This window comes from Nocardioides sp. OK12 (assembly GCF_024341885.1).
Lineage (GTDB): Bacteria > Actinomycetota > Actinomycetes > Propionibacteriales > Nocardioidaceae > Nocardioides > Nocardioides marinisabuli.
On record NZ_BNET01000008.1, the window covers coordinates 113,379 to 159,603 of the forward strand.

General features: G+C 73.9%; 42 protein-coding genes (1 of these 42 running past the window's edge). 18 read left to right on the forward strand and 24 right to left on the reverse strand.

Translation table 11 applies throughout. The features are described from left to right. Together OCU29_RS18445 and OCU29_RS18450 are read left to right on the forward strand one after the other, a co-directional pair. Positions 1 to 1,118, forward strand: the 3' portion of a protein-coding gene (locus tag OCU29_RS18445; RefSeq protein WP_261821069.1) for an ATP-dependent DNA ligase. The gene continues 10 nt to the left of window position 1, outside the view; the window shows 1,118 of its 1,128 coding nt (coding positions 11-1,128); its start codon lies beyond the left edge, outside the window; the stop codon is at positions 1,116 to 1,118. A gap of 41 nt (positions 1,119 to 1,159) precedes the next feature. After that, positions 1,160 to 1,705, forward strand: a complete 546-nt coding sequence (locus tag OCU29_RS18450) for a hypothetical protein (RefSeq protein ID WP_261821070.1) — start codon at positions 1,160 to 1,162, stop codon at positions 1,703 to 1,705. Here the strand turns inward: OCU29_RS18450 and OCU29_RS18455 are convergent. Together OCU29_RS18455 and OCU29_RS18460 are read right to left on the reverse strand one after the other, a co-directional pair. Then, complete coding sequence (locus tag OCU29_RS18455; RefSeq protein ID WP_261821071.1) at positions 1,702 to 2,331, reverse strand: sulfotransferase family protein; 630 nt, start codon at positions 2,329 to 2,331, stop codon at positions 1,702 to 1,704. The genes OCU29_RS18450 and OCU29_RS18455 overlap by 4 nt on opposite strands. A gap of 311 nt (positions 2,332 to 2,642) precedes the next feature. After that, a complete protein-coding gene (locus OCU29_RS18460) occupies positions 2,643 to 3,740 on the reverse strand; it encodes a DNA polymerase domain-containing protein (RefSeq protein ID WP_261821072.1) in 1,098 nt (365 codons plus the stop codon). 102 nt (positions 3,741 to 3,842) lie between these two features. Here OCU29_RS18460 and OCU29_RS18465 point away from each other — a divergent pair, with 102 nt between their 5' ends. Further along, complete coding sequence (locus OCU29_RS18465) at positions 3,843 to 5,117, forward strand: GNAT family N-acetyltransferase (RefSeq protein ID WP_261821073.1); 1,275 nt, start codon at positions 3,843 to 3,845, stop codon at positions 5,115 to 5,117. 10 nt (positions 5,118 to 5,127) lie between these two features. Continuing rightward, on the forward strand, positions 5,128 to 5,328 hold the full coding sequence (locus OCU29_RS18470; protein WP_261821074.1) for a hypothetical protein: 201 nt from the start codon (positions 5,128 to 5,130) through the stop codon (positions 5,326 to 5,328). A gap of 23 nt (positions 5,329 to 5,351) precedes the next feature. On the opposite strand, the gene OCU29_RS18475 is transcribed toward OCU29_RS18470, so the two are convergent. Both OCU29_RS18475 and OCU29_RS18480 read right to left on the reverse strand, forming a co-directional pair. Beyond that, positions 5,352 to 5,579 carry a hypothetical protein gene (locus tag OCU29_RS18475; RefSeq protein ID WP_261821075.1) on the reverse strand — a complete coding sequence of 76 codons (228 nt, stop codon included), beginning with the start codon at positions 5,577 to 5,579 and terminating at the stop codon, positions 5,352 to 5,354. Positions 5,580 to 5,652: 73 nt separating this feature from the next. Further along, positions 5,653 to 6,180, reverse strand: a complete 528-nt coding sequence (locus OCU29_RS18480) for an Lrp/AsnC family transcriptional regulator (RefSeq protein ID WP_246305104.1) — start codon at positions 6,178 to 6,180, stop codon at positions 5,653 to 5,655. 72 nt (positions 6,181 to 6,252) lie between these two features. Here OCU29_RS18480 and OCU29_RS18485 point away from each other — a divergent pair, with 72 nt between their 5' ends. Genes OCU29_RS18485 through OCU29_RS18495 form a run of 3 tightly spaced genes read left to right on the forward strand, consistent with a single transcriptional unit; the run spans position 6,253 to position 10,300 of the window. After that, positions 6,253 to 7,482, forward strand: coding sequence for a PLP-dependent aspartate aminotransferase family protein (locus OCU29_RS18485; RefSeq protein WP_261821076.1), 1,230 nt, complete (start codon positions 6,253 to 6,255; stop codon positions 7,480 to 7,482). Between the two features lie 23 nt (positions 7,483 to 7,505). Further along, the gene (locus tag OCU29_RS18490; RefSeq protein WP_261821077.1) at positions 7,506 to 9,827 is read left to right on the forward strand and encodes a pyruvate dehydrogenase; all 2,322 of its coding nucleotides are present in this window, start codon (positions 7,506 to 7,508) and stop codon (positions 9,825 to 9,827) included. Further along, positions 9,824 to 10,300 carry a GNAT family N-acetyltransferase gene (locus tag OCU29_RS18495; protein ID WP_261821078.1) on the forward strand — a complete coding sequence of 159 codons (477 nt, stop codon included), beginning with the start codon at positions 9,824 to 9,826 and terminating at the stop codon, positions 10,298 to 10,300. Before OCU29_RS18490 ends, OCU29_RS18495 begins: the two co-directional genes overlap by 4 nt. 112 nt (positions 10,301 to 10,412) lie before the next feature. Here OCU29_RS18495 and OCU29_RS18500 read toward each other — a convergent pair whose 3' ends face one another. From OCU29_RS18500 to OCU29_RS18510, 3 genes are read right to left on the reverse strand one after another with little or no spacing between them, the layout of a single operon-like run. Continuing rightward, positions 10,413 to 10,766, reverse strand: a complete 354-nt coding sequence (locus OCU29_RS18500) for a hypothetical protein (protein ID WP_261821079.1) — start codon at positions 10,764 to 10,766, stop codon at positions 10,413 to 10,415. Then, positions 10,763 to 12,004, reverse strand: coding sequence for an acyl-CoA desaturase (locus tag OCU29_RS18505; protein WP_261821080.1), 1,242 nt, complete (start codon positions 12,002 to 12,004; stop codon positions 10,763 to 10,765). Before OCU29_RS18505 ends, OCU29_RS18500 begins: the two co-directional genes overlap by 4 nt. 43 nt (positions 12,005 to 12,047) lie before the next feature. Continuing rightward, positions 12,048 to 13,133 (reverse strand): ferredoxin reductase, encoded by a 1,086-nt coding sequence (locus tag OCU29_RS18510; RefSeq protein ID WP_261821081.1) that lies wholly within the window; start codon positions 13,131 to 13,133, stop codon positions 12,048 to 12,050. A gap of 105 nt (positions 13,134 to 13,238) precedes the next feature. On the opposite strand from OCU29_RS18510, the gene msrB reads away from it, so the two are divergent. Next, the gene (msrB, locus tag OCU29_RS18515) at positions 13,239 to 13,658 is read left to right on the forward strand and encodes a peptide-methionine (R)-S-oxide reductase MsrB (protein WP_179614157.1); all 420 of its coding nucleotides are present in this window, start codon (positions 13,239 to 13,241) and stop codon (positions 13,656 to 13,658) included. Positions 13,659 to 13,660: 2 nt separating this feature from the next. On the opposite strand, the gene OCU29_RS18520 is transcribed toward msrB, so the two are convergent. The 6 genes from OCU29_RS18520 to hemG all read right to left on the reverse strand — a co-directional run bounded on the left by OCU29_RS18520 (position 13,661) and on the right by hemG (position 20,327). After that, positions 13,661 to 14,302: a hypothetical protein gene (locus tag OCU29_RS18520; protein ID WP_179614158.1), complete on the reverse strand. Its 642-nt coding sequence runs from the start codon at positions 14,300 to 14,302 to the stop codon at positions 13,661 to 13,663. Between the two features lie 213 nt (positions 14,303 to 14,515). Then, positions 14,516 to 15,226, reverse strand: coding sequence for a hydrogen peroxide-dependent heme synthase (hemQ, locus tag OCU29_RS18525; RefSeq protein WP_261821082.1), 711 nt, complete (start codon positions 15,224 to 15,226; stop codon positions 14,516 to 14,518). Positions 15,227 to 15,275: 49 nt separating this feature from the next. Continuing rightward, positions 15,276 to 15,926, reverse strand: a complete 651-nt coding sequence (locus OCU29_RS18530; protein ID WP_261821083.1) for a response regulator transcription factor — start codon at positions 15,924 to 15,926, stop codon at positions 15,276 to 15,278. Then, complete coding sequence (locus tag OCU29_RS18535) at positions 15,923 to 17,980, reverse strand: sensor histidine kinase (RefSeq protein ID WP_261821084.1); 2,058 nt, start codon at positions 17,978 to 17,980, stop codon at positions 15,923 to 15,925. Before OCU29_RS18535 ends, OCU29_RS18530 begins: the two co-directional genes overlap by 4 nt. A gap of 82 nt (positions 17,981 to 18,062) precedes the next feature. Beyond that, positions 18,063 to 18,812 carry a hypothetical protein gene (locus OCU29_RS18540; protein ID WP_261821085.1) on the reverse strand — a complete coding sequence of 250 codons (750 nt, stop codon included), beginning with the start codon at positions 18,810 to 18,812 and terminating at the stop codon, positions 18,063 to 18,065. A gap of 129 nt (positions 18,813 to 18,941) precedes the next feature. Further along, positions 18,942 to 20,327, reverse strand: coding sequence for a protoporphyrinogen oxidase (gene hemG, locus OCU29_RS18545; RefSeq protein ID WP_261821086.1), 1,386 nt, complete (start codon positions 20,325 to 20,327; stop codon positions 18,942 to 18,944). A gap of 18 nt (positions 20,328 to 20,345) precedes the next feature. Here hemG and OCU29_RS18550 point away from each other — a divergent pair, with 18 nt between their 5' ends. Further along, entirely contained in the window at positions 20,346 to 21,341 is a 996-nt protein-coding gene (locus tag OCU29_RS18550; protein WP_261821087.1) for a DUF4349 domain-containing protein, read from the forward strand. Here OCU29_RS18550 and hemE read toward each other — a convergent pair. Next, positions 21,301 to 22,263 carry a uroporphyrinogen decarboxylase gene (gene hemE, locus OCU29_RS18555; protein ID WP_370463684.1) on the reverse strand — a complete coding sequence of 321 codons (963 nt, stop codon included), beginning with the start codon at positions 22,261 to 22,263 and terminating at the stop codon, positions 21,301 to 21,303. The genes OCU29_RS18550 and hemE overlap by 41 nt on opposite strands. Positions 22,264 to 22,433: 170 nt before the next feature. Here hemE and OCU29_RS18560 point away from each other — a divergent pair, with 170 nt between their 5' ends. Both OCU29_RS18560 and OCU29_RS18565 read left to right on the forward strand, forming a co-directional pair. Further along, entirely contained in the window at positions 22,434 to 23,057 is a 624-nt protein-coding gene (locus OCU29_RS18560; RefSeq protein WP_261821088.1) for a DUF3000 domain-containing protein, read from the forward strand. Beyond that, entirely contained in the window at positions 23,057 to 24,433 is a 1,377-nt protein-coding gene (locus OCU29_RS18565) for an HRDC domain-containing protein (RefSeq protein WP_261821089.1), read from the forward strand. Before OCU29_RS18560 ends, OCU29_RS18565 begins: the two co-directional genes overlap by 1 nt. 53 nt (positions 24,434 to 24,486) lie before the next feature. Here OCU29_RS18565 and OCU29_RS18570 read toward each other — a convergent pair whose 3' ends face one another. The 5 genes from OCU29_RS18570 to OCU29_RS18590 all read right to left on the reverse strand — a co-directional run bounded on the left by OCU29_RS18570 (position 24,487) and on the right by OCU29_RS18590 (position 32,845). Next, positions 24,487 to 25,917 carry an ABC transporter substrate-binding protein gene (locus OCU29_RS18570; RefSeq protein ID WP_261821090.1) on the reverse strand — a complete coding sequence of 477 codons (1,431 nt, stop codon included), beginning with the start codon at positions 25,915 to 25,917 and terminating at the stop codon, positions 24,487 to 24,489. Positions 25,918 to 26,022: 105 nt separating this feature from the next. Further along, positions 26,023 to 26,499, reverse strand: coding sequence for a type II toxin-antitoxin system PemK/MazF family toxin (locus tag OCU29_RS18575; protein ID WP_261821091.1), 477 nt, complete (start codon positions 26,497 to 26,499; stop codon positions 26,023 to 26,025). Positions 26,500 to 26,664: 165 nt separating this feature from the next. Continuing rightward, positions 26,665 to 27,282 (reverse strand): hypothetical protein, encoded by a 618-nt coding sequence (locus OCU29_RS18580; protein WP_179614168.1) that lies wholly within the window; start codon positions 27,280 to 27,282, stop codon positions 26,665 to 26,667. A 24-nt stretch (positions 27,283 to 27,306) separates the two neighbouring features. Next, positions 27,307 to 31,209, reverse strand: coding sequence for an ATP-dependent RNA helicase HrpA (gene hrpA / locus OCU29_RS18585; RefSeq protein WP_261821092.1), 3,903 nt, complete (start codon positions 31,207 to 31,209; stop codon positions 27,307 to 27,309). A 79-nt stretch (positions 31,210 to 31,288) separates the two neighbouring features. Beyond that, a complete protein-coding gene (locus tag OCU29_RS18590; protein ID WP_261821093.1) occupies positions 31,289 to 32,845 on the reverse strand; it encodes a hypothetical protein in 1,557 nt (518 codons plus the stop codon). 245 nt (positions 32,846 to 33,090) lie between these two features. Here OCU29_RS18590 and rocD point away from each other — a divergent pair, with 245 nt between their 5' ends. Further along, on the forward strand, positions 33,091 to 34,317 hold the full coding sequence (gene rocD / locus OCU29_RS18595; protein ID WP_179614171.1) for an ornithine--oxo-acid transaminase: 1,227 nt from the start codon (positions 33,091 to 33,093) through the stop codon (positions 34,315 to 34,317). A gap of 230 nt (positions 34,318 to 34,547) precedes the next feature. Here rocD and OCU29_RS18600 read toward each other — a convergent pair whose 3' ends face one another. After that, positions 34,548 to 35,159 (reverse strand): TetR/AcrR family transcriptional regulator, encoded by a 612-nt coding sequence (locus tag OCU29_RS18600; protein WP_258017081.1) that lies wholly within the window; start codon positions 35,157 to 35,159, stop codon positions 34,548 to 34,550. A gap of 49 nt (positions 35,160 to 35,208) precedes the next feature. Here OCU29_RS18600 and OCU29_RS18605 point away from each other — a divergent pair, with 49 nt between their 5' ends. The 3 genes from OCU29_RS18605 to OCU29_RS18615 are packed head-to-tail and all read left to right on the forward strand — an operon-like array spanning position 35,209 to position 38,207. Then, the gene (locus tag OCU29_RS18605; RefSeq protein ID WP_261821094.1) at positions 35,209 to 36,777 is read left to right on the forward strand and encodes an NAD(P)/FAD-dependent oxidoreductase; all 1,569 of its coding nucleotides are present in this window, start codon (positions 35,209 to 35,211) and stop codon (positions 36,775 to 36,777) included. Next, complete coding sequence (locus OCU29_RS18610; RefSeq protein ID WP_261821095.1) at positions 36,774 to 37,616, forward strand: SDR family oxidoreductase; 843 nt, start codon at positions 36,774 to 36,776, stop codon at positions 37,614 to 37,616. The genes OCU29_RS18605 and OCU29_RS18610 overlap by 4 nt, the downstream gene beginning before the upstream one ends. A 45-nt stretch (positions 37,617 to 37,661) precedes the next feature. Next, positions 37,662 to 38,207 (forward strand): DUF402 domain-containing protein, encoded by a 546-nt coding sequence (locus OCU29_RS18615; RefSeq protein WP_261821096.1) that lies wholly within the window; start codon positions 37,662 to 37,664, stop codon positions 38,205 to 38,207. Here the strand turns inward: OCU29_RS18615 and OCU29_RS18620 are convergent. The 3 genes from OCU29_RS18620 to OCU29_RS18630 all read right to left on the reverse strand — a co-directional run bounded on the left by OCU29_RS18620 (position 38,204) and on the right by OCU29_RS18630 (position 41,243). Further along, positions 38,204 to 39,601 (reverse strand): threonine/serine exporter ThrE family protein, encoded by a 1,398-nt coding sequence (locus OCU29_RS18620; protein ID WP_261821097.1) that lies wholly within the window; start codon positions 39,599 to 39,601, stop codon positions 38,204 to 38,206. The two genes, OCU29_RS18615 and OCU29_RS18620, sit on opposite strands and share 4 nt — an antisense overlap. Before the next feature lie 74 nt (positions 39,602 to 39,675). After that, positions 39,676 to 40,788: an aromatic acid exporter family protein gene (locus OCU29_RS18625; RefSeq protein WP_179614177.1), complete on the reverse strand. Its 1,113-nt coding sequence runs from the start codon at positions 40,786 to 40,788 to the stop codon at positions 39,676 to 39,678. Between the two features lie 50 nt (positions 40,789 to 40,838). Further along, the gene (locus OCU29_RS18630) at positions 40,839 to 41,243 is read right to left on the reverse strand and encodes a hypothetical protein (RefSeq protein WP_261821098.1); all 405 of its coding nucleotides are present in this window, start codon (positions 41,241 to 41,243) and stop codon (positions 40,839 to 40,841) included. Between the two features lie 396 nt (positions 41,244 to 41,639). On the opposite strand from OCU29_RS18630, the gene OCU29_RS18635 reads away from it, so the two are divergent. Beyond that, positions 41,640 to 43,037 carry a wax ester/triacylglycerol synthase family O-acyltransferase gene (locus OCU29_RS18635; protein WP_261821099.1) on the forward strand — a complete coding sequence of 466 codons (1,398 nt, stop codon included), beginning with the start codon at positions 41,640 to 41,642 and terminating at the stop codon, positions 43,035 to 43,037. A 6-nt stretch (positions 43,038 to 43,043) separates the two neighbouring features. Here OCU29_RS18635 and OCU29_RS18640 read toward each other — a convergent pair whose 3' ends face one another. Beyond that, positions 43,044 to 44,216, reverse strand: a complete 1,173-nt coding sequence (locus tag OCU29_RS18640) for a site-specific DNA-methyltransferase (RefSeq protein ID WP_261821100.1) — start codon at positions 44,214 to 44,216, stop codon at positions 43,044 to 43,046. A 63-nt stretch (positions 44,217 to 44,279) separates the two neighbouring features. On the opposite strand from OCU29_RS18640, the gene OCU29_RS18645 reads away from it, so the two are divergent. Continuing rightward, a complete protein-coding gene (locus tag OCU29_RS18645; RefSeq protein WP_261821101.1) occupies positions 44,280 to 45,176 on the forward strand; it encodes a matrixin family metalloprotease in 897 nt (298 codons plus the stop codon). A gap of 150 nt (positions 45,177 to 45,326) precedes the next feature. Beyond that, positions 45,327 to 46,225: 13E12 repeat family protein (locus tag OCU29_RS18650; RefSeq protein WP_261821102.1), on the forward strand; the 899-nt coding region annotated here is incomplete at its 3' end.

Genomic DNA, 46,225 nt, shown 5'->3' on the forward strand with positions numbered 1-46,225 from the left:
CCGTGATGCCGCCGGTGCGGCCGATGCTCGCCAAGTCCGTCAAGGGCGTGCCCGATCCCGCCAAGCACGGCGGGCTGTCCTTCGAGCCGAAGTGGGACGGCTTCCGCTGCCTGGTCTTCAAGGACGGCGGCGAGGTCGAGCTGACCAGCCGCAACACCAAGCCGCTCACCCGCTACTTCCCCGAGCTCGTGGTCGCCGCGCGCGAGCAGCTGCCCGAGCGCTGCGTGCTCGACGGCGAGGTGTTCGTCGCGCTGCCCACCCCCGACGGCGGCCAGCGCCTGGAGTTCGAGGTGCTGCAGGAGCGCATCCACCCCGCCGCCTCGCGGGTCGGCATGCTCTCCGAGAAGACCCCGGCGGGGTTCGTGGCCTTCGACCTGCTCGCCCTGGGCGACGAGTCGTACGTCGACCGGCCCTTCGCCGAGCGCCGCGCCGCGCTCGAGGACGCGCTGGGTCACCTCTCCGACCCCGGCGCCGGCGGGCCGTGCCACCTGACCCGCACCACCACCGACCCGGCGGTGGCCGAGCAGTGGCTGGAGCAGTTCGAGGGCGCCGGGCTGGACGGCGTGGTGGCCAAGCCGCTCGAGGCGGCGTACGCCGAGAACGCGCGCACGATGCTGAAGATCAAGCACGAGCGCACCGCCGACGTGGTGCTGGCCGGGATGCGCGAGCACAAGACCTCCACGCCCGAGCGGCCGCTGCTGGGCAGCCTGCTGCTGGGGCTGTGGAGCGAGGGCGACGACGGCCGGGTGCTGCAGCACATCGGGGTGAGCGCCAGCTTCACCGAGAAGCGACGCGCCGAGCTGTGGGAGGAGCTCTCGCCGCTCGCCTGCCCGATCGAGGAGCACCCGTGGGCGCGCTGGCACGAGGGCGCGATCGCCAACCCCGACCGGGTGCCGGGCACCCAGAGCCGGTGGAGCGCCGGCAAGGACCTCTCGTTCGTGCCGCTGCGCCCCGAGCGGGTGCTCGAGGTCAAGTACGACCACATGGAGGGTCGCCGCTTCCGCCACACCGCCCACTTCAAGCGCTGGCGCGACGACCGCGACCCGGCCTCCTGCGGCTACGAGCAGCTCGACCAGGTCATGGGCTACGACCTCGGCGAGGTCCTCGGCCGGGGCTGAGGCTCCCCCCGCCGGGCCCCCGACGGGACTAGGATGGGCCCATGGCCGACTACGACGTCGTACTGCTGATCGAGAAGGCGCTGAGCGCCTCCGACGCCGTCCAGGTGCGCTCGCTGCACGCCGAGCTGGCCGAGGAGGGCGAGCGGGTCCGCTACCACGTGCTGCTGCCCCTCGAGGACGCCGCCGCGCGCGTCGAGGCCGCCATGGGCTCGCTGTCGGGCGGGGAGATGCTGGCCTCGCCGGCGATGACGATGTCGGAGATCGACCTCGACGCGGTGCGCAAGGACTGCCTCGAGCGCTCGCAGGCCGAGCTGCACACGACCCTCGAGCACCTGCGCCACGCGCACGCCGAGGCGACCGGGCGCATCATCACCGAGCCGCCGGTCGACGCGCTGGCCGCCGAGGTCGCGGCCGTCGACGGCCGCGAGGCCATCGTGCTGACCCGGCCCCACGTGGTCGCCGAGTTCTTCCACCTCGACTGGACCTCGCAGGCCCGGCGCAAGCTGGGCGTGCCGGTCCTGCACCTGCTCGAGCACGAGAGCTTCGAGGAGCAGGCCGGAGGGCCCGAGGGGATCAGCGGCGCCTAGAACTCGTAGCCGAAGCGCTGGAGGTCGGCGGCGAACACCTCGGCGACCCGGTCGCGCATCTCCTCGGAGTAGTGCTGGCGGTAGTCGGCGCTGGGGCCGGTGTTGGCGTGCACGGTGGTGCCGGGCCAGGCCAGGCCGAGCCGGTCGAAGACCTCGTGGAGGTCGGCGTCGAAGTGCTCCTGGCGGCCGATGAAGTCGGCCTCGCGCTGCTTGGCGCGCAGGTAGCTGATCTGGGTGCGCTGCAGCTCGCGCTGCTCCTGGGTGCCGCGCAGCACGAACGCCTCGAAGTCGGGGCAGGTCGCGAGCACCCGCTTCCACAGCCGGTTGTGGTCCATCTGGTTGGCGGCCTTCTCGACCCCGGCGGCAGCGTCGGCCTCGGCGCGCTTGATCATCGCCCACCACGAGTAGAGACGGGCCCACGGGTTGCGGACGAACCCGAAGATGAAGTACTCCGACAGCTCGGGGTAGGTGCGCAGCGCCGGGCCCAGCCGGGCGTGGCGCCCACCCCCCAGCCCGGGCAGGAACTCGAAGTCGGGCAGCGCCTCCTGCAGCATCCGGTCGATGGTGATCCCACCGGTCTTCTGCACGTGCACGAACAGCACCCGGGAGGAGTGCGAGACCATCATGCGCGCAAAGTACCAGCGGCTCCGCTCACCCGCGGGGCCCCTCGGTGTTACCAAACCCTGGACCGATTGTGGATGACGCGTGCACCCACTCCGGCGGATCTCCTCCTAGTGTTGAGGCACGAGGTCGCCGGGGGGCGACCTCCCCGGTCGGACCGGGGGGTACGCCGCGATTCTGGGGGGAACGCGGACTCACCCCGACCGACCATCGCGTCCGAGAATCCGGGGGGAGACTCGGACGCAGAGACGGGAGCCCGTCCGGTGCAGCTGAGACTCCGCCGGGCGGGCCCTCTCGATTTGGGCCCGCGCCCGGTTCAGCCCTCGACGCGGTTGCCCTCGGCGTCCCAGTGCTCGGCCACCTTCTTGCTCGGCTGCACGCGCGGCGGCTCCCCCGGCATCTTCGGGTGGTCCGGCGGGTAGGGCATCTCGCCCCCGGGCAGCTCCTCGTAGAGGTCGAGCAGCGGCTGGATCGAGAACGCCTCGTCGTCGATGCCGGCCCACGGGTCACCGCTGTCGGCGAGCCGCTCGGGCACGGTGAAGAGGTTCAGGCCGCGCGGGTCGTCGAGCTGCGCCAGGTCGGCCCACGCCAGCGGGGTGGAGACCGGGGCGCCGGGCAGCGGGCGCAGCGAGTAGGCCGAGGCGATGGTGCGGTCGCGGCAGTTCTGGTTGTAGTCGACGAAGATCCGCTCCCCCCGCTCCTCCTTCCACCACGCCGTGGTCACCTGGTCGTCGCGGCGCTCCAGCGCCCGGCCGAAGCCGATCGCGGCGTGCCGCACGTCGGTGAACTCCCAGCGCGGCTCGATCCGCACGTAGACGTGCACGCCGCGGTTGCCCGACGTCTTCGCGTACGCCGTCAGCCCGAGCTCGGCGAGCAGCTCACGGGCCACGCCGGCCACCCGCACCGCGTCGGCGAAGGTGGTGCCGGGCTGCGGGTCGAGGTCGATGCGCAGCTCGTCGGGGTGGTCCAGGCTGGCCGGGTCGTCGGTGCGGCGCACGGGCCAGGGGTGGAAGGTCAGGGTGCCCATGTGGGCGGCCCACACCGGCACCGCGATCTCGGTCGGGCAGATCTCGTCGGCGGTGCGACCGGAGGGGAAGGTGACGGTCGCGGTCTCGAGGTAGTCGGGCGCCCCCCTGGGCACCCGCTTCTGGTAGAACGCGTCGGCCTTGGAGTCCTGCGGGCCGGTCGCCAGGCGCATCCCCTCGCGCACCCCCGAGGGCCAGCGCTCCAGGGCGGTCGGGCGGTTGCGCAGCGCGCGCATCAGCCCGTCCTCGACCGAGGCGACGTACTCGGCGACCATCAGCTTGGTCACCTCGGGCGTGTGCCGGGTCGCCTCGTAGATCACCCGGTCGGGGCTCGAGACGCGCACCGCGCGCCCGCCCGCCTGCACCTCGGCCGCGCCTGCCTTCGCCATGCGCCCACCCTAGGCCGCCACCGCGACCCGGCCGGTTCGGACGAGCCGGCTCGGCGGGATATCGCGTGGAGGGGTGGGTGGGGCTGCTCCTAGGGTGTCGGGGTGAGTGAGCCGCACGCCGACCTGACCTTCCGCACTCTCGAGCCCGGCGACGAGGGCGCCGACGCCGCGCTGCTGCGGGGCTGGTTGGAGGGCCTGGCCCGCGGCTTCCACGACGGCCGCAACGACCAGGCCGAGTTCGACCGCTGGCGCAAGCACGCGGGGCGCGACGGGGCGGTGGTGCGCGGCGCCTGGCCCACCGCCCGGGTCGCCGACGGCACGCTGCCGGTCGGCACCTTCGCCAGCTGGGCCGGCGAGCTCAACGTCGGTGGCGGCCGCACGCTCGGGCTGCACATGATCAGCGACGTCACCGTCGCCCCCACCCACCGCCGCCAGGGCCTGCTGCGCCGGCTGATGACCGTGGACCTCGACCACGCGGTCGCGCAGGGCCGTCCGGTGGCGGCGTTGACCGCGACCGAGGGCTCCATCTACGGCCGCTTCGGCTTCGGCCCCGCCGTGCGCGGGCGACGCGTCGAGATCGACACGGGCCCCCGCTTCGGGCTGCGCGACCTCGACGACCCCGGCAGCCTGGAGATGGCCGAGCCGACCGAGGCGTGGCCGCACGTGCGCGCGGTCTTCGAGCGCCACCTCGGGCGCACCCGCGGCGCGGTCAGCAGGCCCTCGTTCTACGAGATGTTCCTGACCGGCGAGTACGACTGGGACAAGGGTGCTCCCGACAAGATGCTGCGCGCGGTGCTGCACCTCGACCCCGCCGGCACCGTCGACGGCTACGCCCTCTTCAAGCACAACGGCGACCACCGCAAGGACGCTGCCGTCGAGCTGGTCGACCTGGCCGCCGACACCACGACGGCGTACCTGAGGCTGTGGCGCTTCGTCGCCGACATCGACCTCGTCGAGAAGGTCCGCTGGGGCCGCAGCCCGCTGCTCGACGTCCTGGAGGTCGCGCTCGTCGACCCGCGGGTCGTGACGACCACGGCCCTGCACGACACGCTGTGGGTGCGGGTGCTCGACCTCCCGGTGGCCCTGGAGGCCCGCCCGTGGAGCGTCGACGGAGACGTGGTGCTCGAGGTCGACGACGACCTGGGCCACACCGCCGGGCGCTGGCGGGTCACCACCAGCGGCGGCGCCGCGACCGTGCGGCGCACCGACGACGCCGCCGACGTGCGGCTCTCCGCGGAGACCCTGGGCCACCTCTACCTCGGCGATGTCGACGTGGCACCGCTGGTCGCCGTCGGCCGGGTCACCGGCGCCGCGGCGGGCACCTTCGCGGCGATGGCCGACGGCGGGCCGACCCCGTGGTGCACCACCGGGTTCTGACGGGGTCCTGATGGCGCCCGACCCGTCACCGCAGGCCCCGCTGGAGGAGTGGGCCCGCCGCGGCGGGCACTGGCAGGTGGTCGTCTCCACCCCCGAGCGCACCACCGTGGCACTGCTGACCTGCGACGGCGGCGAGGAGATGGAGCGCGTCGAGGTCGACGGGCCCGGGCTGCACGACTGGCTCGCCGGGCGTACGTCGTCGGCCGACTGAGAACCGCTGCACGCCGCGTCGGGCTAAGCCTTCCTGCTGCCGCTCCCCAGCAGCCGACGCACGACGACGAAAGCCAGCACCGCCGCAGCAGCGGCGACGACCATCCCCCAGCTGTCGGCGCCCTCGCCCCAGGGCAGGGCGACCAGGACGCTCCGACAGTTCGTCGGCCCGTCCTCGGACGACACGCAGAGGACCGGCCAGAGCGCGACGAGCACGACGGCCCCCGCGACCCACGGACCGACCCTGCGCACACCCGTCTCCTCCCTGCGCCTCCTGCTCATCCGACGCCCCGGCCCGGCGCCCGGTTCCCCCGCCGCGCCGCACTCACAGCACTCCCCGGCCCTTGCGCCGCTCGAAGACCAGCTGGGTCTCGGTCGAGCGCACCACCGGGTGCACGGTGACGTGCTCGAGCACCAGGTCGCGCAGCGCCTCGGGGTCGGCGACGGCGACCAGCAGGTGGAAGTCGTCCTCGCCGGCCACGTGCAGCGCCTGCAGGACGCCCGGGGCCTCGACCAGGGCGTCGTACAGGGTCGTGACGTGCTGCTGGTCGTGGCTGCCCAGGCGCACCTTGATGACCGCCTGCAGCGGGAAGCCCAGCGAGGCGACGTCGACCTGCACGCTGGTGCCGACGATGACGCCGCGGTCGCGCAACGAGCGCACCCGGTAGGCACAGGTCGACTCGGCCACCCCCAGCCGCGAGGCGAGCGCCTTGTTGGTCAGCCGTCCGTCGGCGCCCAGCGCGCGCAGGATGTCGAGGTCGAGGGAGTCCAGGCCGGGGGCGCCCCGGTCAGCGGGTTGTGATCCAGGCAACGCGAGCTCCTCAGGAGGCGGGTGGTCCTGCTTCTTCTGCAACCGAAGCCTCCTTAGGCTACGTCTTCGACAGCGAGGGCGCTCGTACGGTGACTTCTCAGCGAGACTCCCTGCATGCGCCTCGACTCCCTCGCCGTGCACAGCGGCCGCGACGACCTGACCAGCCTCGGCGTGCACGCACTGCCGCTGGACCTCTCCTCCACCAACCCGCTGCCCGACCTCGACACCGGCGGCGAGTCCTACGAGTCGATGGCCACCGGCGGGCACCCCACCGAGGGCGGCCACGTCTACCAGCGGCTGTGGAACCCGACCGTGGCCCGCTTCGAGACCGCGCTGGCCACCCTCGAGCACGCCGAGTCGGCGGTCGCCTTCGCCTCCGGCATGGCCGCCATGTCAGCCGCGGTGCTCTCGCGCACGATGCTGACCGGCAAGCGCCACGTCGTCGCGGTCCGCCCGATGTACGGCGGCACCGACCACCTGCTCTCCACCGGCCTGCTCGGCACCGAGGTCTCCTGGTGCACCGAGTCCGAGATCGCCGCCACCGTGCGCCCCGACACCGCCCTGGTCGTCGTGGAGACGCCCGCGAACCCGACGCTGGAGCTGCTCGACATCGCCGCGGCCGTGGCCGCCGCCGGCGACGTGCCGGTGCTGGTCGACAACACCTTCGCCACCCCGGTGCTGCAGAACCCGCTCGACCACGGCGCCGCGATGGCGCTGCACAGCGCCACCAAGTACCTCGGCGGCCACGGCGACGTGGTCGGCGGCGTCATCGCCTGCGACGAGGAGACCGCCAACGGGCTGCGCCAGGTGCGCGCGGTGACCGGCGGCATCCTGCACCCGCTCGGCGCCTACCTGCTGCACCGCGGCCTGGCCACCCTGCCGCTGCGGGTGCGGGCCCAGCAGGACGGCGCCCGTCGCCTCGTCGAGTTCCTCCAGGGCCGCGACGAGGTCGCGACCGTGCACTACCCCGGCCTCGACGACCCGCGCGGCCTCGTCGGCACCCAGATGCGCGGCCCCGGCGCAATGGTCGCCATCACCCTGCACGGCGGGTACGACGCCGCCGCCCGGCTCACCTCCTCGGTCTCGCTGTTCACCCACGCGGTGTCGCTGGGCGGCGTCGACTCGCTGGTCCAGCACCCCGCGGCGCTGACCCACCGCCCCGTCGCCGCCCACGCGCGACCCGGCGCGGGCGTCGTACGGCTCTCGGTCGGGCTGGAGGACCCGCTCGACCTGCTCGACGACCTCACCGCCGGGCTGGCCGCCGTCGGGGTGGGCACCCCCACGGCGCCGTCGGTGGCACAGTGGCGCCCGAGCGACCAGACCCGCCAGACCGTCGGCGTCTGACCACCCCCACCGGAGGAGCCCGAGTGACCACGCCCGACCCTGCCCTGCTCCGCGAGGTCTCGTGCCGCGTGCTGTGGCTGGCCACCTCGATCGTCGACGCCGCCAACGCGGGGCGTCCCAACGACAGCGGGGTCAAGGTCGGCGGCCACCAGGCCTCGTCGGCCTCGATGGTCGACATCATGGTGGCGCTGTGGTTCGCCGAGCTCGAGCGCGACGACCGGGTCTCGGTCAAGCCGCACGCCTCGCCGGTGCTGCACGCGCTGAACTACCTGCTCGGCGACCTCGACGAGGCCTACCTGCCGACGCTGCGCGCCAAGGGCGGTCTGCAGTCCTACCCCTCGCGGCTCAAGGACCCCGACACCGTCGACTTCTCCACCGGCTCGGTCGGCATCGGCGCGACCGCGGCGCTGTGGGCGGCGATGTCGCACCGCTACGTCGCCTCGCGCTTCGCCGACGCTCCCCCGGCCGGTCGCTTCGTCAGCCTGCTCGGCGACGCCGAGCTCGACGAGGGCGCGATCTGGGAGGCCGTGGCCGACCCGGCCGTGGCCCGCCTCGGCGAGGTGCTGTGGGTCGTCGACGTCAACCGGCAGTCGCTGGACCGGGTGGTGCCCGAGCTGCAGATCGCGCGGCTGGCCGGCATGTTCGAGGCCGCCGGCTGGCAGGTCGTCACCATCAAGTGGGGCCGCCGCATCAGCGAGCTCTTCGAGCGCCCCGGCGGCGCCGAGCTGCGCACGCGCCTGGAGCAGATGCCCAACGAGGAGTACCAGCGGATGCTGCGCGCCGGCACCGACGAGATCGCCGGGCGGCTGCTGGCCGACTCGGAGGCCTGGTCGCCGTCGGCCGCGCTGCGCGAGCTGGTCGACGCGCTCGACGCCGACGACCTCGCCGAGCTGGTGCGCGACCTCGGCGGCCACGACCTCGGCCTGCTGGTCGACACCTTCGCCGACGTCGACGACCAGCGCCCCACGGTCGTGTTCGCCTACACGATCAAGGGCCGCGGGCTGCCCACCGAGGGCCACCCCAACAACCACTCCGCCCTGCTCACCGCCGACCAGATGGACGCCCTGGCCGAGCGGACCGGCGGCGACCGGTCGGCGCCGTGGTCGCGCTTCGAGGCCGGCAGCGCCGCCGCCGACCTGTGCGAGCAGCGCGCCGCGGCCCTGCGTCGTACGCCGCAGCCGCCGACGACCCCGCTCCCGGTGCCGGTCGCGCTGGGCCACGCCCACAAGCGACCGGTCTCGACCCAGGCGGCCCTGGGCCGGCTGCTGGCCGACCTGCACCGCGACGCGCCCGCCGTGGCCGCGCGCGTGGTCACCTGCAGCCCCGACGTGGCCTCCTCGACCAACCTCGGCGGCTGGATCAACAAGGCCGGGGTGTGGTCGGTGGAGGACCGCCGCGACTGGTTCGCCGACGACACCGAGCGGCTGCTGCGCTGGTCGGAGCACCAGGACGGCCAGCACATCGAGCTCGGCATCGCCGAGGTCAACCTGGTCTCGCTGCTCGGCGAGCTGGGCGCGACCTGGTCGCGCTGGGGTGAGCGGCTGATCCCGATCGCGACCATCTACGACCCGTTCGTCTCGCGCGCGCTCGAGCCGTGGTCCTACGGCATCTACTCCGGCGGTCAGTCGATCCTGGTCGGCACCCCCTCGGGCGTCACGCTGGCTCCCGAGGGCGGGGCGCACCAGTCGATCACCACCCCGTCGATCGGGCTGGAGCAGCCGGGCTGCACCGCCTGGGAGCCGGCCTTCGCGCAGGACCTGGAGTGGTGCTTCCTGGCCGCGATGGACTCGGTCGGGGTGCCCGGTGGCACGTCGTCGTACTTCCGGCTCTCCACGCGCCCGCTCGACCCGACGCTGGCCGAGCTGCCCGACGACCCGGCCCTGGTCGAGCGCCGCCGCCGCCAGGCGGTCGCCGGCGGCTACCGGCTGCCGGCCGAGCACGCGCTGACCGAGGAGCAGGTGACGCTGGTCGGCGTCGGCGCGATCATGCCCGAGGTGCTGGCCGCGGCCGAGAGCCTGCGCGGGCAGGGCGTGCGCGCCGGCGTGGTCTGCCTGACCAGCCCCGACCTGGTCTTCCGCTCCTTCCAGCAGCGGGGTCGCCGTGGTGGCGGCACCGGCGGCGACGTCCTCGCCGAGCTGCTGCCCGCCTCGGCCCCGGCGCCGCTGGTGACCGTGCTCGACGGGCACCCGCACACGCTGTCGTTCCTCGCCGGCGCACGCGGCGACCGGATCCGCTGCCTGGGCGTCGAGGAGTTCGGGCAGTCCTCCGGGCTCGCCGACGCCTACCGGCTGCACGGCCTCGACGTGGCGGCGATCGTCGACGCGGCGCTGGGCCTGGTGGAGTGACGGCGCTCGGTTCGCTGGCCCTGGCCCCGCTCACCCGCGACCAGGCCGTCGAGGTCTGCACCTGGCGCTACCCGCCGCCGTACGACTGCTACGACATGACCGACGCCGACCCCGACGAGCTCGCCGACCCCGCGTCGGGGTTCCACGCGCTGACTGCGGACGGCCGGCTCGTCGGCTTCCGCTCGTTCGGCCGCGACGGGCGGGTGCCGGGCTGGGCGTACGACGACACGGCGCTCGACACCGGCGGCGGGCTGCACCCCGACCTGGTCGGGCAGGGCCTCGGCCGCGAGGCGATCCGCGCCGGCCTGACGTACGGCCGCTCGCTGCTCGCCCCGTCGGCGTACCGGATGACGGTGGCGGGCTTCAACGAGCGCGCACTGCGGGTGGTGCGGTCACTCGGCTTCGAGCGGGTCGGGCGGTTCCGCGCCCCGACCGGTGTCCGGTACGAGGTCCTGGTGCGGCCCGAGCGCTGAGCCGGGTCGTGGTCCGGGTCGTGGTCCGGGTCGTGTGCCTGAGGACGCGCCAGAGCGCGGCCAGGGGCCACGACCCAGGCCACGACTCAGACCACGACCCAGGCCACGACCCTCAGAGCAGCGAGTTCGGCTGGAACGTCGGTCGCCGGTCGTCAGCGCCCGCGACCGGCCGTACGAACTCGAAGCCCGCGGTCAGGACCACCTGCAGCTCCGGCGAGTCGGCGGCGAGCCCCCGTGCGCACTCCTCGTGCAGCGGTGGGGCGTGGAAGGCGTTGCGGGCGACCTCGTCGGCGTCCCCCACGAACGCCACCGGACGCCCCAACGAGGCCGCGCACGCACCGCAGATCCGGCTCAGCGCGCACTGGGTGACCCGCGACCCCACGAGCACGGGTCGACCCTGCTCGTCGGGCTCCCACGCGAAGGGCGCCGTACGCGCGTCGACGTCGCGGGACAGCCCGCGGATCACGAGGCCCGCCCGGTGCCCGAGCGCGACCACCCGCCGAGCTCGGAGCGGCGCGGCGGCAGGTCGGCGTCGGACTTGCGGCCCTTGTCGACCGGCGGCGCCTCGGCGGCGGCGGGACGGTCCGGCGGCTGCGGCGGGGAGTCGGAGGAGGTGAAGCGGTTGGGCAGCGAGAGCTTCATGATCGTGCGCAGCGCCTGGCCGTACTGCCGGTGCAGCGGGCCCACCGTGTACGGCAGGTCGTACTTGTCGCACAGCGCCCGCACCCGCTCGGAGATCTCGGCGTACCGGTTGCTGGGCAGGTCGGGGAAGAGGTGGTGCTCGATCTGGAAGCCGAGGTTGCCCGAGAGGATGTGCAGCAGCGGGCCGCCCTCGAAGTTCGCCGCGCCCAGGATCTGGCGCAGGTACCACTCGGCGCGGGTCTCGTCCTCGAGCTCCTCCTCGGTGAAGTGCATCGCCCCGTCGGGGAAGTGCCCGCAGAAGATGATCACGTACGACCACAGGTTGCGCGCCAGGTTGGCGGTGGCGTTGGCCTTCATCGTGGTGCGCCAGTGCGGCCCCGACAGCGCCGGGTAGACGACGTAGTCCTTGAGCGCCTGGTTGCGGCCCTTGCGCCAGATCTGCTTGAGCTGGCGCTTCATCTCCGCAGGATCCTTCTCGCCCTTGCGGATCTTCTCCAGGTCGAGGTCGTGCAGCGCCACGCCCCACTGGAAGAGCGAGGCGAGCAGCGCGTTGTAGACCGGCTGGCCGAGGTTGGCGGGGTTCCAGCGCTGCTCGCGCGCCATCCGCAGCACGCCGTAGCCGATGTCGTTGTCGTAGCCGAGCACGTTGGTGAACTGGTGGTGGATGTAGTTGTGCGAGTGCTTCCACTGCTCGGCGGGCTGCGCGGTGTCCCACTCCCAGTTGGAGGAGTGGATCTCGGGGTCGTTCATCCAGTCCCACTGCCCGTGCATGACGTTGTGGCCGATCTCCATGTTCTCGAGGATCTTGGCCAGGCCCAGCATGGTGGCGCCGGCGACCGCGCCCGGCACCCGCGCCTTCCTCGAGTGGCAGGTGGTCATCAGGGTGACCCGGCCGGCGGCGGCCAGGCCGCGCTGCACCCGGATCATCCGGTTGATGTACGCCGCGTCGGCGGCGCCGCGCGACTCCTCGACGTCGGCGCGTATCCGGTCGAGCTCGCGACCGATCTGCTCGACCTCGTCGTCGGTGAGGTGGGTGTACTCCTGGACGTCGGCGATCGCCATGTCGTCTCCTCGGTGCTGGTGCTGGAGCGGTTCGGGGGGTGTCTCAGATGTCGATGACGCAGTCGCCGACGGCGGCGGTCACGCAGGTCTGCACCTGCTCGTTCGGCTGGGCGTACTCCTCGCCGTTGCGCAGGTCGCGCACCGTGCCGGAGACGAGGGTCAGGGTGCAGGTGTGGCAGATGCCCATCCGGCAGCCGTAGGGCATCCCGACCCCGGCCTGCTCGCCGGCCTCGAGGACGGTCGTGGCCCCGTCGACCTCGGCCTCCTTGCCGGAGTTCTGGAAGCGGATGCGACCGCCCTCTCCCCCGTCACCGCCCAGCTCGAGGGTGAAGCGCTCGAGGTGCAGCCGCTCCTCGAGCCCCGCGGCCTCGTAGTGCGCGGCCACGGCGTCGAGCATCGGGCCGGGCCCGCAGGCCCAGGTCTCGCGCTCGCGCCAGTCGGGGCAGACCGCGTCGAGGCCGCGCTCGCGGTCACCGACCTCGAGGATGCCGTCGGTGTCGGTGTGCAGGCGGTGCACGACCAGGCCCTCGTGGGCCTCCTCGAGCCGGGCCAGCTCGTCGCGGAAGATCATCCGCTCGGGGGTCGGCGAGGAGTAGTGCAGGACCACGTCGGGCATCGTGTGGCGCCGGTCGAGGGTGCGCAGCATCGCCATCACCGGCGTGATGCCGGACCCGCCGACCAGGAAGAGCAGCCGCGGCGGTGGCGGGTCGGGCAGCACGAAGTCGCCCTCGGGCTTGGCCAGCCGCACGATCGTGCCCGGCTCGAGACCGTTGACCAGGTGCGAGGAGAGCAGTCCCTCGGGCATCGCGCGCACCGTGATCGCGATGTGGCGACCCGAGCGGCGCGGCGCCGAGCTGACCGAGTAGGAGCGCCACTGGAAGCGGCCCTCGACCTGCACCCCGATGCCGACGTACTGACCGGGGCGGTGGTCGAAGCGCCAGCCCCACCCGGGGCGGATCACCAGGGTGGCGGCGTCCTCGGTCTCCGGGACGACCTTCTCGATGCGTCCGCGCAGCTCGCGCTGGCTCCACAGGGGGTTGATGAGCGAGAGGTAGTCGTCGGGGTGCAGCGGCGTCGTCAGCCGTGCGCCCGCGCGCCGTACGCGCTCCCAGGGGATCGTCGCGCTCACCGGCGCCTCCTCGTCCACGTCGTCTTTACCGGACACAGTGAACAGCCGTGCACCGAGCGGCGTCAACGCCCCGAGGGGATGAGGTGGCCCACGTAGGCTGGAGGCATGGGCTACGACGTGGAGAAGACCGACGCCGAGTGGCGTGAGCAGCTCTCACCCGAGGAGTACGCCGTGCTGCGCCAGGCGGGCACCGAGCGTGCGGGCGTGGGGCGGCTGACCGACACCGAGACGACCGGCGTCTACCGGTGCAAGGCCTGCCAGGCCAAGCTGTTCGAGTCCGACACCAAGTTCCACTCCGGGTGCGGCTGGCCGTCGTTCTACCAGCCGATCAGCGACACCATCGAGTACGTCGAGGACACCTCGCACGGCATGAAGCGCGTCGAGGTGCGCTGCGCCGGGTGCGGCTCGCACCTGGGCCACGTCTTCCCCGACGGCTACGGCACCCCGACCGGCGACCGCTACTGCATCAACTCGGTCAGCATGACCCTCGAGCCCGCCGACGGCTCGGGACCCGTCGCCGGCTGACCTCAGCCGGCGTCGACGAGCTGGGCGAGGACCCGCACCGTGTTGGCGCCGTGCTCCTCGTCGAGGCGCTGCTGCAGCGTGCCGTCGTCGTAGGCGACCTCGGCCACGACCTGCTGGTCCTCCACGTAGGTGCCCACGACGCCGGGCAGCGCGCTGACCTCGCGGGCGATCTCGTTGATCGAGGCCTCGTCGCGCTGGCGCAGCGGCGGGGGCGGGTCCTGCTCGTCCTGGCGCGGCGGGCTGTAGAGCGCCGCGGGGACCGCGTCGGTGACGGTGAAGGTGGTGCCGTCCCACTCGCCGGTGAGAGCGAAGGAGCCCCACCGCACGTCGCCCTGCTTCTCGAAGGCCTGCTGGTCGCGCCAGCGCCACCCCTCGATCGCGGGGCCGCCGCACTGCGGCGGGTAGGACTCCGCCACCGGGCCCAGGCACATCTCGGGCCCCTCGCCGGTGTCCATCACCACCACCAGGTCGCGGGTGCGCACCGGCCCGGGGGCCGCCTGCGGCTCGAGCGGCGCGGGGCTCGACGTGGCACCGTCGTCGACGGCCACCTCGTCGTCTCCCCCGCCGCACGCGGCCAGGCTCATCAGCAGGGGGGCGAGGAGCAGGGCGAGACCGGTCGTACGCCGGCGGGCTGGGGTGCGCATGGGGGTGGGACGGTTCCGCTCGGGCGGGGGTTCCGACCCGGCTCATATCTCTCGCTGACCCGGCGCAAACTTCGCGCCCACCCGGCCCGGATCTCTCGTCGAGCCGTCCCGAACCTGCACCAACGGAGCCGCTGCAGGTTCGGGACGGGTCAGCGCGAGATTCGCGCCGGGTCAGGGTGAGATTTGCGCCGGGTCAGCGTGGTGTGGGCCTGGTCAGGGGAGGCGGTGCAGGAGGTCGGGGACCGAGGTGAGCGCGCCGGTGTAGAACGGCACCTCCTCGCGCACGTGGCGCCGGGCGGTGGAGCCGCGCAGGTGCCGCATCAGGTCGACGATGCGGTAGAGCTCGTCGGCCTCGAAGGCCAGCATCCACTCGTAGTCGCCGAGCGCGAAGCTGGCCACGGTGTTGGCGCGCACGTCCTTGTAGTCGCGCGCCATCTTGCCGTGCTCGGCGAGCATCGCGCGGCGCTCGCCGTCCTCGAGCAGGTACCACTCGTAGGAGCGCACGAAGGGGTAGACGCACACGTGCTGCTTGGGGTCCTCGTCGGCGAGGAACGCCGGCACGTGGCTCTTGTTGAACTCGGCGGGGCGGTGCAGCGCCATCTGCGACCACACCGGCTCGAGCCGCGCGCCGAAGGCGGTGCGGCGGAAGCGGTGGTAGGCGTCCTGGAGCTGCACCGAGTCGACGGCGTGGGCCCAGACCATCACGTCGGCGTCGGCGCGCAGGCCGCTGACGTCGTAGACGCCGCGCACCACGACGTCGTCGCCGGCGAGCGCGGCGAAGAGCTCCTCGACCTCGCTCGCCTCGGCGGCGCGGTCGGCCCCGGGGCCGAGCACGTCACGCAGGCGGAACACCGACCACATCGTGTAGCGGATCGAGTCGTTGATCTCCCGCACCCGGGAGGCGTTGCTCTGCGTCTCGCTCATGGCCACATTGTGCCAACCGTCCCCACCCGCGGCGCACGCGGTGGCCCGCTCAGCCCCGGCCGAGCCCCGCCTCGCGGGCGGCGATGATCGCCGCGGCCCGGTCGGGGGCCTGCAGCTTGGCGTAGACCGAGGAGACGGTGTTGCGCACCGTCTTGCCCGACACGAACAGCTCGGCGGCGATCTGGTCGTTGCTGCGCCCGGCGGCCAGCAGGTCGAGCACCTGGTGCTCGCGCTCGCTGAGCTGGGGGAAGGCCGGCGGCGCTGCCGGGCGCGCGGCGCCCACGAAGAGCTCGGCGACCCGCGCCGCCAGGGACGCCCCGAAGACCATGCCGCCGGCGGCCGCCGAGCGCACCGCGTGCAGCACCTCGTCGGCGCCGGCACCCTTGAGCAGGTAGCCGGTGGCGCCCGCCCGGATCGCGCTGACCACGGTCTCGTCGTCCTCGGTCATGGTGAGCATCACGACCCGCACCTGCGGGTGCCGGCCGGTCACGAAGCGGGTCGCCTCGATGCCGTCGAGCCCGGGCATCTGGATGTCCATGACCACGACGTCGGGCAGCACGTCCTGCACCACGTGCAGCGCCTCGCGGCCGTCGGCCGCCTCGCCGACGACCTCGATCCCCTCGAGCGCACCCAGCAGCGACACCAGCCCCTCCCGCACGATCCGGTGGTCGTCGACGACCACGACCCGCAGCACCCTCACCGCGCCACCCCCAGCGGCAGCCACGCGCGCACCAGGGTGCCGGCCCCGTCGAGGCCCGGGCAGACCACCTCGGCGCGACCGCCCAGCTCGTCGGCGCGCTCGCGCAGCGACAACATCCCCACGCCGGCCTGCGCCGCCGGCGACACCCCCACCCCGTCGTCGGCGACCTCGACGAGCAGCCCTCCCGCCTCGTGGGCCAGCCGGACCTCGGCGCGACCGGCCTGCGCGTGGCGCGCCACGTTGGTCAGCGCCTCGGCCGCGATCCGGTACGCCGCGACTTCCACCGCCGCGGGCAGCTCGGGCAGGTCGGCGGCGCCGACCGAGACCTCGGGCCCGGCCTGCTCGGCCAGCTGGCGCAACGCCCCGACCAGGCCGCGGTCGTCGAGCGCGGGCGGGCGCAGCTCGTGCACCAGCCGGCGTACGTCGGCGACGACGTCCTGCACCATCACGGCGGTCTCCTGCAGGCTCGCGCCGGCCGCGGCGGGGTCGCTGCCGACCGTCAGCCGGGCCGTCTCGAGGCGGAAGACCACTCCCCCGAGCGCCGGGCCGAGGCCGTCGTGCAGGTCGCGCCGGACGCGGCGCCGCTCCTCCTCGCGCGCCACCACCAGCCGCTCCCGGCTCTCCTGCAGCTCCTCGGCCAGGCGGGCGGTCCGCACCGCCAGCGCCGCCTGACGCACGAGGTCGCCGAGCAGCCGCTCGTCGCGCGCCGAGAGCCGGCTGCGCATCCCGCGGGCCGGCAGCATCAGCCGGCCCACCTCACGGCCGCGGTCGGTGATCGGGAGCACCCGCACCTGCGTGGGCTTCGTGCCGTGGCTGGCCGACAGCACCTCCCCGCCGCCACGCTCGACCTCGACGCGCACGAAGCCGACACCGAAGGCCGCGGCGACGGCGACGGCCACCTCGCGGAGCTGCGCCGCGGCGTCGTCGGTGTGCTCGAGGCGCGCCGCGAGCCTGGCCACGACGTCGTACGGCGCCGCCCGCTCGCCGAAGACCAGCCGGCGTGCCCACGCCCAGACCCGCGCCCGCAGGGGGACGTGCACCAGCGCCGACACCAGGAGCACCAGCGCCACCACCTCGCGCTGCGAGAGGCCCTCGCCGCCCCAGCCGGTCAGCAGGGTGTCGAGCAGGCCGACCGCGGCCAGGTCGACGGCGAGGACGAGCAGGCCCAGGCCGGCCCAGGCCAGGGTGCGGGTCAGCAGGTCGCGCACCGGCACCAGGCCGGGCTCGACGACGGCGACGACCATCGCCGCCGCCGGCAGCACCATCACGACGAAGCTGGTGAGCAGGTCGTCCCCGGGGCCGTCGTAGAAGGCACCGGCCACGATGGTCAGGGCCATCACCAGCACGCTCCACAGCAACCAGCGCATCCGGTCGCGCTCGACACCCTCGGACCCGCGGTAGCGCACCACCACCGTCGCGATCGGCACGGCGAAGCCCAGCACCGTGACGGTCCGGGCGATCGAGGGCGCCGGCTCACCGAGCCAGCCCAGCGAGAAGGGGTCGGGGTCGAGCGCGGCCGGCAGCGCCGCCGGCACCGGCGCCGGGGTGAGCAGGAAGACCAGGACGGCTCCACCCATCACCACCAGCACGGCGCCCGAGGCCCGGCCCCAGCGACCCGGCAGGAACCTCCCCGTGGGGAAGAGGAGCAGCAGCACCGCGGCCACGACCGGCAGCAGCGACCCGACCCGGCCCCAGAACCAGAGCGCGAGCGTGCTGCCGGGCCACACGGACGTGTCCGTCACCCCGGCGTACAGCCAGGACTGCGCCAGGCCGTCGACGGCCCAGAAGAGCCCGAACCCGGCGAGCGCCCAGCCGAACCGTGAGCGCGGGTCGCGCGCGGTGACCACGGCGGCCAGCGAGGCGATGACCAGGCCGTTGAGGGTCCAGGGCCAGCCGGGCCCCTGCGTCAGGCGGTCCCCCAGCGAGCCGGCCTCGCCGCGCGCGTCGACGGCGACGCTGGCGACCAGGGCCAGGGCGCACAGCGCCGGCACGCCCGGCCCGGACACGAACCGTCCGACCGGCGTGCGGGCGGGGCGCCGGCCGACCACGAGCACGGGCTCATTGTGGGCGCGCCGACGCCGGCCCGGGAACCGAATTCCCGGACCGGCTCCGGCGCGGGGCACGCGGGGGTCCCGCTCAGGCGGCCCGGGCGCCGCGGTGCACCCGGTCGCCGAGCGCGAAGCCGGTCGCGGTCACCAGCAGCCACAGCGGGCCGGTCATCCCCGCCATGTACTGCAGCGGGGAGATCCCCAGCAGCAGGGTCAGCCCGCCGAGCACCAGCCCCACACGGCCGATCCACGTCGGGACGGCACCCGCACGGGCGGCGCGCCACACGGCCACGCCCGAGAGCCCGGAGAGCACCCAGCACCAAGGGACCGTGGCGATCCAGTGGTTGAAGAACACCACGGCGTGCGGGTCGGCGACGGCGTCCCCGGCCTGCGAGGCGAAGATGAACTCGGTGTCGAGCCCGGTCCCCAGCACGGTGACCAGTGCGGTGCCGAGCAGCCCGGCGGCGGCCACGAAGGGGGCCAGGCCCGTCCCGGGGTGGTCGGCCAGGCGGCGGTGCAGCCCGGCGGCGAAGACGACGGTCGCCACCGCACCCACGAGGGCCAGCACGTGGAAGGCCACGATCACGGGGACCTTGTCGGCGACCGCCAGCGCTATCGCGTCGGGGTCACCCGCCAGGGCCTCGTCGTAGACGGCCGTGACCAGGCCGGAGGTGGCGATGCCGCCGATGCCGGCGGCCGCGGCGGCGATGCCGACGGCGGCCCAGGTGCGCGGGGCGCGCGACGCGGGGCGCTCCGCGCGGGGCGGGGTGGGCCGCGTCGACCCGGCCCGGTCGGTGCGGACGGGACGGCTGCTGCTGGTGGTGCTCGTGGTGCTCATGGAGGTCCTCTTCTCGGTCGTCGTGGTGGACGACCCGAGACTGCGGGGCGCGGTGTCCCGAGGGGCAGGGACGACGCGGCACGTCCGGTCCCGGGCACGACCGGGACGGCGGGACCGCTCAGGGACCGGTCAGTGCGGGGAGAGCGCCCGGACGGCCAGGCGCGCGGAGCCGATGACCGCGGGGATGCCCACGCCGTCGTACGCCGCCCCGCACACCGCCAGCCCCGGCACCTCGGCCACGGCCGCGCGCACCCGCGCCACCCGGGCGAGGTGGCCCACGGCGTACTGCGGCAGGCCGCCGCCCCAGCGCTGCACGTGGGTGTCGGAGGGGCGGGCCCGGAGCCCGAGGGCCGCGTGCAGGTCGGCGAGCGAGACCTCGACCAGGCGCTCGTCGGGGGCCTGCAGCGCGGCCTCGTCGCCGTGGCGCCCGAGGGAGGTGCGCAGGTGCACCACCCCGGCACCGGCGCCGGCCTCGCGCACCCAGGCCCACTTGGCGAAGGAGAAGGTCGAGGCCTTGATGGCGCGCCCCTCGACCGGCGGCACCAGGAACCCCGAGGAGCCGGTGCCGACCAGGTCGGGCACGTCGTCGGCGGCGAAGGCCAGGGTCACCACACCGACGGAGGCGGTCTCGACCTCGCCCAGCGCGTCGGCGGCGACGGGAGCGACCTCGCCCAGCAGCCGCGCGGTGGCGGCGGCGGGGGTGGCCAGCACGACCGCATCGGCGGTGACGGTCTCGGCCGCCGTGGTGGGGCCGACGGTGAGCCGGAAGCCGCCGCCGTCGCGGACCAGCGCCCGCACGGTCGCCCCCGTGCGCACCTCGCCGCCGGCGGCGCGCACGGCCGCGGCCACCGCCGCGGGCAGGCGCCCCATGCCGCCGGTGACCCCCGCGAAGACCGGGGCGGCGTACGTCGCCCCCGCGGGCGCCATCGCGGCGCCCTGCTCGAGCAGCGAGCCGCGCTCGGCCATCGCCACCAGCTGCGGCACGGCGGCGCGCGCGGAGATCCGCCGGGCGCGCCCGGCGTACACCCCACCCAGCAGCGGCTCGACGAGCAGGTCGGTGACGGCCGGCCCGAGCCGGGCGTCGACGAGGTCGCCGACGCTGACGTCGTCGCCGACCTCGCTGGGCGGCAGCGACGGCTCGCGGCGGACCCGGTCGAGGGCGGCCCGGTCGAGCACGCCGGAGGCGTCGAGCTGGTCGAGGTCGAGCGGGACGCCCATCAGCGAGCGCGGCAGCGGGCGCAGCGCGCCGCCGGTCCAGATCCGGGAGGAGACCACTGCGGGGTGCTCGACCTCGAGCCCCACCGAGCGGGCCAGGTCGACGCCCTCGGGCCGGCGGTTGAGCATCGCCTCGGCCCCGACGTCGACGCCGACCCCGGCGACCTCGCGGGCGCGCAGCTTGCCGCCGAGCTCGGGCGAGGCCTCGAGCAGCAGCACGTCGCGTCCGGCCAGGGCCAGCTCGTGGGCGGCTGCCAGCCCGGCGATCCCGCCCCCGACGACCACGACGTCCCTGTGCACGCCCCCATGCTGGCACGCGTGCTGGCACGCACCACCAGCCGGGAACCGGCCGGGGGCAGGCGGCGTCCCACCCCCATGGACGCCACCTCACCCCGTCTGCTGCTGAACCTGCTCCGGGCCGGCGCCGGCCTCGCTCTCCTGGTCACGCTGACCGCCTGCTCCGGCGGCGGCTCCGACAGCGTCGACGGCGGCGGCGAGGCCGCCGAGCCGGCCGTCGGCCTCGACTCGGGCGTCACCCAGGACCGGGGCGGTCGCAACGCCTCCGCGGCCGGGTCCGCCGAGGACGCCACCAGCCCGGTCGAGCGGACGCTGCAGGAGCCGGCGCTGATCTCGACCGGCACCGTCTCGCTGCGCAGCGACGACGTCGCCGACACCCGCTTCGACGTGCAGAAGGTCGCCGACCGCTACCGCGGCCAGGTCACCGACAGCGAGACCCGCACCGACGAGGACGGCGAGGTGCGCGACACCCGGCTGGTGCTGCGGGTGCCCAGCGCCGAGTTCACCGAGGCGATGGACGAGCTCGAGAAGGTCGCCGACCTCGAGAGCTCGACCTCGACCAGCGAGGACGTCACCAACCAGGTCGTCGACACCGAGGTGCGCATCCGGGTGCAGCGCGCCAGCATCGCGCGCATCGAGGAGCTGCTCCAGCGCGCCGGCTCCATCCGCGACGTCGTCGCGGTCGAGAACCAGCTGACCCAGCGCCAGGAACGGCTCGACTCGTTGCTGCGCCAGCAGGCCTACCTGGAGGACCAGACGTCGATGTCGACGATCACCGTGCACGTCGAGCGCACCGACGAGGCGGCCACCGAGCCCGGGACCGACGAGGCCGGCTTCGTCCCGGGGCTGCGGGCCGGCTGGGACGGGCTGACCACCGTGCTGGTGGGGCTGGCCACCGTCACCGGGGCGCTGCTGCCCTTCGCCGCGCTCGCCCTGCTGCTCGGCGTACCGGCCTGGCTGGTGCTGCGGCGCAGGGTCAGCGCTGCTCGAGCGGGTAGCCCTGCACGAACTCCGTGAGCCGGGCGAGCTGGTCGGGGTCGGTGGAGGGGATGACGCCGTGGCCCAGGTTGAAGATGTGGCCGCGGGCCGCACGACCGGCCTCGATCACCTCGGCGGCCCGGGCGGTCATCACCTCGGTCGGCGCGAAGACCAGCGTCGGGTCGAGGTTGCCCTGCACGCCGCGCCCGCCGACCAGCGGGATCGCCCGCTCCAGCGGGGTGCGCCAGTCGACGCCCACGACGTCGGCCCCGGCCTCGCCCATCAGGTCGAGCAGGTTGGCGGTGCCGACCCCGAAGTGGATGCGCGGCACGCCCAGCGCCCCGGCGCGCTCGAGCACCGTCGTCGAGTGCGGCATCACGTGCTCGGCGTAGTCGGCCGGGGTCAGCGCACCGGCCCAGGAGTCGAAGAGCTGCACGGCCGAGGCGCCCGCCGCGACCTGCACCTCGAGGTAGGAGGCGGCCATCGCGCCGATCTTGCGCATCAGCGCGTCCCAGACCTCGGGTGCGCCGAACATCATCGCCTTGGTCTTCGCGTGCTCCTTCGAGGGCCCGCCCTCCACCAGGTACGACGCCACGGTGAACGGCGCGCCGGCGAAGCCGATCAGCGGGGTCGCGCCGAGCTCGCCGACCAGCCCGCGCACGGCCTCGGTGATGAAGCCGACGTGCTCGGGGGTCAGGTCGGGGATCCGCTCGACGTCGGCGAGGGTGCGCACCGGCTCGGCCACGACCGGTCCCACCCCGGGCACGATGTCGAGGTCGACCCCGACGGCCTTGAGCGGCAGCACGATGTCGGAGAAGAAGATGGCGGCGTCGACGCCGTAGCGGCGCACCGGCTGCATGGTGATCTCGACGACCAGCTCGGGGTCCATGCAGGCGTCGAGCATGGCCACGCCCTCGCGCACCCGGAGGTACTCCGGCAGCGAGCGACCGGCCTGGCGCATGAACCACACGGGCGTGTGCGGCACCTCCTCGCCTCGGGCCGCGCGCAGGAACGCGCTGTCGTGGGCGGGGTTGGCCGGGGTGCTGGCGACGGAGGTCACGGGTCAAGGGTCGCAGGTGACACGGCGCGTCCGCACATCGGTTCGAGGCCCCCGCGCCTACTGTGGGGGGCATGGTCGTCCGCCAGGAGACGCACCCCGGAGCCGGGGTGCCCGCAGCCCCCACCGAGTTCACCGCGGCCGTCGCCGGCCTGCGCCAGGCGCGGCTGCGCCCCGAGGTGCTGTGCGAGGAGATGCCCGCCCCGCAGCGCATCGCCCCGTGGGCGTCGGCGCTCAGCGCCGACGTCACCGTCGACGACACCGACGTGGCGACCGGGCGGATCATCCTGCTGCACGACCCCGAGGGCAACGACGCCTGGGGCGGCACGTTCCGCTGCGTGGCCTACGTGCGCGCCGAGATCGAGGTCGAGCTGGTCAGCGACCCGCTGCTCGCGGGGGTGGGCTGGAGCTGGCTCACCGACGCGCTCGACGCCCACGGGGCGTCGTACTCCCACCAGTCGGGCACCGTGACCCGGGTGGCCACCGAGGCGTTCGGCTCGATGGCCGATGAGGGCGGCACCGCCCAGATCGAGGTCCGGGCCTCGTGGACGCCGACGGTCGACGACGACGGCGTGCCCGACACCGTCCCCCACGTCGAGGCCTGGGGCGAGCTGCTGTGCACCGCCGCCGGTCTCGAGCCGGTGCCCGAGGGCGTCGCCGTGCTCCCGAGCCGGCGCGGTCAGCGCGGCTCCCGCTGATGGCCGCCAGTCCGTCCTCCGAGGTCCCCGAGCAGCCCGGGCAGCCCGGGCAGCCCGAGCCGGAGACCCCCGAGACGCCTGAGACCGCCGAGACCCCGGCCCCCGAACCCGCACCGCTGCTCACCCTGCGCGACGGCCTCGGCGAGGTCGTCGACACCAAGACCGGCCTCGACGAGCTGTGCGAGGCGATCGCCGCCGGCAGCGGCCCGGTGGCCATCGACGCCGAGCGGGCCTCGGGCTACCGCTACTCCAACCGCGCGTACCTGATCCAGCTGCGCCGCGAGGGCTCGGGCACCCACCTGCTCGACCCGATCGCCTTCGACGGCCTCGCGCCGCTGCAGGAAGCCATCGGCGACGCCGAGTGGATCCTGCACGCCGCCACCCAGGACCTGCCCTGCCTGCGCGCCGAGGGCCTGCGGCCCACCGAGCTCTTCGACACCGAGCTCGCCGGGCGCCTGCTGGGCTACCCGCGGGTCGGCCTGGCGACGCTGGTCGAGACCCTGATCGGTCGCCGGATGAAGAAGGAGCACTCGGCCGTCGACTGGTCCACGCGCCCGCTCCCCCGGCCCTGGCTCGAGTACGCCGCCCTCGACGTCGAGGTGCTCGTCGAGCTGCGCGACCTGATCGCCGCCGAGCTGGTGGCCACCGGCAAGGACGAGTGGGCCCGCCAGGAGTTCGAGGCGCTGCGCAGCTTCGAGGCGCCGGTGCGCGTCGACGCCTGGCGGCGTACGTCGGGCCTGCACAAGGTCCGCGGGCGCCGCGCCCTCGGCGCGGTCAAGGCGATGTGGGAGCTGCGCGACGAGATCGCCGAGCAGCGCGACGTGACCCCCGGGCGCATCGTGCCCGACTCGGCGCTGACCGCGGCGGCCACCGCTGCCGTGCTGCCGACCGACCGCACCGCGCTGATGGCCGTCAAGGGCTTCCACGGCCGGGGCGCCGACCGCTACTCCTCGCGCTTCGCCGCGGTGCTGCGCGAGGTGGCCGAGCTGCCCGAGTCCGAGCTGCCCACGCGCACGCCGCGCACCGACGGACCGCCGCCGCCGCGCGCCTGGGCCGACCGCGACCCGGTGGCCGCGCGGCGCCTGGTGATCGCGCGCGAGGCGATGAGCGGGCTGGCCGAGGAGCACGGCATGCCGCTGGAGAACCTGCTCACCCCCGACCACCTGCGCCGGGTGCTGTGGGCCCCGCCGGCCACCCGCGAGCCCGAGGCGCTGGCCGCCGAGGTCGCCGAGGCGCTCGAGTCGCTCGGGGCGCGCCCCTGGCAGGTCGGGCTGGTCGGCCCGGTCATCGTCGACGCCGTGCTGCGCGGCGACGAGGAGCCGCCCGCCGAGCCCGAGCCCGACGACACCGCCGGCGCCGGTCCGCAGGACGGATAGTCCCTGACGTTCAACACCTCCCACCCGCGTGTCGCGGTGTGGAAGGTCAGGGACTAACCCTCCCCGTCGGTCTCCCCGGAGTCCTCAGGACTCTCGGCGTCCTCCGACTCCTGGAGCTCCTCGAGCTCCTGCTGGAGCCCCTCGGGGTCGAGGACCTCGCGGGAGAGCTGGTCGATCTCCGCGGTGGCGGTCTCGAGGTCCAGCACGCCGGGGGCGGTCACCAGCTCGGCGATCGGACCGTCGACCAGGCTCTGCAGGGGCGTCCAGGTGTCGAGCAGCGGCGGCACCCGCATCGAGCGCACCGAGTAGGTGAACAGGTCGGCGCGGTCGGGCTGGAGCGCGGGCTGGGTGAAGTCCTCGGTCAGCGCGACCTGCTGGTTGGCCGGCACCAGGTAGCCGGTGCGGGTCAGCTCGCTGACGACCTCGTCGGAGATCATGTGGACCAGCAGGTCGGCGGACTCGTTGACCGACTCGGTGGCCGGGTTGAGGCACAGCCCGGTCAGGTCGCCGATCGTGGCCGCGGAGTCGAGGGTCGGCATCGGCAGCACGTCGAACTCCAGGCCCTCGACGTCGCGCAGCTCGGGCACCAGGTCTCGGTAGCCGGCGATCATGCCGAGCCTGCCGCGCTCGAACCACTCCAGCGGCGTGGCCTTGTCGAGCTGCTCCTCGCTGAGGGTCAGGTTCGGTCGCCGCAGCAGCTCGAGGGTCCGCTCGAGCGCCTCGCGCGACTCGTCGCTCGAGAGCGCCAGCGAGGAGGGCATGTCGGCGTCGTCGAAGATCTCGCCGCCGCCGGAGTAGATGAAGGGCGCCAGCCCGCGCAGCGACGGCTCGATGTAGACGCCCTTGCTGCGCTTGCGCGGCTTGGTGGCGAACTCGGCCGCGGCGCGGAACTCGTCGAAGGTGAAGCGGTTCGAGTCGGGCGAGGGCACGTCGAGCTCGAGCTCCGACATCCGCTCCAGGTCGACGAGGTCGGTGTTGCGGTAGATCACCATCGGCGAGACGCCGAAGGGCATGCACTGCAGCCGGGTGTCGGCGGAGAACGCCTCGAGCGCGTCGCGGGAGTAGCCGTCGCCGAACTCGACCGAGCGCTCGTCGAGCAGCTCGTCGACGGGCATCGCGAAGCCCTCCTCGCGCAGGAAGGTCAGGTCGCGCCGCGAGGCCAGGTAGACGTCGGGGCTGGCCTCGCCGGCGCGCAGCGCGTCGTCGAGCGCGTCGCGGTCGGGCCAGGACTCGATGGTCACCGTGCTGGTCGTGGAGGCCTCGTTGTAGTCCTCGACGACCTTCTGGTAGCCGGCGACCTCCTCCTTCTTGCCCCACACGCCGAGGGTCAGCTCGACCTTGGCCTGGGGTGCGGTCACCGGGTCGGGACCCGGCAGCGGCTCGTTGCCGGCGTCGCTGTCGCACGCGGTCGCCACCAGCCCGAGGCCCAGCAGCGCCACGACCGTGGCCACACCCCGCCGGGCATGCCTGCGCTTGCTCTCCACTGCCACCTCGTCCGTCGGGGATCTGCCGCGCCACCCTATCCAGCACGACCCAGTCCGCGGACCGGGTGCGCGGTCACGATCGCGCAACGTGAGCCGACTCTCGTCTCACCCCAGGCGGTGGAAGCGGCGGGCCTCCGCCACGACGGCCTCGAAGATCGAGCGCTCCAGCGCCGCGCCCTCGCGCCGTACGTCGGCGGGGTCGAGGCGCAGCAGCCGGTCCAGGCGCACCTCGCTGGGTCGCCGCTCGCGGTCCCAGGCCCCCGAGCCGACGTCCATCCAGTGCCGGCCCCAGCGCGCCTCGTCGGCGGCGTCGCGGTCGTGGTCCTGGCTGGTGAGCATCAGCCCGTAGACGTGGGCGCGGTCGGCGGCGACCAGCAGCACGGGGCGGTCCTTGCCCTGCGAGGCGTCCTCCTCGTAGGGCACCCAGGCCCACACGACCTCGCCGGGGTCGGGGCGCCCGTCGCGGTTCGGCGCGTAGGTGACGCGCGGGGCGCGGCGCAGCCGCGGGACGGGACCCTTGGCCCGCGGACCGCCGGTCGAGGCACCACGGGTGCGGGAGAAGGCCTTGGGCAGGAAGCTCATGAGGCCTGTGATGGTACGCCGGACCGGGAGCGCCTCACGGCGCGTGGCCGCTCGTAGCGGCTTATTGTGGGACCCGGGGCTGCCGCGGCCCGGCGCACCGTGGTCAAGCATAAGGGCTGTGGCGCGTGGCTCAAGTCGACCGCGGGCAGCGCCCTCCGGCAGGGCTCAGGCCAGGCGCCCGGCGAGCTCGGCGTGACCGGCGGCCTCGAGCTGCTCGGCGACCGCGAGCATGCGGCGTACGTCGTCGTGGGCGGTCTCGGCGCGCGCCGCGCGGCCGGCGCTGACGACCCGCGCGAAGGCCGCGCCGCGGAACAGGACGTCGGCGAAGTCACCCTCGGCGATGCCGCGCAGCACCTCGTCGACCATCGCCTTGAGCTCGTCGGGGCCTGGCGGCTCGGCCACCCCGGCCAGCACCCGGGCGACCGGGGCGCGCGTGCGCCCGTCCTCGAACTCGCCCGCGGCGCGCACCGGCTCGGCGTGCACCCACGAGCGCAGCAGGTAGAGCCGCCACAGGCAGCCGGCCAGCGAGTCGGCGGGCGAGCCGGCCCACACCTCGGCGACCGCCTCGATGCCCTCGGTGTCGGCGAGGTGCAGCAGCCGCTCGGCCACCGCCTCGTCGCCGCTCTCGCGGGCCCCGCGCACCAGCAGCTGCGCGGCGCGGTCGGCGGCCTCGGTGACCAGGGCGGGGTCGACCCCGCCCTCGACCTCGTCGAAGAACTTCGCGGTGGCCGGGACCGGTCGGTGGTGCGGTCGGCCGCGCGGGGAGGGCGTGGAGCTGCTCACCGGCCCCACGCTACGCCCGGCGCCTCAGCCGAGGACCTTGCGGATGCGCTGGTCGGAGACGGGCCCGTCGGTGCCGAGCTGCTGGGCCCACAGCGAGACGCGGTACTCCTCCAGCATCCAGCGCACGGTGCGCAGCGCCTCGCCGGGCGGCCGCCCCTCGGGCAGGGCCGCCAGGCGGTGCAGGTAGGACTCCTGCAGCTCGGCGACGGCGTCCATCAGGCGACGGTCCTGCCCGACCGCGAGGTGCCCGCCGTCGAGCTTCTCGCGGCGGACCAGCAGGGCGGCGAGGTAGGTCGGGTAGCGCCGCAGCCGTGACGGCCCGGCCTGGGCGACGAAGCCGCGGTGCACCAGCCGCTCGAGCTGGGCCCGCATGTCGGTCAGCGCGGGCAGCACCATCATCTCGGCGCGGCCCGACAGCGCCTTCTCGGCGCGACGCCACGCCTCCAGCACCCGCACCACGTCGGCCAGGACGCCCCGCAGCCGCGCCTCGAGGTCGGCGCCCACCACCCCCAGCAGCGCGTCGTACGCCGCCCGGGTGCGCACCGCGGGGCGCGTGTCGACCGCCTCCTGCACGACCGCGGCGCGGCAGTCCTCGAGCAGCTCGGCCACCGAGGGGTAGGGCGAGCCGGCGAGGCCGAGCTTCTGGGCGTTGTCGAGGCCGTCGAGGACGCGCTTGACCGAGGCGTCGCCGCCCCGGTCGAGGTCGAGCAGCAGCAGCCGGCGAACGCCCAGGCGGTGCCGGGCGTCGCGCTCGTCCTCGGAGCCGGCGACCTGCAGGCCGACGGTGGCGCCCTCGTCGACCAGGCCGGGGTAGGCGGTCACCTCGTGGCCGGCGCGCTTCTGGGTGAAGGAGGCCTCCAGGTCGCCGAAGACCCACGTGGTCTCGCCGGTGCGCGCCAGGCCCGAGTCGGAGGCGACGTCGGCCAGCGCCTGGGTGAACTGCCCGCGCAGCGGCGCCTTGAGCGCCTCGAGGTCCTTGCCGCGAGCCTGCTCGCGCCCGCGGTCGTCGACGACGCGGTAGGTGGGGCGCAGGTGCTCGGGCACCTTGGTCCAGTCCCAGGCCTCGCGGGGCACCACGACCCCGCCGGTGGCGCGGCACCAGCGCTCGAGGGCGTCGAGCAGCGGCTCCTCCCCCGGCGGCGTGGACCGCAGGAACTCGCGGGCCTTGTCGGGGGCGGGCACGAAGCTGACCCGCAGGTTCTTGGGCAGGCTGCGGATCAGGCTGGTCACCAGCTCCTCGCGCAGGCCCGGCACGTTCCAGGAGAAGTCGTCGGCGGCGACCCGGTTGAGGGTCGCGACCGGCACGTCGATGGTCAGCCCGTCGTCGGCGGCGCCCGGCTCGAAGTGGTAGGCGATCGAGAAGGTCAGCCCCTCGCCCTCCCACTGCTCGGGGTAGTCGTCCTCGCGCACCTCCTCGGCGGTGTCGTGGGTCAGCATCGAGGGGTCGAAGTCGAGCAGCCGGCCGTCGCGCTGGCGCTCCTTCTTCCACCACTGGTCGAAGTGCGCGCCGCTGACCACGTCGGGGCCCACGCGGGCGTCGTAGAAGTCGAAGAGGGTCTCCTCGTCGACGACGATGTCGCGGCGCCGGGCCCGGTGCTCGAGCTCGGCGGCCTCCTCGAGCCGCTGGCGGTTGCGCTCGAGGAACTTCTGCTGGGTGCGCCACTCGCCCTGCACCAGGGCGTGGCGGATGAACAGCTCGCGCGCGACCTCGCGGTCGACCTTGCCGTAGGAGACGAGCCGGTCGGCGACCAACGGGACGCCGTACAGGGTGGCGCGCTCGTAGGCCATCACGGCGGCGCGCTTGGTGCTCCAGTGCGGCTCCGAGAAGGTGCGCTTGACCAGGTCACCGCCCAGGCGCTCGGCCCAGGCGGGGTCGATGGCCGCGACCTGGCGCGCCCACAGCCGGCTGGTCTCGACGAGCTCGCCGGCCATCACGTAGGCCGGGTTCTTCCTCGACAACCCGCTGCCGGGGAAGATCGCGAAGCGGGCGCCGCGGGCGCCCTGGTACTCGCGCATCGGGCGCCGCCCCTTGGGCTTGGCCCCCGGCGCCGGCTTGTCACGCTCCTCGAGCACGCCGATCTGCGACAGCAGCCCCGAGAGCAGCGACTGGTGGATGCCGTCGGCGTCGTACGCCGCCCCACCGGCCGAGCCGGTGCGTCCCAGGTCGAGGCCCATCTCCTTGCAGACCTGGCGCAGCTGGGACTCGAAGTCCTGCCACTCGCGCACCCGCAGGTAGTTGAGGAACTCCCGCTTGCACATGCGGCGGAAGGCGCTCGAGCTGAGCTCCTTCTGCTGCTCCTTGACGTAGCGCCACAGGTTCAACCAGGTGAGGAAGTCGGACTCCTCGGCGTTGAAGCGGGCGTGCTGCTGGTCGGCCTGGGCGCGCTGCTCGGCGGGCCGCTCGCGCGGGTCCTGCAGGCTCAGCGCCGCGGTGATGACCAGCACCTCGCGCAGGCAGCCGAGGCCCTCGGCCTCGAGCACCATCCGGCCCAGGCGCGGGTCGAGGGGCATCCGGGCCAGCCGCTGGCCCAGACGGGTCAGCCGGGGGCCCTTGTCGCCGCCGACCTGCAAGGCGCCGAGCTCCTCGAGCAGCTGCACGCCGGAGGCGACGTTGCGGCGGTCGGGCGGCTCGACGAAGGGGAAGCCGGCGACGTCGCCGAGGCCCAGGCTGGTCATCTGCAGGATGACGCTGGCCAGGTTGGTGCGCAGGATCTCGGGGTCGGTGAACTCGGGGCGGGCCTCGAAGTCCTCCTCGGAGTAGAGCCGGACCGCGATGCCGGCCGCGACCCGGCCGCAGCGCCCGGAGCGCTGGTTGGCCGAGGCCTGGCTGATCGGCTCGACCGGCAGCCGCTGCACCTTGGTGCGCGCGGAGTAGCGCGAGATGCGCGCGACGCCGGTGTCGACGACGTACCGGATGCCGGGCACGGTCAGGGAGGTCTCGGCGACGTTGGTGGCCAGCACGATGCGGCGACCGGTGTGGGAGGAGAAGACGCGGTGCTGCTCGGCGGCCGAGAGCCGCGAGTAGAGCGGCACCACCTCGGTGCCGCCGCCGCGGGTGGAGGTGGTCAGCTCGGCCAGGGCGTCGGCGGTGTCGCGGATCTCGCGCTCGCCGGGCAGGAAGACCAGCACGTCACCGGGGCCCTCGGCGCTGAGCTCGCGCACCGCGTCGACGATCGCCTCGGTCTGGTCGCGCTGGACCGGCTCGCCGTCCTCGTCGTCCTCGCCGAGGTCCAGGAGCGGGCGGTAGCGGACCTCGACGGGGTAGGTGCGACCGGAGACCTCCACGACCGGGGCGGGGTTGCCGTCGCGGTCGGCGAAGTGGGTGGCGAAGCGCTCGACGTCGATGGTCGCGGAGGTGATGACCAGCTTGAGGTCGGGGCGGCGCGGCAGCAGCCGCTTGAGGTAGCCGAGCAGGAAGTCGATGTTGAGCGAGCGCTCGTGGGCCTCGTCGATGATGATCGTGTCGTACTTCCACAGCATCCGGTCGCGCTGCAGCTCGGCGAGCAGGATGCCGTCGGTCATCAGCTTGACCCGCGTGGCGCGCGAGGTGCGGTCGTTGTAGCGCACCTGGTAGCCGACCACCGACTCCTCGCCCAGCGGCTGGCCGAGCTCGTCGCCGATCCGCTCGGCCACCGAGCGCGCCGCGATCCGGCGGGGCTGGGTGTGCCCGATCAGCCCGCCGCGCCGTCGGGTCCTCCCGTCGCGCGCGGTGTGCTCGGTGGAGCGCCCGCGGCCCAGCTCGAGGCAGATCTTCGGCAGCTGGGTGGTCTTGCCCGACCCGGTCTCGCCCGCGACCACGACGACCTGGTGGTCGCGGATCGCCTCTGCGATGTCCTCGCGGCGCTGGGTGACCGGCAGCTCGGGCGGGTAGGAGATCTCGAGCGGGCTGCTGGTCGGCTCGGGTGCCGTCGTACCTGCCGCGTCCATGACCAGCCGATCCTCTCAAACACCCCCACACCCCGCCGACTCGGCCGGTTCGCACCGGCCGGGTCGGCGTGGGTCGGGCTCAGTCGGTGGGGACGTCCTTGAGGACGCTGCGGAAGCCGCGCAGCCGGTACTCGTCGACGTCGTAGCGGCTGCCCTCGCTCAGGCCGACGTTCCAGATGACGTAGGGCCGCGCGGTCTCACGGTCGTGCACCAGGTCGTCATGGACCTTGTCGAGTCGCCACTGCCGGTAGCGGCGACCCAGCTGGGTGCGCTCGACGAGACGGCCCTTGGGGTCCACGAGGTGGACGACCAGGTACGCCTGCGCCTTGTTGCGGTGCCGCTTGGACCGGCCGCCGGTGACGCTCAGCTGGAAGTTCTTGTAACGACCGTCGACGGTGTGCGGCAGGTAGACGCCGTTGGACGTGACGACGTGCGCCTGCGCCGGCTTGTCGCAGCGCAGCGCCGAGAAGAAGCCGACCGAACCCGGGCTCCGGCGCGAGGAGGGACTCTTCAAGCGGGAGCACCGGCCCACGTTGCGGTCGAGCTCCACGTCCGTAGGCCGCAGCCTCATGACGAACTTGCGTTGCCTGACGCGCTGGGCCACGACGGCGACGGTGGTCTGCGCGGGGGCGCTCCGGTTGCCGGCCTCGTCGACCACGTCGGCGTGCACCACGTAGTCCCCGGTCGGCAGGGTCTGGCCGAAGGAGGACTCGCCCCGCCAGCTGGCGCGCCACACGCCCTCGTCCCCACGCCGGTCGAGCTGGCCCCTCTGGACGACCTCACCGGTGGCGCTCCGTATGGAGTAGGACCCACTCGCCGTGTCGGGCGACGCCAACGCCTTGATCGCGACGTTGTCGCGGTACTGGTCCCGAGGCGGGTAGACGTCGTCGCGGGAGGTCTCGAGCGACTCGATGACCGGGGCGGTCCGGTCGACGACCACGGTGCCGCTCAGCTCGCCCTCGAGCTCGCCGAAGGTCGGTGTGCTGCTCGTGAGGCGGGCGCGGAGCTCGTACGTCGCCTCCGGCACCTCAGGCGGTACCTGCACGCTGAAACGCAGCGTCGGTGCCGGTATTGCGAACCCCGTCGAGTACCCGGTCTTGCCCGACGCGACCGGCGCGGTCGCCGGGGCAGCCGAGTCGGCGGGGACGAGGTCCCAGGCGACGTTGCCGGTGCCGCTCGGCGCCCCTCGCTCGAGGACGCCCGTGACGACGGCCGGCTCCGCGTTGGCGCGCACCGTGCCACCCCAGGACGAGTGCAGGGCGCGCAGGACGGTGAAGCGCTTCGAGCGCACGAGTTCCTTGCACTTCTCCGCCACACACCCCGACACCACGATGGTCCCGATGCCGTCGACCGGCAGGGCGACGACGGTCGATCCCTCGGGTGCCAACGTTGTCCGATGACCCTTCCAGGCCGCCCGCAGGCTGTCGTAGTCGCTCGCACCTACCTCGACCACGTACTCGTCGAGCGTCGGGTTGATCCCCCTGATGTCGGGGAACGTGACTGAGGCAGTTCTGGCCTCGCGGGGCGCTGCCTCCCCCCGGGTCTCCTCGGCGGAGACGGGGGCCGTGACCCCCAGCAGCAGGGCGAGCAGGAGCAGGGCGGAGAGCACGGAGGCGTGCGCGCGCGGGAGGAGCATGGAGCGGTCCAGACGGTCGGGCGGAGCGGCACCAGACCGCGTGTCGGGCGGCAGGTTACGTGGCTCACGGGCCGCGACGACAACTCGCCCCGAGCGCGCGGCGGCGCACCGCCGCCGTACGATCACGCGCGATCTTGGATTTCGGGGCGCGATCTGGTCCTCTGGGAGTCGTAGACCCGCACGATCTCCCACGACCTGCACGCCGACGCCGTGCCGGCCACCTTCGTCCCAGCAGGAGGAACGCCATGACGGCATCCGCGACCGAGTCCCGCTCCAGCAGCGAGCTCTTCCAGCGCTCCGAGGCCCGCACGGCCCGCAACTACAAGCCGCTGCCGGTCGTGGTCGAGCACGCCGAGGGCGCCTGGATGACCGACGTCGAGGGCACGCGCTTCCTCGACCTGCTCGCGGGCTACTCCGCGCTCAACTTCGGCCACAGCCACCCCGAGCTGCTGCGCGTCGCGCACGAGCAGCTGGACCGCCTCACGCTGACCAGCCGCGCCTTCGTGCACGACCAGTTCGCCGACTTCTGCGCCGAGCTCGGCGACCTGTGCGGCAAGGAGCTGGTGCTGCCGATGAACACCGGCGCCGAGGCCGTCGAGACCGCCATCAAGGTGATGCGCAAGTGGGGCTACGAGGTCAAGGGCGTGACCCCCGGCCAGGCCAAGATCATCGTCGCCTCGGGCAACTTCCACGGCCGCACCACCACCATCGTCGGCTTCTCCGACGACCCCGACGCCCGCGACGGCTTCGGCCCCTACGCGCCCGGCTTCGAGATGGTGCCGTACGGCGACATCGCGGCCGTCGAGGCGGCCATCGACGAGAACACCGTCGGCGTGCTGATGGAGCCGATCCAGGGCGAGGGCGGCGTCGTGCTGCCCCCCGACGGCTTCCTGCGCGACCTGCGCGAGCTGTGCACCCGCACCGACGTGCTGATGGCGATGGACGAGATCCAGGCCGGCCTCGGCCGCACCGGCAAGACCTTCGCCTCCGACCACGAGGACGTCGTCCCCGACCTCTACGTGCTCGGCAAGGCCCTCGGCGGCGGCATCGTGCCGGTCTCGGCCGTGGTCGCCGACCGCGACGTGCTCGGCGTGCTGCGCCCCGGCCAGCACGGCTCCACCTTCGGCGGCAACCCGCTGGCCTGCGCCGTGGGCCTGGCCGTGGTGCGGATGCTCGCCACCGGCGAGCACCAGGCCCGCGCCGCCGAGCTCGGCACCATCCTGCGCGAGCGCCTCGAGGCCCTCGTGGGCCACGGCGTGCTCGCGGTGCGGGTGCGCGGGCTGTGGGCCGGCATCGACATCGACCCCGCCGTCGGCACCGGCCGCGAGGTCTGCGAGGCCCTGATGGCGCGTGGCGTGCTCGCCAAGGACACCCACGGCTCGACGATCCGCCTGGCCCCGCCGCTGGTGATCTCCGCCGAGGACCTCGCCTGGGGCCTGGACCAGCTCGCCGAGGTCGTCCGCGGCGCCTGAGCGGGCGTTTCCCGGTCCACGGTCGGTCGTGCTCACGGGTCAGCGGTGATCCAGCAACCGTTCGTCGGCCGCATCTGGTTGCTGACGCACCGCTCACCCGGCCGGACGTCCCCGAGCGGTGCGCTCGTGCCGACGATCGGGCGCCACGCTCGTCCGTGGATCAGGGAGAGTGTGGAGTCCTGGATCAACCTGGTTCATCCGAGACTCCACACTCTCGACCGTACGTCCGGCTACTGCTCCTCGGGCAGCAGACCGGCCAGCGCCGGCAGCGAGCCCGCGACCAGCTCGAGCAGCTGGTCGCGGGTGATCCCGTCGGGGGTCACCTTCCAGCGCAGCACGACCTCCTCGACCATCGACGCCCAGCCGCGCAGGAGCAGCCGGGCCGCCGGGGTGTCGGGCACGAGGTTGCCGTGGGGGTCCTCGTCGAAGATCCGGTCGGTCAGCGCGCGCCGCGCGTCGTCGTAGATCGCGCGCATGGTCTCGTTGCCGCTCGCGGCGCCGCGCACCAGCGAGAGGTAGCCCTCGTAGTTGGCGTCCACGTAGTCGACGTACGCCGTCACCGAGACCAGCAGCCGGTGCACCGGGTCGCCCTCGACCGGCGGGGCCGTCTGGCTGATCAGGTCGTCGGCGGCGCGGCGCACCACGGCCTCGTGGAAGGCCTGCTTGTTGCCGAAGTAGTGGTAGAGCAGGCCGCGGGAGATGCCGGCCTCCTCGGCGAGCAGGTCGATGCTGAGCTCGTCGACCGAGCGGGTGGCCAGCAGGCGCACACCGAGGTCGAGCAGCTGCGATCGGCGCTGCTCGGGGCTCAGCCGGGTGCGGGGTGCGGGTGTGCCGGTGCTCACGGCCGACAGTCTATTGACACTCATTCAATAACGCCAATACCGTGCACACATGTCCACCACCGCTCCCTCCCGCACGCGGACCGTCGACCACCTGGTCGTCGGCGCCGGCTTCGCCGGCCTCTGCGCCGCCATCAAGCTCGCCGAGGACGGCGAGCACGACCTCGTGGTCGTCGAGAAGGGTGACGACGTCGGCGGCACCTGGCGCGACAACAGCTACCCCGGCGCCGCCTGCGACGTGCCGAGCCAGCTCTACTCCTTCTCCTTCGCCCCCAACCCCGACTGGTCGATGTCCTTCTCGCCGCAGCCGGAGATCCAGGCCTACCTGCAGCGGGTGGCGCGCGAGTCGGGCGTGCTCGACCGCGTCGAGCTGCGCACCGCCTTCCTCGACGCCGCCTGGGACGAGGCGGCCCAGCGCTGGAGCGTGACCACCGAGGGCCCCGACGGGCGGACCCGGTGGACCTCGCGCACCCTGCTGATGGGCGCCGGCAGCCTCTCCGAGCCGCGGCTGCCCGAGATCGAGGGCATCGACGACTTCGCCGGCGAGGTCTTCCACTCCGCCCGCTGGGACCACTCGGTCGACCTGCGCGGCAAGCGCGTCGCCGTCATCGGCACCGGCGCCTCGGCCATCCAGATCGTGCCCGAGCTCCAGGAGGTCGTCGACCACCTCGACCTCTACCAGCGCACCGCGCCCTACGTGCTGCCCCGCCACGACCGCCGCTACTCGGCCCTGGAGAAGGCGGCCCTGCGCCACGTCCCCGGCCTGCAGCGCGCCTACCGCTCGGCGATCTACTGGGGCCGCGAGACCTACGTGCCGGCCTTCACCGTCGACGCCCGGATCGCACTGCCGGCCAAGAAGGCCGCGCTGGCCAACCTGCGCAAGGCGGTGGCCGACCCGGCGCTGCGCGAGCGGCTCACGCCGACCTTCGAGCTGGGCTGCAAACGGGTGCTGATCTCCAACCGCTACTACCCCGCCGTGGCCGCCGACAACGTCGAGCTGGTCACCGACCCGATCGCCCGGGTGAGCGCGACGGGCATCGTCACCGCCGACGGCACCGAGCGCCCGGTCGACGTGCTGGTGGTGGCCACCGGCTTCACCGCCACCGACCTGCCCTTCGCCCACCACACCACCGGGCGCACCCGTCGTACGCTCGCCGAGCGGTGGGCCGAGACGGGGATGGCGGCCTACAAGGGCACCACGGTGCCGGAGTTCCCCAACCTGTTCATGCTGGTGGGCCCCAACACCGGGCTCGGGCACTCGAGCATGGTCTTCATGATCGAGTCGCAGGTCGCCTACGTGCGCGACGCGGTCGCCACCCTGCGCCGCGACCGCTACGCCAGCCTCGAGCCCACCGAGCGGGCCACCGCCGAGTTCAACGAGGACCTGCAGCGACGGATGCGGCGCACCGTGTGGAGCACCGGCGGCTGCTCGAGCTGGTACCTCGACGAGCACGGCCGCAACACCACGCTGTGGCCGCGCACCACCTTCACCTTCCGCCGGCTCCTGTCGCGCTTCGACGTGGCGGCCTACGCCGTCACCGCCGAGCCCGGCTCCCCCGGCTCACCCCGGCCGTCCGGCCACCCAGGCAGCACCCCCGACCGAGAGGCAGTGACCGCATGAAGAACCTCCGCGACAAGGTCGTCGTGATCACCGGAGCAGCATCGGGCATCGGGCGCGCGCTCGCGCTCGACCTGGCCGGCAAGGGGGCGCTGCTGGCCCTCAGCGACGTCGACGAGGCCGGCCTGGCCGGCACCGTCGAGCTGGCCCGCGCGGCCGGCGCCCGCGAGGTCCGCGGCGACCGTCTCGACGTGGCCGACCGGGCCGCCTTCGAAGCCTACGCCGAGGCGGTGGCCGCGCACTTCGGGCGCGTCAACGTCGTGGTCAACAACGCCGGCGTCGCGCTGGCCGGCGACCTGCTCGACCTCGAGTACGACGACATCGACTGGATCATCGGCATCAACTTCTGGGGTGTCGTGCACGGCACCAAGGCGTTCCTGCCCCACCTCATCGCCTCCGGCGAGGGCCACGTCGTCAACATCTCCTCGCTCTTCGGGCTGATCTCGATGCCCGGCCAGAGCATGTACAACGCGACGAAGTACGCCGTGCGCGGCATGACCGAGGCGCTGCGCGAGGAGATGCTCGTCGCCGGCCACCCGGTCGGCGTCACCGCCGTGCACCCCGGCGGCATCAAGACCGCGATCGCCCGCAACGCCCGGGTCTCGGCCCGCGAGGACAAGTCGAAGACCGCCGAGCTCTTCGACAAGAAGCTCGCCCGGATGACGCCGGAGCGGGCAGCCGAGATCATCGTGCGCGGCATCACCCGCAACCAGGCCCGGGCGCTGGTCGGCATCGACGCCCACGCCCTGCACCACCTGGCCAAGATCACCGGCTCGCGCTACCAGGACATCATCGCCAGGGGCGCCAAGAAGGTGCTGCCGCAGGACACGACGGTCGTCTGAGCCGGCACGTCCGACCACGCCCGGCGCGCGGCTAGGGTCGGGCAGGTGAGCCTGCCCGACCCCCGCCCGGTCCGCGTCGAGATGAGCAAGTGGGGCGACCGCCCGCACTGGTCCTTCGACGGCCTGCTGCTCGGCGAGGACGAGTGGGGCGACTGGATCGGCGTGCCCGCCGGCGTGCTGCACCAGCGCCCCGGCGCCCGCTTCCACTCCGAGGTCGACACCGTGACCCTCGCCCCGCGCGAGGGCTGGTACGCCGCCACCTTCCACGCGCCCGGCATCTGGGCCTCGGTCTACGTCGACCTGGCCACGCCGCCGGTCTGGGACGGCGACGTGCTGCGCGCGGTCGACCTCGACCTCGACGTCGTGCGCACCGCCGACGGACGCGTCTACGTCGACGACGAGGACGAGTTCGAGGAGCACCGGGTCGCGTTCGGCTACCCCGACGACGTCCAGGCGGCCGCGCGCGAGTGGTGCGCGAGCGTGCACCGCCAGGTACGCAGCGGCGCGACGCCGTACGACGGGCACGCCGAGCGCTGGCTGCGGCGGCTGGCCGCGACGGCCGGGGCCGCACAGGGCGCCGAGGGGCGCTAGGACCCCGCGCCGCTCGACTCGCCCGACTCGCCCGCCTCGCGCGCCTCCTGCGCGGCCTCCGCGCGCTTGCGGCGGCGACGACGGGTGCTGCTCATGACGTGCACCGGGCCGACCAGGCGCGGACCGGCCAGGCGCGCCTCGACGCGCTGGGCCTCGCGCTTGAGCGGCTGGGCGACGTACTCGCCGAGGATCACGCCGCTGGCCAGCGCGATCGCCACCGAGATCGCGGCGACCATCGCCAGCAGGCCCGGCGAGGTCGCGCTGCCGCCCTCGCTGAGCAGCGTCAGGCCGCGGTAGATCGACAGGCCCGGCAGCATCGGCACGATCGCCGGGACCACCACGACCAGGGGCGGCACGCGCATGCGGCCGGAGACGGTGAAGCTGACCAGGCCCACGAAGAGCGCCGCGATGGCCACCGACCAGGCGCGGCCGACCTCGGCCAGCTCGATGACGCGGCTGATGGAGATGGCGGTGGCGGCGACCAGCGCGATCGGCAGCAGGATGCGGCGCGGGGCGTAGGTGGAGTAGGCGAACGCGGAGGCCGCGACCGCCGAGCCGAGGGCCAGCATGCCGACGGTCTGCAGGTTGGCCACGCCCGGCTCCAGCTGGGGGATCCGCACGCCCAGCGAGCTGGCCACGCTCAGGCCACCGGTCACCCCGGCGATGATGCCCGCGGTGGCCAGGAACGCCTCGAGCAGGCGCGCCGAGGCGGTGACGTAGAACCCGGTCAGGGCGTCCTGGAGGGCGCCCATGAATCCGATCCCGGCCAGCAGCATGATGATGTTGGCGGTCACGACCAGCGAGACGTTGACCGAGAGCGGCGTGGCGCCGACCCCCAGGGCCAGCAGCGTGGCCACTCCCCCGCCGACGACCTGCTGGTAGAACGACGGCATCCGGCGCCGCTGCATGCGGTCCTGGACCTTGTCGATGATGATCGCCGAGAGCATCGCCAGACCGATCACCAGCGGACCGCCGCCCAGTTGGATCGCGACGCCGCCGCACATCAGCCCCCAGCCGCCGGTGACCGCCCACCGCTTGCGGTCGTGGCCGGTGGAGACGATCTGGGCCAGCTCGCTGCGGGCCTCGTGCACGTCGACCACCCCGTCGAGGATGCGGCGCACGAGGTGGTCGACCTGGGTCAGGTGGTCGTAGTCGATCGCCCGGCGCGAGACCTGCCGGGCCGAGCCCAGCGCCGGCTCCTCCGGGTTGGCCTGGTAGGACATCGCCAGCGAGGTGAAGGTGATGTCCACGTCGGCGTTGCGCATGCCCAGCTCGCGCGCGACGCCCTGCATCGTGGCCGTGACGTCGGCCGCGCCGGCGCCGGAGGAGAGCAGGACCTCCCCGACCCGCAGGCACAGGTCGATGGTGAGGTTCGCCTCGCGTGCTTCGAGCATGCTGCGATGGTGGCAGGTCGGGGCACGCGACTCGAATCCCTCGCCGAGTGGGTTCGCTCACGTCGCGCCCGCGTCTAGCGCGGCGGGGGCGGGAGGGTGTCGGTGGCCTCGAGCTGGCCCATCCCGGTGAGCATCAGCAGGTCGACCACGATGGAGCGGAGCTGGGCCAGCACCACGTCGCCGGTCATCTCGCTCGAGCGCTCCACGCGCCCCGAGTCGAGCCCGACCCGCACCAGGAACGAGCGGGCCGCGACCGGCACCCGGTCGGTGGCCAGCTCGGCCGCCACGACGTCGACGGCGTGGGCGAGGTCGCGGGCCAGCTCGGCGTACGCCGTCGGGACGGGGCGGCGGTGGTACGCCGCGACCGCCACCTGGCGCATCAGCACGCGGGTGCTGCGGATCGCCCGGTCCAGCGGCGCCACGACGTCGACCATCCGCCGGATCTCGGGGCGGTGGCGCACCCGGAACGGCGAGGAGGCGACCACCGCCATCCCCTCGTCGGCCGCCGCCTTCAGCTCCCGCAGCAGCGGGTCGGTGGAGCGGGCGTCGGCGAGCAGCTCGAGCCCGTGCTCGGCGTCGCCGTCGACGATCACCTCCGCGGCCCCGCGCAGCAGGTCGGCCTGCTTGCGCAGCACCACCGCCGCCTGCTCGCGGGGGCGCCGCAGCGGCGCGGCCGGCACCACCGTCGCGGCCAGCAGCGCCACCGCTCCGCCGACCAGCGCGTCGCTCCAGCGGGTGAGCGAGGCGCCGGTGCCGGGCAGCAGGCCGACCACGAAGACCGACTGGATCGCGGCCTGGTTGACCAGCAGGGTGCCCCCGTCGAGCAGCACCGCGACCGTCATGGCGAGCCCGACGATCAGGCCCAGCTGCCACCAGCCCGCGCCGACCGCGGCCACCAGCAGGTCGGCCATCAGGACGCCGAGCGCGACGCCCACGGTGACCTCCGCGACCCGGCGCAGCCGCTGGCCGTAGGAGGTGCCCAGGCACACGACCGCGGCGATCGGGGCGAAGACCGGGACCGGGTGGTCGAGCAGCTCGGAGGCCACCAGCCACGCCAGCGCCGCCGCGACCGCGCACTGGGCGATGTGCCAGCGCTTGGTCTTCCACCGGGCCACCCGGCCGCGGTAGGACGACCGGCCGCGCGCCAGCCCCCGGTTCCAGATCGCGTCAATCGGGGGCGCCGCCATGGCTCGATCCTGCCACCGCGGCCGCGCGGCCGGGACGCCGCGCGCCGCTCTCAGCCGGCGCGGCGGGCGTACTTGATCGCCTGCTTGAGGTCCGCGAGGTCGCGGTACCAGGTCTTGACCTCCTTGCGGCAGCGCACCCGGCCGATCTTCTTGGGGTACTCCTGGCACTCGGCCATCGCCTCGCTCATCGTGGGCGGGAACTGGGTCGACCCGTCGTAGTGCTGGATGCTGAAGCCGCCGTCGGCGTTGCCGGTCACCCTCACGATCGTGTCGGGCGCGGGTGCCTTGGTGTCGGGCGCCGCGCCGCTGACCTGCGCGGCGCCGACCACCAGCCCCGTGGCCGCGGCACCGGTGCCGAGGGCCACCAGGAGGCGCCGCCCGGCCCCGGCACGCGGGCCGGGGCGGGCGGGACGGCGGGCGGGGCTGGTCTGGTGGTGCGGCGCGGAGGTGCTCATGTCTGGCTCCCGAGGGGTCCGGCACCGGCGGTTCCGGTGCTCGTCGGGAACGCTAGGAACCGGGCACCGGCGCCGCCCGGGCCCGCGGCGGCCCTGGGGACGGACGGGCGCGGTGGCCGCCCTGTGGACGGTCCGCGGCCCACCCGCCGAGCCGGCGCCACTTCCCCCGCGACCCGTCGCTACTTCCTCCACGAGCCGTCGCCAGCTCCCCCGCCACCCGGCGTACCAGGGGAACTGGCGACGGCTCGGCGCGGAAGTCACGACGGCTCGCGGACCCGTGGAGGACTCGTGGGGTGTCGACCCGTCACTTCTCCGCCCGGCGTACGTTCTCCTTGTGGTCCCCGTCACGCCGCGGGGAGCACGACGCCGTACGGCGCCCCCAGCGAAAGGCACACCGTGGTCTCACCGATCGACCCCACCGCCACCGGCTTCCTGCTGGCCGAGAACCGCAACATGCCGATGCACGTGGGCGGTCTGCAGCTCTTCGAGAAGCCCGAGGGCGCCGGCCCGGAGTACATCCGCGAGATGTACGAGGCGATGCGCGACGTCGACGAGATCGCACCGCTGTTCCTCAAGCACCCGTACCGCTCGGTGCGCACCGCCGGCCAGCTGGTCTGGAAGCCCGACCTGCAGTTCGACGCCCAGCACCACGTGCGGCACAGCGCGCTGCCCGCCCCGGGCCGCTACCGCGAGCTCTTCGAGCTCTGCTCACGGCTGCACTCGACCCGGCTGGCGTGGGAGCGGCCGCTGTGGGAGGCCCACGTCATCGAGGGGCTCGAGGACGGACGCGTCGCGCTCTACACCAAGACCCACCACGCGCTGGTCGACGGCGTCTCGGCGATGCGGCTGCTGCAGAGCGTGCTGACGACCGACCCCGACCGGCGCGGCATGCCGGCCCCGTGGGCGGCCGGTCCCCCGCGGGCCCGCTCGGGCGGCGACGGGCCCTCGCTGCCGGAGATCCCCGTGCAGGCCCTGCGCAGCGCCCTGGCGCTGACCGCCGAGGCGGCCGGGCTGCCGGGCGCGCTGGTGCGCACCCTGCACAAGGGGGTGCGCAACGAGACCTCGGCGGTCTCCTTCCACGCCCCGCGCACGATCTTCAACCAGAGCATCACCGGTGCGCGCCGCTTCGCGGCCGAGGACTGGCCCATCGACCGGCTGCGCGGCATCGGCAAGGCCACCGGCACCACCCTCAACGACGTGGTGATGGCGATGTGCAGCGGCGCGATCCGCGCCTACCTGCTCGAGCTCGACGCGCTGCCAGACGCGCCGCTGGTCGCGATGGTGCCGGTGGGCCTCAACGCCAAGCAGTCCCACATCGCCTCCGCCGAGGGCGGCAACGCCGTCGGCGCGGTGATGGTGCAGCTGGCCACCGACCTCGCCGACCCCGCCGACCGCCTGCGCGCCATCCACGACTCGATGCAGGCCGGCAAGGAGGCGCTGTCGTCGATGACCCAGGTGCAGATCCTGGCGATGAGCGCCCTGGGCCAGGCCCCGATGATCCTCGCGCCGCTGCTGCGGATGCAGGGCATCGTGCGACCGCCGTACAACCTGATCATCAGCAACGTGCCGGGGCCGCGCACCGCGCACTACTGGAACGGGGCGCGGCTGGTCGGCACCTACCCGCTCTCGATCCCGATCAACGGGATGGCGCTCAACATCACCTGCACCTCCTACGACGGCCGGATCGCCTTCGGGCTCACCGGCTGCCGGCGCACGGTGCCGCACCTGCAGCGGCTGCTGGTGCACCTCGAGGACGAGGTCGCGGCGCTCGAGAAGGCCGCCGGGGTCGGCTGAGAGGGGTCAGTCGAGGACGATCTCGACGAGGCCACCGCCGTGGCGCTCGGCCACGGCGCGCAACCGGGCCCGGGTGATGTCGGCGACCGTGGCCAGGCCCGCGGCGTGCGCGTTGGAGCCGGGCCGGGTCGGCTCGGCCCGGTTGACGCTGAGGCAGGTGCGGGTCCCGCCGTCCTCCTCGTTGAGCAGCGCGACCGCGTGGCCGGTCGTGCCGCTGCCGGCGAAGAAGTCGAGCACCGCCACGTCGTCGGGCATGGTCTGCAGGACGCGGCGCAGCAGCCCGGTGGGCTTCGGTGACTCGAAGACGTGGCCGACGAGGTCCTTGAGCTCGGCGACCGCAGTGTCGGTCGAGCCGACCTCCTCGGCGAGCCAGATCGTCGTCAGCTTCTTGCGCCGCCCCGGGTGCAGCCAGTCGCGCTGGAAGACATCGACCCGCTCGCCGGCCCGGCCGCGCACGGTGCGGCAGACCAGGTCGTCGCCGCGCTCGTCGATCAGCGGGCGGCTCCAGCGCCAGACGGCCGGGCGGCCGTCGCCGAAGACCGGGCTGACCTCGACGGCGCCGTCGAAGGGGGCCGTGGCCACCGCACCGGTGACGGGGTCGCCCCACACGCTGAAGTGCAGGGTGCGCGCGGTGAGCGGGTTGAACTTCTTGTTGGTGTTGCGCAGCGGCAGCTCGCGGTAGCGCCGCCCGCTCGGCTCGTGCAGCAGCGCGAAGTCACGCTCGTCGACCGTGTCGGCGCTCGTGGCGACCAGCGCGCACCGGCCGGGGTCGCGGGCGTAGACGAGCAGGTACTCGTGGCTGGTCGCGAAGCCGCGCCCCAGCTGGCGGCCCTTGGGGTTGAGGTTGACCACCACCTGCGCGACGAACCCCGCCTCGCCGAAGACCTCGTCGAGCAGCAGCCGCAGGTGGGCGGCCTCGTGGTCGTCGATGCTGACGAAGATCGCCGCCCGCGGCGACATCACCGACCTGGCCAGCTCCAGGCGCGGGCGCATCATCGCCACCCACGCGGCGTGGCGCGACCCGCCGGCCTCGCCGCGGATGTCGTCGCTGTAGGCGAAGTCGTTGCCGGTGTTGTACGGCGGGTCGATGTAGACCAGGTCGAAGAGCTGCCGGCGCGCCGCCAGGTCGGTGAGCACGTCGAGGTTGTCGCCCTCGACGACGGTGTTCCAGGTGCCCACCAGCCGACCCTAGCCGCCCGCCCTCGTCGTACGCCGTCACCAGCGGTCGGGGACCATGGAGCCATGGGGTTCTGGCAACGGCGCGCGCAGGCACGCGCGCAGCGACGCTGGGTGCGCGACATGGAGCGCCGCCTGGCCGAGCTCGACGCCCTCGACCCCTCGGCCCTCGACGACCACACGGGCCCGACGCACGGCGAGCTCTACCGCGCCGCGCGGCCCGACCGCCCTCGGCGCTCGCACGGCCCGGTGCTGCCCGGGCTGATGGTCGCCGCAGTGCTCGCCGGGCTGGTCGTCGCCCGCGACCCCGGCGCCACCGGCACCCGGGTGCGTGAGCTGCTGGGCAGCAGCGAGCGGATCGGCGAGATCGTCGGCATCACCGACGGTGACGGCGAGTACGCCTTCGTGCGCACCCAGCGCGGCAGCGACGTGCCCGTCACCTGGTCGCCCTGCTCGGAGATCCCCTACGTCGTCAACCCCGATGGCGCCCCGGACGAATGGGAGGAGCTGGTCGAGGAGTCCGTCGAGACGATCGAGGAGGCCTCCGGCTTCGTCTTCGACGACCGCGGCCTGACCGACGACCGCGACTTCGACCGGCGCTCGGTGTCGGCCGGCGCCGCCAGCCCCGTGCTGATCGGGTGGGCCGACGACCAGGAGGTCCCCGCCCTCGAGGGCGAGGTCGCCGGGCTCGGCGGCAGCGCCTGGGAGACCCGCCAGGTCGGCCCCGAACGCTTCATCACCGGCATGGTCGCCCTCGACACCGACACCTTCGACCGGCTCGCGGGCCAGCGGGGTGGCGAGCAGGCGATGCGGGCGATCCTGGTCCACGAGCTGGGCCACGTGCTCGGCCTGGCCCACGTCGACGACGACACCCAGCTCATGTACGGCGGCAACCTGGTGCGCACCGACCTCGGCGACGGCGACCTCGAGGGGCTCGCCCGCCTGGGCGCCGTCGACTGCTGACCCGGCCGAGCAGTCACTTTCGAACCCTCGACCGGTCAGTTTGGAACCCTCGACCGGTCACTTCCGCACCGTCGAAAAAGTTTTCGATCTGCCTGTGGAAAACGGGGTTTGACCTGGTGCTTTGTCGGTGGCGGCTGAGATACTTCACTCATGTCGACCACCGCCGCGCACCCCGTCGGGAGTGCTGTCGCGCGGGTGCGCTCGGTGCTGAGCGAGGTCGCCGGTACGCCGTTGTGGTCGATGAGCCAGAGCGAGGCCGCGGAGGCGCTGGCGGAGGTCGCGCGGGTGGAGGCCATGTTGGTCGAGGTGCGCTCGGGGTTGCTGACCCATGCCGAGACCGTCGGGGTGCAGGAGCGCAACGCCTCGCCGTCGTTGGCGGTGTGGCACTCCTACGTCACCAGATCGACCAAGCGGGAGTCGTTCCGCCAGGTACGCCTCGCCGAAGGGCTCGCCCGACACGTGCTGGTGCGCGAAGCGCTCGGGTCTGGGGACCTGGTCGCGGAGCAGGCCTCGGTGATCTGTACGTCGCTGGACGCGCTGCCCGACGACCTCGACCCGGCGGTCCTCCGAGATGCCACCGAGACTCTGGTGGCGTTCGGCAAGGTGCACGACGCGAAGGCGCTGCGGGTGCTCGGGCGTCGCATCCTCGACGTCGTCGCACCCGAGGTCGGTGAGGCCTGGGAGGCCGAGCTGCTCGACCGCGAGGAGCGCGAGGCCGAGAAGTCGTCGGTGTTCCGGATGCGTGAGGACGGCCACGGTCGCATCAGGGGGTCCTTCACGGTGCCGCTGCTCGTGGGTCAGATGCTCGAGAAGGCCCTGATGGCGTTCGCCGCCCCCAAGCACCAGATCGCTCAGGGTGTGGCACCGGAGCCGGTACGCCGTCCCACCGCGCGGCGGCTGGGCGATGCGTTCGTCGAGCTCATCGAACGACTCGACCCCAAGCGACTTCCCCGCGCCGGCGGAGTCAACGCCACCGTGGTCGTCACCATGACCCTCGCCTCGCTGCAGGGTGGGCTGGCGGCGGCTGCGCTCGACACCGGCGGCCGGAT

Excerpts from the sequence above, each read along its gene's own strand:
- OCU29_RS18460 (WP_261821072.1), bottom strand. The coding sequence starts at position 3,740 with ATGGCGAAGGCAGGCGCGGCCGAGGTGCAGGCGGGCGGGCGCGCGGTG.
- hemE (WP_370463684.1), bottom strand. The coding sequence starts at position 22,263 with ATGCGCCAGGCCGGTCGCTCGCTGCCGGAGTACCTCCGGGTGCGCGAG.
- OCU29_RS18605 (WP_261821094.1), top strand. The coding sequence starts at position 35,209 with ATGTCCACCACCGCTCCCTCCCGCACGCGGACCGTCGACCACCTGGTC.
- OCU29_RS18455 (WP_261821071.1), bottom strand. The coding sequence starts at position 2,331 with ATGATGGTCTCGCACTCCTCCCGGGTGCTGTTCGTGCACGTGCAGAAG.
- OCU29_RS18590 (WP_261821093.1), bottom strand. The coding sequence starts at position 32,845 with ATGCTCCTCCCGCGCGCGCACGCCTCCGTGCTCTCCGCCCTGCTCCTG.
- hemQ (WP_261821082.1), bottom strand. The coding sequence starts at position 15,226 with ATGAGCGAGACGCAGAGCAACGCCTCCCGGGTGCGGGAGATCAACGAC.
- OCU29_RS18540 (WP_261821085.1), bottom strand. The coding sequence starts at position 18,812 with ATGAGCACCACGAGCACCACCAGCAGCAGCCGTCCCGTCCGCACCGAC.
- OCU29_RS18505 (WP_261821080.1), bottom strand. The coding sequence starts at position 12,004 with ATGGCGATCGCCGACGTCCAGGAGTACACCCACCTCACCGACGACGAG.
- OCU29_RS18625 (WP_179614177.1), bottom strand. The coding sequence starts at position 40,788 with ATGGCGGCGCCCCCGATTGACGCGATCTGGAACCGGGGGCTGGCGCGC.
- hrpA (WP_261821092.1), bottom strand. The coding sequence starts at position 31,209 with ATGGACGCGGCAGGTACGACGGCACCCGAGCCGACCAGCAGCCCGCTC.
- rocD (WP_179614171.1), top strand. The coding sequence starts at position 33,091 with ATGACGGCATCCGCGACCGAGTCCCGCTCCAGCAGCGAGCTCTTCCAG.
- OCU29_RS18520 (WP_179614158.1), bottom strand. The coding sequence starts at position 14,302 with ATGCGCACCCCAGCCCGCCGGCGTACGACCGGTCTCGCCCTGCTCCTC.
- OCU29_RS18575 (WP_261821091.1), bottom strand. The coding sequence starts at position 26,499 with ATGAGCTTCCTGCCCAAGGCCTTCTCCCGCACCCGTGGTGCCTCGACC.
- OCU29_RS18610 (WP_261821095.1), top strand. The coding sequence starts at position 36,774 with ATGAAGAACCTCCGCGACAAGGTCGTCGTGATCACCGGAGCAGCATCG.
- OCU29_RS18450 (WP_261821070.1), top strand. The coding sequence starts at position 1,160 with ATGGCCGACTACGACGTCGTACTGCTGATCGAGAAGGCGCTGAGCGCC.
- OCU29_RS18565 (WP_261821089.1), top strand. The coding sequence starts at position 23,057 with ATGGCCGCCAGTCCGTCCTCCGAGGTCCCCGAGCAGCCCGGGCAGCCC.
- OCU29_RS18485 (WP_261821076.1), top strand. The coding sequence starts at position 6,253 with ATGCGCCTCGACTCCCTCGCCGTGCACAGCGGCCGCGACGACCTGACC.
- OCU29_RS18630 (WP_261821098.1), bottom strand. The coding sequence starts at position 41,243 with ATGAGCACCTCCGCGCCGCACCACCAGACCAGCCCCGCCCGCCGTCCC.
- OCU29_RS18620 (WP_261821097.1), bottom strand. The coding sequence starts at position 39,601 with ATGCTCGAAGCACGCGAGGCGAACCTCACCATCGACCTGTGCCTGCGG.
- OCU29_RS18645 (WP_261821101.1), top strand. The coding sequence starts at position 44,280 with ATGGGGTTCTGGCAACGGCGCGCGCAGGCACGCGCGCAGCGACGCTGG.
- msrB (WP_179614157.1), top strand. The coding sequence starts at position 13,239 with ATGGGCTACGACGTGGAGAAGACCGACGCCGAGTGGCGTGAGCAGCTC.
- OCU29_RS18560 (WP_261821088.1), top strand. The coding sequence starts at position 22,434 with ATGGTCGTCCGCCAGGAGACGCACCCCGGAGCCGGGGTGCCCGCAGCC.
- OCU29_RS18470 (WP_261821074.1), top strand. The coding sequence starts at position 5,128 with ATGGCGCCCGACCCGTCACCGCAGGCCCCGCTGGAGGAGTGGGCCCGC.